This window comes from Paraburkholderia tropica, assembly GCF_014171495.1.
Taxonomy (GTDB): domain Bacteria; phylum Pseudomonadota; class Gammaproteobacteria; order Burkholderiales; family Burkholderiaceae; genus Paraburkholderia; species Paraburkholderia tropica.
Window position 1 is genome coordinate 230,685 of the sequence record NZ_CP049137.1, and the last position, 57,671, is coordinate 288,355.

The following is a 57,671-nucleotide window of genomic DNA, read 5'->3' on the forward strand; positions in this document are numbered from 1 at the left end:
CACCTGATAGGCCGCGAACAGTTCGAGCGCCTCGCGCACCTGAAAGATCTCGTTCGCATCCTGCTCGGTGATGCCCTTGACGAACGTGCCGCGCCGCGCCCGCACTTCGACGAGGCCATCGGTCGCGAGCCGCTTGATGGCGTCGACCACCGGCGTGCGGCTGACCTGCAGCTCGGCGGCGACCTCTTCCACGTTGATCTGCTCATCGATCTTGATGGCGCGGCTCAGGATGCGGGCCCGCACCGCGTCGTACACCTGATCGGTCAGATGGGTATGCGTGATGGGCGTAAACACGCGATTCATTTGCACTGCTCCTTTCGATTCGGTTGCGACGAGCCGTCGCAGATGTCGTTGACATCAACATCTAACATGTGACATATTACACTACACGAAGAACGCTGCCAAGCAGCGCACAGAACACATAAGACGCAGGACAACCTGGAGAGAGACATCCATGAAACAACGAAAAACTTCGTTCAGCCGCGCTATCGTCGCGGCCGCGCTTGCCCTCGCGGGCGTCGCCGCTCATGCAGCCGAGCCCGTTTTGATGCCGGGGGCGATCGTACGCGAAGGCAACAATCCGCTGAGCGCGCCGAACCAGTTCAAGAAAGCGCCGCCGTGGCGCATCGGTTTCAGCATCTGGGGTTTCGGCAACACCTGGATGACGCAGATGGTCCACGAGACCGACGCGGAAGCCGCGAAACACAAGGAAATCGGCAAGATCATTTTCGCCGACGCCAATTCCAAGCCCGCCAAGCAGATCGCCGACATCGAGGACATGATTGCGCAGAAGGTCGATGCGATCATCGTCGCGCCGGTGTCCTATACGGCGCTGACGCCCGTGATCAAGAAGGCCGTCGCCGCGGGCATTCCCGTGATCGTGCATTCGACGGAAATCGAAACCGACGCGTATACCACCGAAATTCAGGGCGAGGCGCTGTACTTCGGCGAGGTCGGCGGCAAATTCCTCGTCGACACGCTGCACGGCAAGGGCAATATCTGGGTGCTGCGCGGCCAGGCGGGCATCGCTGCCGACACCATGCGCTACGAAGGTCTGCGCAAGGTGCTCGCGGGATCGAACATCAAGATCGCTTCCGAGCAATATGGAGACTGGTCTTACAACAAGGGCAAGCAGGTTTGCGAGTCCTTGATGCTCAGTAATCCTAACCCCGATGGCATCTGGTCCTCCGGCGGCGACATGAGCCGTGCGTGCATCGAAGTGTTCAAGGAATTCGGCAAGCCCGTTCCGCCCATCACCGGCGAAGGCAATAACGGCTTCATGCGCGCATGGAAGGACAGCGGCGCGAACGCCACGGCTGCCGTCTTCCCGTCCGAACAGGGCGCGGCGGGCATTCGCGCCGCCGTTGCGTTGCTCAGCGGCGAATCGCTGCACAAGCACTACGTATTGCGCCCGGCGCCGATCACCAAGGCTAATTTCGCGCAGTTCTACCGGCCCGACCTGAACGACAACTACTGGGCGCCAAGCGCGCTCTCCGCAGCCGACCTCAAAAAGTACTACGGCTCGAAGTAGTCAAGCGGGAGTCATTCGCATGGATACCTTAGTCGCAGCGACGCACATCACCAAGCTGTACGACGGTGTGCCGTCGCTCGTGAATGTCGGCATCACCGGCCGCGCCGGTTCGATCCACGCCGTCACGGGCGAAAACGGCGCGGGCAAGTCGACGCTGATGAAAATCATCGCCGGCGTGGTCGCGCCCACCGAAGGACAGGTTTTTCTGCGCGGCAAGCCGGTGAAGTTTTCCTCGCCGCTCGACGCGCTGAATGCGGGCATCTCGACCGTGTTTCAGGAGTTCTCGCTGGTCGCCAATCTCACGGTCGCGGAAACGATGTTTCTGGGCCGCGAACCGAAGCGCGGGCTGTATAGCGTGGATCGGCGGCGCATGGAAGAAGAGGCGCGGGCCGCGCTCGGCTACATCGGTTTGCAGATCAACCCGCGCCGCCTCGTCGGCTCGCTGACCGTGGCGGAGCAGCAGTCGGTCGAGATCGCCAAGGGCCTCGCGGTCAACGCCGATGTTTTCATCTTCGACGAACCGACTGCCGCGCTCAATACGAAGGACGTCGAGCGCATCGAGTCGCTACTGCTGAAGCTGCGCGACCAGGGCAAGTGCATCTTCTACATTTCGCACCGCATGCGCGAGATCTTCGACCTCTGCGACACGGCGACCGTGCTCAAGGACGGCAAGCTCGTGGGTTCGTACGCCACCGCCGACCTGAACCCCGACCGCCTGCTTTCGCTGATGGTGGGCCGCGACGTCGAACATCTCTACCCGCCGCGCGCCGCAACGCGCGACGACGTCGCGCTGCGCGTGAGCGGCCTGAGCACGGCGCCGGGCCGCTTGGGCGTGGACTTCACCGTGCGTCGCGGCGAAATCGTCGCGCTCGGCGGTCTTGAAGGGCAAGGTCAGCGCGACCTCGTTCGCGCGCTGGCCGGCGTCGTGAAAGGCTGCACGGGCACGCTCGAACTGCATCGCCGCTCGGGCACGTCGACGCGCTTGCGTCCGCGTGCGAGCGCCCGCCGCGCGCTCGCGAACGGCTTCGCGTTCATGCCCGAAGACCGCAAAGGCGAAGGCCTGTATCTCGATCAGCCGATTCGCGACAACCTCACGCTCGGCGTGCATCAGCGCCGCCTGCCGTGGGCCTTCGCGCGGCCGCTCTCGGCGCTCGTCAAGCGCCTGTCCGACGACTTGCGGATTCGCGCCGCCAGTCACGCGCTGGCCGTCGTGAACCTGTCGGGCGGCAATCAGCAAAAGGTCATGCTGGGGCGCTGGCTCGCGATCGACGCGGAGGTGCTGCTCATCGAGGAGCCGACGCGCGGCGTCGACGTCGGGGCGAAGGTGGAGATCTACAACGCCTTGCGCACGTTCTGCGCGCGCGGCGGGTCGGTACTCTTCACATCGCGCGAATTGCCCGAAGTGATCGGCCTCGCCGATCGCGTCCTGGTGGTGTCCGACCATCGCATCGTGAAGGAAATCGACGCGAAGGACGCGACGGAGGAAGACATCCTTCAGGCCGCCGTCGCCCGCACCGTCCAACCCGCAGGAGTCGCAGCATGATCAATCGCCTCGCATCGCGGCGCGCGGACCGTAACGGCGGCCAATACGTATCGGGACTGCTTTTGCTGGTCGCCGTGGTCGCGCTGGCCGCGTCGTTCAGCAGTTTCCGCACGCCGCAGAATCTCGCCAACCTGATCGTTCAGGCGACGCCGCTGCTGGTGGTCGCGCTCGGACAGACGCTGCCGATTCTGACCGGCGGCCTCGATCTCTCGGTGGGCGTGGTCATGAGCCTCTCGACCTGCATCCTCGCCACGACCGGCTCGCCCGCGCTCGCGATCGCGCTCACGGTTGCGAGCGCGGCGCTGGTCGGCGTCGTGAACGGCATCGGCGTGACGCGCTTTCGCGTGCACCCGATCATCATGACGCTGTCGACCGGTACGATCCTGCAAGGCATCGTGCTGCTGGTTCAGCCTTCGCCCGGCGGCAGCATCTGGGCGCCGATCTCCGCCGCGGTCGGCAACTCGGTGATGGGCGTGCCGGTCGCTGTCCTCTGGGTCGCGCTGGCCGCGTGGATCGCGTGGTCGCTGCTGCATCGCTCGCGCTTCGGGCTGCATCTCTATTCCGTGGGCGGCGGCGCGGACAACGCGGCGCTGGCCGGCGTGGGCGTCGCGCGCACGACGATTGCCGCTTATGTGCTCTGCGCGCTGTTCGCGGCGGTCGCCGGCATCTTCCTCGCGGGACGCATTTCGTCGGGCGATCCGTGGGTCGGCGCGTCTTACGGACTCGACTCCGTCGCGGCCGTCGCACTGGGCGGCACGCAGCTGAGCGGCGGCGTCGGCGGCCCGCTCGGCACGATCTTCGGCGCGCTGCTGCTCGGCATCGTCGGCAACGGGATGAATATCGTTCAGATCAATCCCTTCCTGCTCTCGGTCGTCAACGGGACGCTGCTTCTGTTCGCGGTGTGCCTGCGTCGCCGCAAAGAAATCGGGATCTAAATCATGCCTGCTCAACACGCTTCCGAGACCGGAAACCTGTCTCTGCGCGCGGCGCCGCGCTTCAATGTGCGCCAGTTCGTCAACGTGGTGCCGCCGTCGATTGTCGTGCTCGTCGCGCTACTCCTGTTCTGCCTGTTCTTCAGGCCGGTCCTGCTGCAATGGCCGTTCCAGATGGTCATCGCGCGGCAAGCCGCCCCGCTCGGGCTCGCCGTGGCCGCGCAGATGATCGTGATGCGCTGCCGCTCGATCGACCTGTCGATCGGCGGCGTGTTCGTCCTCACCAACTATCTGATCACCTCGGCACCGCTCAACGAGCTGTCGGCGCCCATGCTGATCGCCGGTGCGCTCGCCGTCGGCGCGCTCGTCGGTCTCATGAACGGCCTGCTCATCACGCAGTTCCGCGCGTCCGCCGTGATCGCCACGCTGGCGATGGCATCGATTCTCACCGGCACCGTGTTGTTCCTGAGTTCGGGCAGCAGTCCCGGCTCGGTGCCCGACTCGGTGCAAATGCTGGGCAGCGCGAAGATCGGCATCGTGCCGATCGCGACCGTGCTCTGGGTCGTCGTGCTGGTGCTGCTTGCCATTCCGCTGCGCCTCATGGTGTTCGGGCGTCTGCTGAAAGCCGTCGGCAGCAATCCGGCCGCGGCGGCGCTTTCCGGGCTGCCGGTGGAAGGCGTGTTCATTGCCTCGCACGTCGCGGCCGGGCTGCTCGCTGCGGGCGGCGGCCTCCTGCTCTCGGGCTATGTGGGCGTGAGCACGACCAGCGTCGGCGCGGATGTGGTGATGAACTCGATTGCCGGCGTGATTCTCGGCGGCATCACCTTCGGCGGCGGACGCGGCGGACTCATCGGCCCCGGCGCGGCTGCCTTCGCGCTGACGCTGCTGTTCAACGTGCTCAACGCGTACGGCGCGGGCGAGTCGGGCAAGCTCATCGTTCAAGGCCTTGCGATTGCGGGCGCGGCGATTCTCGCGGGCGTGGCGCGGCAAACACGCCGCTGAACGCCCGGCCCCGCCGGCCTCGCAATCGCGCCGGCCAGCGGCTGAATCACAGAACAGTTCCAGGGTTTCATTCATGGCTAAGGCAACGACACACTACGATTTCATCGTCATCGGCGCGGGCGCGGCGGGATGCCTGACGGCGGGCCGGCTCGTGCGCGACCATGGCGCGCGCGTGCTGCTCGTCGAAGCGGGCGCACCCGATCGCAATCCGCTCATCCACATGCCCGCGGGATTCGTCAAACTGCTGTCGAATCACGACTACATGACGTTCCACCGCAGCGCGAAACATCCGCATCTGAACGACCGTCAACCGTCGATCCCGCAAGGCAAGGTGCTCGGCGGCGGCAGCTCGGTCAACGCGATGGTCTACATTCGCGGTCAGGCGCGCGACTACGACGACTGGGTCTCCCTCACCGGCGACGAGTCGTGGCGCTATCAGGCCTTGCTGCCGCATTTCATCCGGCTCGAAGGCAACTCGACTTTCAACAATGCCGCGCACGGCGTGAACGGCCCGCTGAAGGTTTCCGATGGCGCCAATCTGAGCGACGTGTCGCGCGCCTTCGTGCTCGCGGCGCAACAGAACGGCCTGCCCTATAACCCGGACTTCAACAGCGGCACGCAGCGGGGAACGGGCTTCTATCAGACCACCACGTTTCAGGGACGCCGGTGCAGCGGCGTCGACGCGTTCCTCGCGCCGGTCATGAACGATGCACGCCTGACGATCCGCACCGGCGCACAGGTCACGCGCATTCTGATCGAGCAGAACGTGGCGAAGGGCATCGAAATTCAAAGCGGGACGCAGCGCGAACAGCTATTCGCGGATCAGATCGTGCTCACCGCGGGCGCGCTCGTGACACCCAAGCTGCTGATGCTGTCCGGCATCGGCCCGGCCAATGCGCTTGCGCGCCTGAACATTCCGGTGATCGCGGATCTGCCAGGCGTGGGAGAAAATCTCCAGGACCATCATGAAGTGCCTGTGGTCGCATTCTGCAACGGGCGGCAAGGCTATTTCGGTCAGGACCGCGGCTGGAACCAGATTCGCAACGGCCTGCAATATCTCGCGTTCCGCAGCGGCCCCGTCGCGTCGAACGCCGTGGAAGCCGGTGCATTCTTCAATCCCGACGATACATCCGGCGCGCCGTCGATCCAGATGTTCTGCCTGCCGACCGTCTATCTCGACCCGGACGTGACGTCGACCAAGGCGGCCTACGGCTTTACGCTCAACAGTTGCGTGATGCGCCCGAAAAGCCGTGGCCGGGTCACGCTGCAAACGTCCGACCCGAGCGCCACGCCTATCGTCTATCCCAACTATCTCGAGCATCCCGACGACCTGCGCCTGTCGATTGCAGGACTGCGCCGCGCCGCGCAAATCATGCGCGAAGGTCCGCTCGCCGCGATGGTCGACCGGATCGTGCTGCCCGACGAACAGGCCGTCACGCACGCTTGCGCGGCCTCGGACGCAGCCCTGGCCGAGCATTGCAGACGCACCGTCAAGACCGTCTATCACCCGGCGGGCACGGCGCGCATGGGCGCGGACAACGACCCGATGGCCGTCTTGCGCAACGACATGACGGTGCGCGGCATCGCGGGCCTGCGCGTGTTCGACACGTCGTCGTGGCCCACCATCATCAGCGGCAACACGGTGGCCACGACTTACGCCGTCGCCGATCGCGGCGTGGCGCTGATGATGGGCGAGACGCTGCCCGGCGCACTCCCCGCACACCGGAGCACGCCCGCCGACGCCGCGCTGATGCCCGCGCTTTAAACGGTTGCGTCGATCGACACCCTACGTTCGATCGCTTCCCTATGATCAGGATCCCTAAGGTGTAAATACGTTATGAACGATATTCTCTCCTGCTTCGCGCCCGATTTGCTGGCCGGCAAGACCGCGCTGGTTTCGGGCGGAACGAGTGGCATCGGTCTGGAAATTTCTCGCGGCCTGGCGGGCCTCGGCGCACGCGTGACGGCGACCGGCAGCTCCGCCGAAAAAATCGCGCAACTCAAACGGGAACACGCCACCGACCGGCTCGAATTCGACAGCCTGAATGTGACTTCGCCGGCGTCGATTACCGCATTTGCCGAACGATTCGAACGCCTCGATATTCTCGTGAACTCTCAAGGCATTTCGCGGCCCGGCGACGAATACGACGACGCAACTTTCCTGAACGTCATGGACATCAACCTCGTCAGCGCGATGCGCCTGTCGAGCGCCATGATGTCGCTCCTGAAGCGCTCGCAAGGCACGATCATCAATATCGCCTCGATGCTCAGTTATCTCGCCGACGAGGAAGTCCCCGCCTATTGCGCCAGCAAGAGCGGCATTCTCGGCTTGACGCGCGCGCTGGCGCACCGGCATGGGCGCGACGGCGTGCGCGTGAACGCCATCGCGCCCGGCTATCACCGCACCGCCATGACGCACGGGCTATGGAGCGAACCGCACGCCGCGACGAAGATTGCCGACCGGACCGCGCTCAAGCGCTGGGGCGAAGCCGACGACCTCGTCGGCGCGGCGATCTTTCTGTCGACGCCCGCTTCGCGTTACATCACGGGCGCCACGCTGGCCGTCGACGGCGGTTATGTCGTCGGTTGAGCGCATCGACGAAAACCATCGGCAACAAGGCGCTGCTCCATTTATCGAATGCATTGCAAGGAAGGTCACTCATGTTGAAAATCGAAAGCGTCGACACCTATGTGCTCAAGACCGCACTGGACAAACCGTTCGCCTATTCGCAAGGATGGGTGACGGGCCGCTCAACCACCGTCGTGCGGATCCGCACCACCGACGGCATCGAAGGCTGGGGCGAAACGTTCAGCGTCGGCCTGCAACCGCCCGAAATCGCGGCGACCGTGATCGAAAGCGCGCTCAAGCCGCTGCTGCTCGGAAAGAACCCGCTCGACACCGAAGTGCTCTGGAACAACATGTATGTCCGAACGCGCGACTTCGGCCGTAAAGGCGTTGTGCTGGGCGCCATCAGCGCAGTCGATATCGCGCTGTGGGACATCTGCGGCAAGGTGGCGAACCAGCCCGTATGGCAACTGCTGGGCGGCGCGTTCCGCCAACGTGTGCAGTGCTACGCGACCGGCTTTTTCCGCCCCGAGGGACAAGGGCAATCCGCCGCGATGGCCGCCGAAGCGAAGCGTCACGAAAGCGCCGGCTTCTCGATCATGAAGGTCAAACTGGGCTTCGGTCTGAATGACGATATCGCGGTCATGCACGCCATACGCGACACGCTGGCGCCCGAGACGCAGCTCATGGTCGACGTCAATCACGCATACAGTGCGAACGAAGCGATCCGTCTCGGGCGGGCGCTCGACGCGATGCGTCTGCGCTGGCTCGAAGAACCGGTCGTTCCCGAAGACCTCGCGGGCTACCGCCGCGTGCGCGATGCGATCGACACGCCGATCGCCGGCGGCGAAGCCGAGTTTTCGATGTATGGCTTTCACGATCTGTTCGCGGCCGGCGCAGTCGATATCGCGCAGCCCGATATCTGTCTCGCCGGCGGCTTCACCGCGCTCAGGCATATCAACGCGCTCGCGCAGGTTCACGGCGTGAAGGTCAATCCGCACGTTTGGGGCACCGCCGTCGGGCAGTACGCTTCGCTGCACATGATCGTCGCGACGCCGGACACGCACTATGCGCTGTACGCCGATCAACCGCTGTTCGAATACGATACGTCATCGCATCCGTTCAGAACGGCACTGGTCACGCAGCCTCTCGAACAGCGAAACGGATGGCTCGATGTGCCCGACCGACCCGGCCTCGGCTTCGAACTGGATCGGGCGTTCTTCGACAAGACCGCGATCCGCATCGGGCATTGAAAACGCTCTGTGCGAGGAGACGAACGTGGAAGACGCAACGACGCTGGACAACGAACGCTGGACCTTGAAGTGGCCGCACGGCGTGGCGACGGTCCAAGCCCTCGGCGGCATGCTCGCGCCGGTGCGATTCGAACTGGGCGCGGGACGCAGCGTCTCTCCGCTGCATGTCGCGCCGTGGGGAGACGATCCGGAGTGGCCCGGCCTCCTGCGCGCGCTGCGCGGCGAGTGGCCTTGCCTGCCGTTCGGGACGACCGACGCGCCGCCCGGTCTTCCGGAAGGCTTCGCGTCCAAGGTGGCCGACGACGAATGGCGGCACGGCTACAGCTCGAATCATATGTGGCGATGCGTCGAGCAGACGGCGCACGCGATCAAGCTACGCATCGACTATCCGCCTGAAAGCGCGATCGACTATCTCGAACGGCTCGTCGAAGCGCACCCGCACGCAGCGTCCTTGACCGTCACCCTGACGGTCCATGTGCGGCATGACGTGACGCTGCCATTCGCCCTCCATCCGACTTTCGCGGTGCCGCCGGAAGGTGTCGAGGTGCTGGCATGCCCGTATCGCGCCGTCCATACGTATCCGGTCGCCATCGAGCCGGAGTTTTCGCAGATTCTGCGCAATCGGCGTTTCGATTCGCTGACGAAGCTGGACACCTGCGAGGGATCGTTCGATGTATCGCGTCTGCCGTTACCGCAGCAAACCGAGGAGCTCGTGCAGCTGGAGGCTTGCCAACCGCCCTTCGTGCTGCGTTACCCCGTTGACCGAGCGGAAGTCAAGCTCGACTGGAACACGGACGATTTTCCGGACGCCGTGCTCTGGATCAGTAACGGCGGCCGCAATTACGCGCCTTGGGCCAGCCGTAATTTCGCGCTGGGCGTGGAGCCCGTGAGCGGCTTCTTCGATCTGGGCAGAGTTGTGACGCCTTCAGCCGACCATCCGCTCGCGAGCCGGACAGGATTTGCCTTCACGGCTGGCACGCCGCGAATTATCCGCTATCGGTTGTCGGCCGCTGCTTACTGATTTGATTCGCCTGAGTCGCAAGCCGCTGATTCGTCCTCGTATCATTTGCCGGGACCAGATAATATGGATTACGAAGAAACTGTCACGCAAACCGCGACATCACGTCTGGGTCGGCACGTTGATGTATTCAATGCGCTGTTCGCCGATGGGTTCGCAGCGGTGGTGCTGGGTCAACCGCAGCATCGCCCGGCTGTTGAACAGGTCGTAGAGCAAAGCACCGCGATCTCCGTGAAAACGAATGAATGTGATGACCTTGGCGATCCGGTCGTCAGCGCCCTTTAACCGGCGACGAATCGAGGTCTCGCCGCCCCAGTGACTTTTAATGCAAAACGGTTAATTTTCGCGCCGAAGCAGAAAGGCAAACGTTTGCGATTTAAATCTGCGAACAAAGATTTGAAATTGTTATTTAACTGCGCTATTTTCGACTCGAAGCATCAACCGATGCTCGAGGCAGTGAAAAAATAGAATCTGAGAGAAAATGATGCGCCTTTAGAAGGTAACCATCGACGAAGAAAACACCGCTGGCTCAGAGTCTCGGCACCAAAGGCGGCCGGGAATCTGACTTTACGAATTTGCCTGGCTTGCCCCCATCAGCCGCGGGTGTTCACGTTTGCGGCGTCAGAGAGAGATTTCAGACTGGCAATGTCGTGCGAATATCGGCGCATCTTGCGCGGCTAACCGGTGCGCCAGAAATGCGACCGCCAAGCACGCCACACTGAAACGCCGGACACGCATTCGCGACGCGCAAAGAATGTGTCGTAACATGCGCCGTAACGCGCGAGCAGATTGTGCAGACGGCGCATCGGCACGACTCGACGATCTGGCTCTGGTCCGTGAAGACGACTCAGGAGGGCATGGCCATGCCATCAGGAAAGTTTCGCGGTGTAACGACTGCAAACCTGCCGTACTCCTGCTTTTGCAACAAGGCACTGGCGCAGTATGCGAACCGGCGCATCGGCGCGGATCTGGCGCGACGTGGTTTCCTGGCAGACATGGCCGCGGCAATGCTCGTTACCGTTGTGCCCGAATTCGCACTGGCGCAGGGCAACGCCAGCCCGCCGGTGTCATCGCCTGTCACTACCTTCACGAACTTCCGGCTGTTCGACGGCAAGTCTGCTTCGCTCGTCGACGGGATGTATCTTATCGTTGAGGGAAAACGGATTTCGAAGCTCGAAAGAGGCCAGCCGCCGGCATCCAGCTCGGCCAGGACGGTGGACTGCGCGGGCAAGGTGATCATGCCGGGGCTCATCGACATGCACTGGCACTCCTTGCTTGCCGCGGTCCCCATCCAGACCATCCTGCAGGCGGACATGAGCTTCCTGTTCCTCGCTGCCGGCGCCGAAGCTCAGCGCACCCTGTTGCGAGGCTTCACGACTGTCCGCGATGCGGGCGGGCCCGCTTTCGCGCTCAAGCAAGCCATCGACACGGGCCTGATCAGCGGCCCGCGCATCTACCCGTCCGGCGCGATGATCACCACGACGGGTGGGCACGGAGATTTCCGCCTCCTCACCGACATACCGCGCACGACTGGCCAGATCAGCGCGGTGGAGAGAACAGGCGGCAGCGCGATTGCCGATACGGCAGACGAAGTCCGTTTGCGCGTGCGCGAGCAGTTCATGCAGGGCGCCACGCAGATCAAGCTGGTGGGATGCGGTGGCGTGTCCACGCCGCGCAGCCCGCTCGACATGCTGACGTTCACCGAACCGCAACTGCGAGCGGCTGTTGAAACGGCAGCGGACTGGGGAACATACGTGCTCGTGCATGCCTACACGCCCGAAGCCGTGCAACGATCGCTTGCCGCCGGCGTTCAATGCATCGAGCACGGCCATCTCATCGATGACCGGACCGCCGAAGCCATGGCGAAGAACGGGACCTGGTTGAGCACCCAGCCCTTCCTGACCGAAGAAGACGTGGCCCCATTGCCCCCGTCGGGCAGAGAAAAATTCATGGAAGTCACCGCGGGGACGGACAATACGTACAAGCTCGCGCGCAAGCACGGACTCAAGGTCGCATTCGGAACGGACCTGATTTTTTCGCAGGCCCTCGCGACGCGCCAGGGAACCATGATCGGGCACCTCACCCGCTGGTATTCCGGTTCGCAGGCGCTGCGCATGGCGACGTCAACGAACGGCGAGTTGCTCGCCATGTCGGGGAAGCGCAATCCGTATCCGGCGAGGCTCGGGGTGCTTGAACCCGGGGCGTGGGCCGATCTTCTTGTCGTCGATGGCGATCCGCTTCAAAACATCGCCCTTCTAGCGGATCCGGACCGGAACCTGAAAATGATCATGAAAGACGGACTCATTTATAAGGACGCCATGCAGTCGTGACTGCTGCTCCGTGCCACTGCTTTTCGTGGCACTTTGCCGGTTTCGTGCCTGCAATCAAGCGCTATTTGAAAAAATCGGCGCGTACGGCGCCGTTGCGAGCGCAGCACGTCACGCCGGATACTTTTCTCGACGCCGCTTGCCGCCCATCGATTTCGTTGGCGCGAAGGTGCTGGCGCTGCTGTCGACCGCCTTGAATTTGCCGCCTTCGATGAACGAACGCGGAGCCGCAACATCAAGACGGCGTTTCGTCAGTTATACAGTCCCGCCACGACCACCATAGATCTCGAAGAGCGCCCGAAAGAACCGGTCATACGCGGCCGAACGCGGGTCCCGGCGCACCGATGCGCGCAAACTCACGAGTGGCACACCTGGCGTGTAGTTGCGCCCTCGTCCGTACCCCCTCGTCCAACTTTCTCCCCACACCTCACCAACGGCAGTGAGGCTGCTGGCGTTCCGTGCGACGTCGATCTGGGCGTAGCACCAGAGTTGCCCCCAAATATTGGGCCAAAGATTCGCCGGAATCTGCATTCTTGAATACTTGATCTCGACGATGATGACCTCTGAAAACCGCTGGTTGCAGTAGACCAGATCCGGAGACGCGCGCAGTGGCTCACCATTGACGTTCAAACTATCGATGGTGAAGTAGTCCACATGATCTCTATCGCGGACATGCAAACCGTTGTGAATCAGACGCCAATCCGAATCAATGCTGCGCAGAAATCCGTTGTTGACGCAACAGGCTGCCTTTGTCCTCCTCTCGAGAATCTCCTGCCCCATCGCCTTCCCGCGCTCGCGGTCTTCATCGTCGCCAAACGCCTGGCCGTAGAGCGAATAAATCCACTGTGAGAATGCCGAAACCGTCGCTTCTGGTTTCTCCGGCCGCATCTTTTGCGCATGCCGAAGAAACTCCGAGGGCACCAGCTTGAACGTCGACGAAGCACGGTCGTCTGGCAGCCGCCTTACACCATTACCGGCGAAGCCAATCCCGTCTATTCTGCCCTTCTCCAGCGGATCTTTTGCCCATGCCGTGCCGAAGAGCACTTGCGCGCGCGCCTCTGCCGCCTGCTGGTCCATGCGGTCAAGACCGCGCGATCCCTTAGGCCAAAAATTGACAGAGCGCGCTGAAGGCCGCTGCGGTCCAACCAGCGGAGGCGCTTCTTCCTCTTCGGTTTCGTCGTCCCAATCTCTCATCGGCATTTCTCGAGTCAATGAACTTCACGCGCCGTTCACGGCAAGCAAGCCCTGCTGGGCTCTTCACCGTCGCTGACGCCAGCACAACCGCATTCCCGGTTAATCTGCGCGCGGTGTTCCCGATACGCCACTGATAAGCCCCATGCGAAACCCGGCCAAACCGCCGGCTCCCGAGATTCGTTAACTATTGTTAAGGGTCGAGATTCAGAATCGCGTTTGACTGACGAACGCTTACACTGGTCAACAGTCGGGCGCAGGTAATTCCATATGTTAGAGCGGGGTAAACGTGGCCTCCGGTACAAAATATTGGATTGCATCATTGCTCGCGGCAACCGTTTCGATGGCGCTGCCCGTTGCCCTCGGGGTGACATTGACCTGGCTCGCCGGACGACAGGCGCAAGTGCAGCACCTGAATGCGCTGGCGACCGATATTGGCCGACGCTCGTCCGAAACGCGCGACGAAGTGATGCGCGCACTGAGCGAGGTACAAAGCGCGCGGCGTTCTGGATCGACAACTGTTGCCACTGCGCAAGACCCTTGCTCAGAGCGTGAATTGGCTCGCATGCGAAACATCATTGCGACAAAGCCGATGCTCAAAGGCATGGGCTACCTCGCCGATGGCGCGCTCCGGTGCGCCACGATGACAAATCTGGCGCAACGCCAACCATTGGGCCACCCGGAACGAATCGATTCGAGCGGGATGAAATCGTGGAGCGCCGTTAATCTGCCGTCCTTGCCGGGCACAACGTTCAACGTCAATGCGCGAGGCAACGATGCCATTTTCATTGCGCCGGGCGTCGTGCTCGATATCCTGCCTGAAACGTCGTCGGTGTCATTTTCGCACATCAGTTTCCCATCGCAATCCGTGGTCCGCTCTCACGGCTATTACGACCCGGCATGGACACGCCGATTCCAGCAAGGGGACACCCATTTTGTCGATAGAGATCGACTCGTTGTCGCCGTGCGCACAGAAAAAGAAAGCGACGTGATTTTTGCATCGATGCCCGTGACGTGGTGGCAAACGCTATCGGACGGACCTGCACGCAGCGCGATTCCGCTCTCCGTGCTGATCGGTGCCTTGTTGGCATTGCTCAGCTGGATTGCGATTGGCAGATACTTCTCTTTGTCGAATCAGATCAGGATCGCGTTGAAAAACGACGAGTTCTATCTGCTTTATCAACCCGTCATGGATTTACGTACGCTTCGATGCGTCGGAGCCGAAGCACTGATCCGCTGGAAGCGCCGTGACGGAAGACCGGTTGGCCCATCTGAATTCATTCCGGTTGCGGAGACGAGCAACCTGATCGTCAATATCACACAGAAAGTCATTGAACTGGTAGCGCGCGATGCCTCGCTGCTGATCAAGAACCATCCGGATCTGCATATTGCGATCAACGTCTCCGCAGCCGATTTGAACTCTGCGGAGACGCCTGCCAAGCTCAATGACATGCTTGCCGCGATGAATGCACTGCCGGAGAACATCGTTATCGAAGCAACGGAGCGCGGCTTCATGAATCCGGAGCAGGCAACGGACGTATTGCTGAACGTGCGCGCACAGGGATTCAAAGTCGCGATTGATGACTTCGGCACAGGGAATTCGAGTTTGTCTTATCTCGCCACGTACAAACTCGATTTTCTGAAAATCGACAGAATGTTCGTCGATTCCATTGCCACGACCGCCCCCACGCGCCAGGTGACGATGCACATCATCGAAATGGCACACTCGCTGAATCTGCAGATGATTGCGGAAGGCGTTGAGACTGTCGAACAACGCGACATTCTGCGTGCGGCCGGCGTGCAGTTCGCACAAGGGTGGGTCTTCGGCAAACCCATGCCCATCCAGACGCTGGCCGCGTTTGTGGCGGCCAATCCGGGCGTCTCGCCGCAGCCCGCGTAGTACGGAGAGATACGAGCATCCTTTGCGGGCAATACCGCTACTCGCTCTGCACCACAACGCTTACCCGCCGGTTCTGTGCGCGCCCTTGCGCACTGCTGTTATCGGCAATAGGGTGTCGCTTGCCCATGCCTTGTGCAACAACGCCTTCGCGCGGAATGCCCGAAGCCACCATCTCGTTCGTGACGGAGTCAGCCCGTTTCTGTGACAGCAGATCGTTATACGCGTCGCTGCCCACCGAATCGGTGAAACCCAGTACGCGCAGATGCGTCAATCCCACGGACTTGAGCGACGACGCCAGTTTTTTCACCACTTCGCGGCTTTGCGAACTGAGTTCCGCGTCGTCAGTGGGAAAAAGCAGTTTCGCCGATAACCCAAGCGTCCAGCCTTCGTCGGTTTGCACGAAGCCCTCGGACTGCAAGACGGCAATCTGTGCCTGACTGAATCCCGTTTCCTTGGCCGCTGTCTGGCAGGCCGCAAGCGTGAATGCCACGCTCACGATGCTCATTAAACCGAAGAACCGGATCACCTTCGCCGCAACGATTGCGCGAAAATTGTGTTGCATACCATGCATATTAGTTCGCCGGGGAGTTGAACGAATCGATAAAGGGTGGAATGGATGCAGTCTGGTCTGCTTGCGCGCCAGCCTTCGAGCCGGTGTGCGACGCCGCCGGCGGGTCTTCCCGTTGGTCGTCTTGCCCTTCGCTGTGCGAGGCCGCGCCAAGCTGCCTTGTGGGCTTGCGCTGCTTCATTTCGTACATCGCGCGATCCGCGGCCCGCGTCAAGCCCGCACTGTCCAGCCCATCTTCCGGATAGACCGCAATGCCCACGCTCACCGACGCTGTGACGGTCCTGGCGTTGCCGATGTGAATCGGGTCGGCCATCGCCTGCGCGATAGATAACGCAATCTGCTGCGGTTCCTGAACATCCGTGATGGGCGATAGCACGATCACAAACTCATCGCCGCCAAGGCGAGCGACCATGTCATTGGCGCGCACGCTCGAACGCATGCGCGAAGCCAGCGCTTTCAGCACATCATCGCCCGCATCGTGGCCATATTCGTCGTTGATGACCTTGAAATCGTTGCAGTCCACGTAGAGCACCGCGAGCCGTCCGTGCGTCGCGGCTGCCCGCTGTAACAAGACTTCGAATCGTTCGGTAAAAAAAGACCGGTTCGGCAAACCCGTCAGGCTGTCATGCGCGGCACGATGGCTCAGCGTCGCCTGTTCGGTTTGCATCCGCGCCTCCCAGACCTGCAACTCCTCCAGCAAGGCGTTGAAGTCCGTGGCGAGATCGTTGATTTCCGTGAGCCGCGAGCGCGGAACGCGCTGGTTCCACGCGCGCACCAGGCGAACCTGTCGCGTGACATTGGCGAGATTGCCAAGCGGCTCCACGATGGCCTTGAACATCCGGTGCGAGAGCGCCAGCATGCCAGGAATGCTCACGGCCACGCACAGCAGAATCCACGCCGCGCTTGAGAGAATGAACGCCACTTCGCGGTCGGGACGGCCACGCAGACGTACTTCGCCCACTTTCTGTTGACCGCTAACGACCGGCACGGTGATCTGGCTGGGTCCTAATGCGTGATAGAAGGACGCGAATATCGGCAAGGGCGCCGCACCGGCAGCGTCGGTGGCGTCGCGCCAGGACACAAACGGCGCGCCATTGCCATCGAGCACATCAACCGTTTCCACTGCGTTCGCAGTGGCAATGCGCTTCACGATATCCATCGCGGCTGCCCGGTCATGGAAGACGACGGCCGCTTCCAGCGTGTAGGCGATCGAACTCGCCGTCAGCGACATATTCTCGATTGCAATATGACGCAATTCGATCAAGCCACCGCTCATCAGCAAGACATTCGATACGATCACGACGACCGCAACGCTCAAAACGTGCGCCCGGCGCAAGGCCTTTGCGAGCGGGATAGGCGTATGCCCCTTTTCCGGTTCATGCCTTGCTCTGCTCATTTCGCGCTCCCGGGCCGGCGCGCCAGCAACAATACTTTGGGATCGACGTGCAAGCTGCTGCGAGAAATCGCATCCAGATTCGCACCGAATAAAGCGGGATCCTGTTCGGCTTTCAGGCAGAACATCGCCCCCATATCGCATGCGACGGGAAGCGCGCCGACCGTCAATATGGGACGGTCCGCCACGCGGCGAAAAAAGGCATGGCGGTCGGCATCATCGAGTACGGATCGTGATGCGAAATAAATGACGTTGCAGTCGGCTTGGGGTTGCGCGCGGCCAGAAAGATTCGCTTGCGTCGTCACCGACAACGGTGGCGCCAGGCCGGCTCCCTGATCGCGAATCGACGGCGCCAGTCGCGCCATATCGGCCTCGTCACCCATCAGACATACGCGGAGTTTGTCCGACGAAACAGGCCAATGTGTAAAACGAATAATGCCCGTGATGACGCGCGCAATGGTTTCCCGCCGCTCGGCATCGCGCTCAGTGCCCGGAGCCGGTGTGGAGGCAGTCGGGATGGCCGGCGTTTGCGCGCGGCCCGGCGACGCGATGCCAACGCACAGCAATGCCAGCACCACGACAGCGGCAGGGATCCCGAGTTTGGCCATTTTTATGTCGACTGCATTATTCGATGAAGGCAGTTTCTGATTTCATCGAATACTACCTCGCCATTTACGCTGACGTCATCTTTCGTGCAAGCGTGCGCACGCCGGGAGGATGCGTCCCGGCGCGCCGGCGACTTACTTCGTGGTGTACCCGCCGTTAATCAGGATAGTCTGGCCAGTGATCCACCAGCCATCGCTCACGAGATGACGAATGAACGGCACGACGTCCTGAATATCCGTCAAGCCCGTCTTCGAGAACTTCGACAGTGCCGCGGCCGTTTTGTGATAAGCAACGGCGTCCGCGCCTTCAGCCGGATAGAAGAACGGCGTGTCCATCGGGCCAGGCCCGACCGCTGTCACCGAAATTCCACGCGCGCCAAACTCCTGCGCGGCCGCGCGCGTGAAATGCTCGACCGGCGCCTTCGTGCCCGCGTAAGCAGCGTAAAACGGTGTGAATGCGCCCAGCAGCGATGTCACGAGCGTGACGATTTTCCCGTTGTCATTCACGTGGCGGCCTGCTTCGCGCAAGAAGAAAAATGCGGATTTCGAATTGACCGCCGACATCTCGTCGTATTCCGCCTCGCTGATCTCCGTGAAAGGCTTTTTCAGCACCTTCCCCACGGTGTTGATCGCAATGTCCGGACGCCCAACCGCGGCAATCGCATCCGCAAACAGTGTCTCCACCGCTGCGGCACTCGTCAGGTCCGCCTGCAGTGCAATGGCCGCGGCGCCGGCTTGCTTGACGGCGGCAACCGTTTCCTCCGCAGCTTGCTTCGTGCTCGCGCTGTTGTAATGAATGACGACTGCCTTCGCACCGTGACTGGCGAGGTCCCGCGCGATGAGGCCACCGAGGTTCTTCGCCCCCCCTGCAATCAGCACCGTTTTACCGTGGATTTCATGGTTTGCCATTCTGCCGCTCCGATCTGCGTGACCGCCCGATGCAGTCACTCGATAGCGAATGGTATAGTTCGATTTATGGTCTATAAAGCCTGTATTTCTGGATGCATCAGTCAGAAATCGCGACCAATTATTGGCGTCGAATTTCCCCTATCGAATGCGCTCTGGCTAATCGGCGAACATGGACCGAATCGATCTGTTTCGTGTTTTCACCCGCGTCGTGGAATGCGCGAACTTCACGCGCGCCGCGGATACGCTCGGCATGCCTCGCTCGTCCGTATCGGCCGCCATTCAGGAACTGGAAAACCGCGTCGGTACGCGTTTGCTGAACCGCACCACACGCAAGGTCACCACAACCCAGGACGGCGCGGCCTTCTACGAACGCTGCCAGCGACTGATCGCCGATGTAGAGGAAACGGAACATCTGTTCCGTTCGGCAGACTTCGCCTCCGCCGGTACCTTACGTGTCGATATGCCCGGGCGCATTGGTCGCTTGATCGTTGCGCCGGCGCTTCCTGCGTTTCTCGATGCGTATCCGCAGATCGACATTGAAATTGGCGCGACGGATCGAACCGTCGATTTGATCGAAGAAAGGGTCGACTGCGCACTGCGCGTGGGCATGCTTAACGAATCCGAGCTCATTGCGCGTCCGATCGGCGCGCTCACGCTCATCAACGTCGCCAGCCCTGCCTATCTTGCCCGCCACGGCGTACCGCGCGCCCCCGACGACCTCGTCGACCACATACCGATCGGTTACGCCTCTCCAACCAGCGGCCGGCTCGCGCCGTGGGAATGGGTTGAGGGCGACACGGCGAGGACGCTCGCGATCAAGGGGCGCGTCACCGTCAACAGTGCGGAGGCGTATATCGCGTGTTGCCTGTCGGGCCTCGGGCTCATACAGATCCCCGCTTACGACGTCGAGACCCATCTCCAGGCCGGAGAACTGGTTGAGGTTCTGCCGGAATATCGTGCTGCGCCCATGCCGGTCACGCTGCTTTATCCACATCGGCAACACCTCTCCCGGCGCCTTCAGGTATTCGCCGACTGGCTTGTTGAACTCGTGAGGAAACGGTGCTGCGAACGACAGGAGACGTTTGACTCGCCATAAACGAGCACGATTTTCCGAACAGGCTTTTCCAACGGTTTGTGGCGGCAGATATCGTTTTGCCAACTGATGCGGTGGCTAATATTTCTGAGCGAGCAAGCAGGAAGCTTCAATCGGTGTCTCTGCGCTAACGTAAAATATCGCTTCCCGAACATGAGAGCAGCAAACGCCGAAATGCTTAGTGAAACCGAACTGCGCGAGCACTATGCGAACCTTCAGCAGCGAGCGCTGCGCGTATGGTCGCAAAGTCAGTTGCGTATTGATTTGCTCGCAGCCGAAGGACAGACGCCGACGCAGCAATTCCCCGACGAGAATCCGCACGCGATAAAGGCCGCGACAGATGCCGCGATGATGGCCGCATCGAGCTATCACCGCAGCCTGCCATTCCTTGAAACCGCCAGTTCGCTGACGGAGAGCCTGGCAAAACCCTCGGCATCCGCTGACGATGAAGAGTGGCGCGAGCAGTTGTTGTTCAGGCTCGCCGAAGTGCTGGAGATCGCCGCAGACCTAATCGCGGAGGGCGAAGCTAACCTCGTCCACAGCGAGCAATGATGTCTTGATCGACCGCTTAAGAAAAACGGCGGCTTGTGGATCAGCTACGAGTCGCCTATTTCGCGTTGCTGTGCGCGGTACCGGGCCGTGACTTCAATACTGGTCACCGCGGAGCAGGCGACCCGATTGCGGGCACACGGTAGCGGGTGAGCCGTTATACCAGACCTGCTCTTTCTCGACTTGCAGCGAAGTCGAGGGAGCAATATCGAAAGCGACCTTTAGCGCGCTTCCAATATCGGCGTCTTCTATCGGCAGTTCCCACGTCAGGAAAACCTGGGTGAAGTCCTCGTCCGATGCAAATTCGGCTGCGGAAAAATTGTTGCTGCCGCGCCGAATGACGCCGTGGGGTTGAACCGGATCGAAAATCACGGCTGTTCCCCGCTCGATGGGAAAGCGTTGGCCCGTCAAGGGAAAATGCAAATCCAGCCCCTTATCTTCACTCAGGAAGAGATTGCAGAAAGCGGTATCGCCATATTGCTCGCCATCGTGGTGATACCGCGCGCCACGACAGGCCATCAGCGCCATGTCGCAATCTGCAATCCCCGCAGGCAGTCCCAGGGCCACGGCCCACCCGGACATCGCCTCCACGCAGCGCCTGTAGTCCGGCCAGCGCATTTGCGTGCGCGCCAGAGGCATTGCCTCGACATCCCCGGGTTCCAGAGCGAGCCGCAACGCTGTCTCTCTTTGCCAATCGGCAAGCACGGCCGCAGAAGGCGCCGGCAGATCGAGCGTACCGGATAAAACGATGTCACTTACGCGGCGACTGCGGATGGCGTCGCCGCTCCGGAAAAAGGAAGTCAGGATATTTCGCATGCGATTCTGTCGACAGGAACTCGTCCATACATTGTAACGATTCATGCCGGCCATCCCGGCAGAGCCGGGACGAGCCGTCCGCGGAATTAACACACTCATCAAAAAGCGTACGTCCCCAATTTCCCCGACGATCATCACATAGAAAAGTTAGAGGAACGCTTCCGATGCGAACGCCGTCGTCCCGCAACCGTCGATAACAGGAACAGCCGACATGAGGCATCCGATATTAAATAGGTTGCGACCACAACGGAAATCGGTGGACCAACATTGCTTCATGGCGCATCGCTACCGTGAACGGATTCATTCAACTCCATCGCACACAGAAGCGTCGAACCGTCAGCACTTCCAACGAGCAGATGCATACCCCAACCCTCTCCGTTCGAATTCGTCCAATCTCACGCCACCTTTAAGCTTCCTTTAAGTAGGCGCCACTACATTACGCGTCGATCTCTTTCTCCTCAGCAACACTCCCTGGCCATGATCTCCAAAAAATATCGGCGCAACAGCGTTGCGATCTGTCTCGTCCTCGCGCTCGGCGGCGCGTACGCCATTCTTCATCGACCTGCCGATGCGGTTGTCAATGAAGTGCAAGCGTCGACGTCCGCATCGGGCGGCGGCGGGACCGCGAAAGCCAGCGCCTCCAGCCCGGCTGCCCCGGATTTTTCGGGCATTGTTTCGCGCTACGGCCCGGCGGTGGTGCATATCGGAGTCAAGGAAGCTGCTTCGATCGATGAGAACGGCCAGAGCACAAGCGGCGGTGAAGCACTCGGCTCCGGCTTCATTATTAGTCAGGATGGCTACATACTTACCAACAACCATGTCGTCGACGGCGCGAGCAGCGTCAGCGTCAAGCTGACCGACGGCCGTGAATTCCACGCGCGCGTCATCGGCAAGGACAAAACCACGGACGTGGCCGTTGTCAAAATCGACGCGTCGAATCTGCCAACGGTGAGGATCGGAAATCCGGACAACAGCAAGGTCGGCGAATGGGTCGTCGCGATCGGCTCGCCGTACGGCTTTGACAGCACGGTGACGTCTGGCATCATCAGCGCGAAGTCACGCTCGTTCTCCGACGACAGCCCAATCCCGTTCATACAGACCGACGTGCCCGTCAATCCCGGCAACTCGGGCGGCCCGCTATTCAATCTGAACGGCGAAGTCATCGGCATCAACTCGATGATCTATTCGCGCACAGGTGGCTTCCAGGGCCTGTCGTTTGCAATTCCGATCGATGCCGCCATGCACGTGAAGGATCAACTCGTCAGCACCGGCCACGTCACGCGCGGCCGCATCGGAGTGGGCGTGCAACCGCTTGGCGCGGATAAGGCAAAAGCGCTTGGCCTCGACTCGAACAGCGGCGCGTTCGTAGGCTCTGTCGATCCCGACGGCCCCGCTCAAGCGGCCGGCCTGCGCGCAGGCGACGTGATCATCAGCGTCAACGGCAAGCACATTGGCAGCCCGACGGAATTGATCGGCCAGATCGCCCAGCTTTCGCCGGGGAGCGACGCGAGCGTCGGCGTGTGGCGCTCCGGTGCCGAGCGCAAGCTGCCGATGGTCATCGGCGCGCAGCAATCGCCGGAGCGCGCGGAATCTGCACCGCGCCAGCAACGCCAGCAGCAGAGCGGCCCGCGTCTGGGCGTCGCCGTCAGACCGCTGAGCGACGACGAGCAGCAGCAAGCGCAGTTGCCGGGCGGATTGATGGTGCAGCAGGCGACCGGGCCGGCCGCGGCAGCGGGCATTCGAACTGGCGACATCATCGTCGCGGTGGATGGCGAACTGATCCGGAGTGTCGAGCAACTGCGCGACATGATCGCTCAGGCCGACGACAGCGTTTCGGTTACGGTGGTGCGCGATGGCGAACAGGCATCGGTCGAGGTGCCGCTGAGCTGATTGACAGAGCGCGGCGGCCCGCGTCCGGTGGGTATCGGGCGCCGGCGCCCGCTGCGCACGGCGTTGCGTGGCTCAGAAAATAGGCACTCCGACGCGAGCGCAGCCTTGGCGGCTCCGCTCGCTTTCTGTCGATCGTTGCGCGCCAGGCCCACGGTTTCTCGCCACAGAACGCACGGAGCCGCACACGAACAGAACCTACCTGGGCATCGGCGACTGCATCAGCGATGCAACGGGCCTGGAGGAGAGACCTGCACGATGCGAACCTCTGCGGACCGTCTGATAGACGAACAGTCTCTGCTGGAAATGCGGGTTGAAAGTGTCGCGAGACACTCGACTTCATGGGCGGTGCTGTGCGTGGGTAAGCCACTGCACAGAATTGACATAGCTCAGAGCAGACCGGAGATACCCAATAAATGAGAAACGGTCTCATCTATTGTGAGTCATCGACATCTTCGGAAAAGCAGACTCGCATGACGCCAGACATCACAAGATTTTATGCTGCGGAAAACGGCATACCGTTCGCGGATCGCCCGGCCATCATGCCCTGGCGCGCACAGAACAGCGTCCCGGCGCAGGAAATTGCCGCGCAATGGCAAACGCTCTGCAACCGTCGCCTGCCCTCAAACAAGCGCCTCGTCTATCTCCACATTCCATTTTGCGCGACACGCTGCAGGTTTTGCGGCTTTTACCAGAATCGTCTGGAAGATGACGTCATGGAGAAATACTGCGATTACCTGATCCGCGAAATTGAACTGGAATCCGCTTGCGCGCTTCATCGCGACGCGCCGGTTCACGCCGTGTACCTGGGTGGCGGGACACCCTCGGCGCTGGGTGCAGCACAACTACATCGGCTGATCAGTGTCGTACGGCGCTGCTTGCCGCTGGCGCCGGACTGCGAGATCACCATTGAAGGGCGCGTCCTCAATTTTGACGACGATCGTGTCGATGCATGCCTCGACGCGGGCGCAAACCGCTTTTCGATCGGCATTCAAACGTTCGACACCCTCATACGACGTCGTTTAGGACGTCGAGCCACCCGCGAGGAAGCGCTCGCGTTCCTGCGCAAGCTGACGAGACGCGACAGCGCAGCCGTTGTCTGTGATCTGATCTTCGGATTGCCCGGCCAAACTCACGAATCGTGGTTCGACGATCTGAAGTTGGTTCGCGATCTTGGGCTTGACGGCGTGGATCTCTATTCGCTGAATCTGCTGCCTTCGACTGCGCTGGCCAAAGCCGTCGTCGATCAGCGCATCACGTTGCCGGATCTCGCCGCGCGCCGAGACTTCTATGTCGAGGGCGCACGACTGCTTGGCGAAAATGGTTGGCATCAACTCAGCAATAGCCATTGGGCGCGAACCACGCGTGAGCGCAACATCTACAACCTGTTGATCAAGCAAGGCGCGGATTGTCTTGCATTCGGCAGCGGTGCGGGCGGCAATCTCGATGGTGATTCGTACAGGATTGCGCCAGACCTCACCACTTATTTTGCGCAGTTGGACGATGGACGAAAACCCATCATGGCGATGACCCGCGCAAATGGCGAACAACGCTGGCGTCTCGATCTTCAGGGCGGCATCGAAGCGGGGCGCTACGACCTGAGCCGTATTGTCGAAAACCCAGTCGTGCTCGCTCCCCTGCTACAGCAATGGCAACGGTGCGGCCTCGTGAACTGCGAAGATTCGCGCTTTACCCTGACGCCCGAAGGCCGCTTCTGGGGCAACAATCTGCTGCAGGCGCTACAGACTCTGCTTCCTCAACTGACCACGCTCCATGGCGACTTCGCAAATGCATAGCACCCAGGCACTGATCGACTTTCTCGCAACCGGGCCGGATGGCACTGTCGAAGACATCGCCCGTACGTATTCTGTCTCGCCGTTGCAGATCATTCGGCGACTTCCGCACACTCACGTTCTGGATGGCGGACTTTTTGAAACGGTCTGGTCGGACGTTTGCGATTGGGGCGAGGTCACCACGCTCATCCATCACGACGACCTGATCCTCGAATTTCAAGGGACGTTACCGCGCGGCCAACATGCACACGGTTTCTTCAATCTTCAGGGCGACCAGGGCTTGAAAGGCCACATCCGCTCCGATCGCTGCGAACACATCGCGTTCGTTGAACGTCGTTTCATGGGCGTCGACACCGCGTCCATCTGGTTCATCAATGCCGATGGGCGCGCGATGCTCAAGATATTCGTCGGGCGCGACAGCAACAGACAATTGCATGAAACCCAGCTTCTCGCCTTCCGCGCATTATCTCGCGCACTCGAAAGGCGTCCTGCGCTTTAAATCGCGCTCAACGGAAAGTCGCACGCCTTCAAGACCGCGCACAATACGCCGTGCGACTCACATCATCTCGGGAACGCGTACATCGGAACCGTCGCTAAATCGCCCCAAGCGAAATGGCGAGATATCGAACTGCGGCCGCTCGCCCATCACCATTTGACTCACGAGCATGCCCGCCCCCGGTCCCAATGCAAAGCCGTGGCCGCTGAACCCGGAGGCAATCGTGAGGCCGGGCTTCGCATCGACCGGCGAGATAACAGGAACCAGGTCTGGCGTGGTATCGATCGCGCCAGCCCACGCGTGCGCGATCCGCAGCCCCGCGAGTTCTGGAAAGACACTCGCCACGTTGCGCAAAGCGCGCTCGAGCCACTCGGTATCGGGCCGTGGATCGAGCACGCGATGCCGCTCGAAGGGCGTAACGTCACGGTCGCCCCAACTGGCGCGCGCTTCCGGACCGTCGAAGAAACTCGACCCGACGCGGATCTTCAGTTTCTTCTTCAATTTGCTGCGGAACATGGTGCGAAACTGGATCGAATGCCGCAGGTTTTGCGGCGCCAGTTCTACGCGGCCATATCCAGGAACCGCGATGGTATAGCCACCGTCGAGCCGACGCCGCAGCGCGAAATTCGGCCCCGAGAAACAACCGTCGATCACACCCGGCGCCTCGGCGGTACGCAACGCCGTGCCGATCACGTTGATGGCCGGAAGCGCGATGCCCTGCCGCTGACAAAACAGCGCACTCCATGCGCCACCCGCAAGCACGACGTTATCGACAGCGATACGGCCTCGCTCCGTCCAGACACCCGAAACGCGACCCGAGCTTTCATCGAGTGCGCGGACCGCGCAATTCTGATAAATCCTGGCGCCCAGCTTTTGCGCGCCTCTGGCAATCGCAGGCGCGGCTTTCGACGGTTCGGCGCGACCATCGGACGGCGACCACAAACCTCCCGCCCATTTCCCCTTGCCGGATGGAATGCGCGAAGCCAGTTCACGCGCAGACAGAATGTCGCTGCTGAACCCTAAGGCCCTCGCCCCCGCCAGCCACTTCTCCCACTGCGCAACATCCGCCTGGCTCTCCGTGCTGTACAAAATGCCGGACTTGCGAAAGCCGATATCGTCGCCCAACTCCTCGTTCAATTCGCCCCAACGCCGCAGGCTTTGCATGGCAAGCGGCAATTCATGGAGATCGCGATTCTGCTGACGTACCCAACCCCAGTTGCGCCCCGACTGTTCGCCCGCGATCACGCCTTTTTCCAGCAAGACGACCGATACGCCGCGCCGCGCGAGTTCATAGGCCGTGCTGACGCCGACGATGCCGCCCCCTATCACCGCCACATCGCAGCGATCGGGAAAGCCTTCGCTATTTATGACTTCATCGATCTTAAGCATGTCTCTCGTCTGTTCAATGAAACCGTCATGTCGACGCTACTGAGTGGCCTCAACAGCAGGGCCTGCAGTGGCATCGATACTCAAGCGATCATGTGCCACTTCTTCAGCAGCGCGTCGAGTGTGCCGTCGGCCTTCATCTTCGTGAGCGCGTCGTTGATCTTTGCGAGCAGTGCGTCGTTGCCTTTCTTCACCGCGACTGCAATGTCGAATTTCTTCATCGGCACATAGGCGTCGTCGACGCGCGTGCCAGCCATTGAACCCATCGCTTCCTGCGCCTTGAGCAGCGGGTAATCGTTGAAACCGGCAACAATGCGGCCAAGCGCGACATCGCGCGTCATGTCGGCGGGACTGTCGTACATCTTCACTTCCTTGAAGATGCCGAGTTTGGTCAACTGGTCGCCATAGTCGGTCGCGGTCAGCGCGCCGATCGACATGCCCTTGAAGTCCTGCGCCGAACGATAGTTGGTCTTGTCCGACGCCTTCACGATAACGCCTTCGCCGAATGCGGTGACCGGCTGCGAAAACGATACGACTTCGGCCCGTTTCTCGGTCGGCGTCATGCCGGCAACGATCAGGTCGATCTTGCCCGACACCACCGAAGGAATCAGGGCCGAAAACGGCACCGCCTGATAATCGACATCGAAGCCTTCGCGCTTCGCGATCTCACGCACGACGTCGGGCATCAAGCCCTCGATCTGTTGCGTCTTGATGTCGAGGAACGTAGTCGGGGCGCTCGAGGGCGGCGAGCCGGCCCGCAGCGTGGCGGCGTCGGCCTGTGCAACATGCCCCCACACCGACAGCGACAGCGTGACGCCCGAGACAACGGCAAAGCGCTTCAAAGCGGCACCGAACGTAGCGCGAGACAGGTTGAATGCGATGTACGACATGGCGTCCTTTCCTTTAGGGGTTTCTGGAACAACAATCGGCCAGGTACGGGAGTCGTTTCAGCCACCCGTGCGGCGATGTCTGCACGCCGCGATCGCCGCGCAGTATCGACCCGTCGACAAATGAAAATTAGCTCACTGGATTTCAGTATAGTGAACACAGAATCTTTGACCAGTGATCAAAAATAAATTTGCGGGGTCGCGATGAACTGCCCGATTCGATGCGGCGACAGAGCGCGAAAAGAAGAGAAGGCGGTTGTCGCCCGGGGTGGCTCACCATCCCCATCATTATATTGAATCGACGGATCGATCCATTCCCGATGGACGTTCGGTCAGCCGGTGTGAAGTTTCGTGAGAAGAACGTCCTATCCTCCGCCCGAGTCGTGTGGAAGATTGCACGTTCCACCCGAGTTCACGTCGCAACGCCCGTCGCCGCCTATGCTCAGTTCAGCCCGCACCGGTACTCTCCACTACCGCCCTTTCATGATGGGCGACGTCGAAGCGGCAGCCCGGCTTTCAGCCGCTGTCGGCTGGGCGCACCGGCAAGAGGATTGGCGTTTCGCCGCTGCGGCCGGGAATGGCTACGTCGCGTGTTCAGAAGACGCGATCATCGGCACGGCCTTCTGCTGGACATTCGGCGACGATCGCGCCACGCTCGGCATGCTGATCGTCGCTCCGGAACGGCAAGGCTGCGGCATCGGGCGGCGTCTGCTGGAGCATGTCGCGAACGTAGCAGGGAACCGCATGACGTTTCTCTACGCCACCGCAGCAGGTAAGCCCCTGTATGAAAGCGTCGGCTTCCGGGCTTGTGGCACGCTGACTCAGTACCGCGGGATTCCCGCGCATATTCCGGAGAAACACGCACTTGAACAGGAGACCCTGCGGGAGCTCGCGGATGAGGACATGCCTGCGGTCATTCAGATGGCGTCGCGTGCTTGCGGACTGGACCGGCGTGACATATTGCTGTCGCTGCGAGCCCTGGCACGCGGCGTGGTGATCGAGCGCGAGGGGGAAATTGTCGGGTTTTCGCTGATCAGACCGTTTGGATTGGGCTATGCGATCGGTCCGGTGATCGCCGCTCCGTCGCATGACGATGCGCGGGCGAAGCGGCTGATCGGTCATTGGCTGGCGCAGCATGCAGGCGACGTTGTGCGGGTCGACGCACCGGAAACAGCGAACCTGGGTCCGTGGCTTCGCCATCTGGGTCTGACGCCCGCAAGCCATGTGGTGCGAATGGTCCGCAACATCGCCGAGAATGTTCAGTTCGGCGAACTCGACAATAACTGGCGCTATTACGCGGTGATCAACCAGGCGCTGGGATAACAGCCCAAACGACGCAGACCGCGTCAACGTCCACGCGTTCCGCGTGAAGACGAACCAGCGCCCGTGCGAGCACCTTGTTCGTCGGCCCCCAAAGATCGGTTCATGGGGCCGCCGACGCTGCCGTAGCGCTACACGCGGTGAACCGCGCGGGCCCGCTGCTCGGCAAGCGGGTTCTCGTCACGGGATCGGGTCCGATTGGCGCGTTGATCGTCGCGGCCGCGCGACGCGCCGGCGCTGCGGAAATCGTCGTCACGGACATGAACTCGCTCCCGCTGGAATGCGCGAGCCGCGTGGGCGCCGACGCCACCGTGAATATCGCGCAGACGCCGGACGCGCTCGATCGCTATGCAATCGGCAAAGGCTGGTTCGATGTGCTGTTCGAGGCCAGCGGGAATGCTGCGGCGCTATGCGGCGCATTCAACGTGCTCAAGCCGCGCGCCATCATCGTTCAGGTTGGTCTCGGCGGTGAGATGACCTTGCCGATCAACGTAATCGTCGCCAAGGAGTTCGATCTGCGTGGCGCATTTCGCTTCCACGAAGAATTCGCCACCGCCGTCGAATTGCTGAACAAACGCCTTATCGACGTCAGGCCGCTGATTTCGGACATCTTTCCGTATCAGGAATCGCTCAGCGCCTTCCAGACCGCAGGCAATCGCTCGACCTCGATGAAGGTCGTCATGACATTCGACTGATCGCTTGACCCGTGCGTTTCCCTCGTTCATCGCGCGATGGGGAACGCACCTCCGACTCCTCCAGCCGTGCCCTCCCTGCCCGCAACAGTCCTCGCAGAAACGTGCTCATAAAAAACGCCGGCATCGTTCAATGCCGGCGGTCAGATCGTCGGAAGAGACGGCTTTAATTGTTGCTGCGGCCTTCGAGCGCGTCGACAGACTCACGGCTCCAGCGTCCCTCGCGCATCGCGCGCATCGTTTCCGCTTCGGCCTTCACGACGGCCCTCGCCTTCTCGATCACGGACTCCGCGTCGGCCTGGGGAATGGCAAGCAAGCCATCCTGATCGCCGACCACGATGTCGCCCGGATGCACCACCATGCCGTCGACGCACACCGGCACGTTGATCTCGCCCGGGCCATCCTTGTAGGGACCACGATGCGTTACACCCCGCGCATAAAGCGGGAAATCACGCTCGCGGATTTCGGCGACATCGCGGATCGCACCGTCGACCACGAGTCCGGCCAGGCCCGCTGACGCCGCGTAGAACGACAGGATGCCCCCCACCACGGCGTTGTTCAGATCGCCACCGGCGTCGACCACGAGCACATCGCCCGGACGGCAAAAATCGAGCGCTCGCAGATACGCCAGATTGTCGCCGCCGCGCGAGCGCACCGTCACCGCGGTGCCCGCCATGGTCAGCTTGCCCGGCCGATGATACGGCCGGAGCCCTGAGGTTCCCGTGTTGCGATGCATACTGTCGCTCAGTGTCGAAACCGGAAGTTCACGCAAAGCCGCAATAGTTGCAGGCGTCGCCTGTGGCGCCGAGGGAATCTTGTTGATTGCCTTGTACATAGTAGAGATCCAACCCCATGTGTTGAAGCAGCGGGAAGCACGCATACGGGACGCGTGCGAGCTGATTCACACGTTATAGGCGAGGCCGCGATAACACCAAGATTGATTCGTTCTCCCGCGATAACAAAGACTTATTGATCGACATCCCCGTGTCAGCGCTTCAGCGCGCCGCGTCGAGCGCGAAGCGACCTCTCCCCCGCCAGACTCGCCTCACCCCTGCCCGTCCGGATCGAGCACGAAGCAATACCCTTCGCCGCGCACCGTCCGTATCCAGCGCGGCCGCGTGGGGTCGGCCTCCAGCAGCGTGCGAAGCCGCGCCACGGCAACCGTCATGCTGCTGTCGCGAATGCAGCCGCGCGTGAGCGTGACGAGGCGGCTGCGCGAAAGCGTTTCCATCGGCCGCTGCGCGAACACCGCGAGCAGCGCGAACTGGCTGTCCGTCATGCTTTGCGGCTCGCCGTCGCGCAGCAAGGTACGCGACGCGAACACGAGCCGGAACGGGCCAAAGCAGCAATCGCGCAAGCCGCGCACATCGTTCCAGGTCACGGCCGATTCCGGCACCGCGATCTGCGCGCGAGCGGACGTGCGGCGCAACACGGCGCGAATGCGCGCCAGCAGTTCGGACGGCACGAAGGGTTTGGCGAGGTAATCGTCGGCGCCGAGTTCGAGACCGATCACGCGATCGATCGCATCGGCGAGCGACGAGAACAGGATGACCGGCGTGGCGTCGCCGTGTCCGCGCAACGCCTTGAGCGACGCAAAGCCGTCGATATCCGGAAAGCTGCGCTCCATCAGCACGAGATCGGGCGACGCGGCGCGCACGTCGTGCGGCAACTGCGTCGGCGTCGACAACAGCGACACCTCGAAACCTGCCTCGACGAGAAAATGCGAGAGCAGTTCACACAGCGCGCGGTCAGGATCGACCACGAGAATACGGGCGGACACGGGCTTCATGTCGGCGCGCATCTTCGCCTTCGCCTTCGCACCGACCTCGCTTGTCATACCGCCATACACGTCAAGCACCTCATCGACCTTGCGCCGTTTGCACCGTTTGCGGGTCGTCTGACGCTTGCGGCGCTTGCGCCGTCTCCGTCCCTGCCAGGCGCGACGCGTCCCAGCCGCCGCCCAGCGCTTCGATCAAACTGGCGCTCGCGATCAACCGGTTCGAACGCACCTGCAACGCGGTCTGCTCGTTGGAGAGCGCCGTCGCCTGCGCGGTCACGACCGTCGTGTACGTCACGGTGCCCGCCTCGTATTCGTCGAGCGAGATCTGCACCGACTGGCGCGCGAGCTTCACGGCTTCGTCCTGCGCGACCGCCTGCTCGCCGAGCACACGCAGATTCGACAGTTCGTCCTCGACGTCGTGGAACGCCGTGAGCACCGTCTGCCGATAGTTCGCGACGCTCTGGTCGTACGACGCGCGCGCCGCGTCGACGGCCGCCGAGCGCGCGCCGCCGTCGATCAGCGTTTCGCTGCCGCTCGCCGCGATCGACCAGAGCGTGTTGGCCGCGCTCAGCAGCGGCAGCACGCCCGAATACCCCGCCGCGCCCGAGAGCGAAATGGTCGGATAGTATGCGGCCACGGCCACGCCGATCAGCGCGTTTTCCTGCGCCATCGTGCGCTCGGCCTCGGCGATATCGGGGCGGCGTTCGAGCAGTTCGGACGGCACCACGAGCGGCAGGTCCGGCACCTCGCTCGCGAGTTCGGCGGGCGCGATCGTCAGGCCCGAAGGCGGACGGCCGATCAGCAGCGCGATGGCATGCTCGTACTGGTCGCGCAACGCTTCGGCGGCGATGGCCGACGCGCGCGCGGTCGCGAGCGTGGTCTGCGCCGTCACCACGTCCGAGCGCGCGGCCACGCCCGCTTCGTACTGATTGCGCGTGATATCGAGGCTGCGCTCGTAGGCCTTCACGGTGTCGTTCAGCAAACGCGTGAGCGAGTCCTGATACCGCATCGAAAAGTAATCCGACACCAGCGATTCCTGCGCGGACAGCGTCAGATCCGCCAGTTCCGCCGCGCTCGCCTGCGCGCTCGCCTTGTCGCTTTCCACCTGGCGGCGCACCTTGCCCCAGAGATCCAGATCCCACGACGCGCTGGCTTCCAGCGAGCCGGTCGTCGCCGTCGTGTTGCTGCTGCGCGAACGCGTGACGCCCGGCGCGAGCGCGACGGTCGGCGCGAGATTCGCACGCGCCTCGCGCACGACCGCGAGCGCCTGGCGATACGCGGCCTCGTAGGCCTTCAGGTTCTGGTTGCTGATCGCCACTTGCGGCACGAGCGAGTCGAGCACGGGATCGTGATAGACGCTCCACCAGTCGCCGCGCGCGGCGGCGTCGGCGGGCGTCGCGCTCTTCCAGCCCTTAGGCGCTTCCTTGAACGCGACGGGCGTGACGACGTCGGGACGTCGATAGTCGGGGCCGACCGTGCAGCTTTGCAGCGCGAGCAGCGCCGCGCCGACGGCGAGGGTCGTGCAGAGAGAATTGCGGATACGGAAAGGTGCGAGCTTCATGCGGATGTGTCCGTCATCGCGCCACCGGACGAACCGGGACGCACGCGCCGCCAGAGGGCGCGCGCGCGATGGCGCAGGCGATCGAGATAGAGGTAGACGACGGGCGTCGTGTAGAGCGTCAGCAACTGGCTGACGATCAGCCCGCCGATGATGGCGATGCCGAGCGGTCGGCGCAGTTCCGCGCCCATGCCCTGATCGAGCACGAGCGGCACCGCGCCGAACAGCGCCGCGCAGGTCGTCATCATGATCGGGCGAAAGCGCATCACGCAGGCGGCGCGAATGGCGTCGGCGGGCGCGAGGTTCTGCGTGCGCTGCGCGTCGAGCGCGAAATCGACCATCATGATGGCGTTCTTCTTGACGATGCCGATCAGCAGAAACACGCCGATCAGCGCGATCACCGAGAACTCCGTGTTGGTCGCGAGCAGCGCGAGCACGGCGCCCACGCCCGCCGAGGGCAGCGTCGACAGAATCGTGAGTGGATGCACATAGCTCTCGTAGAGCATGCCGAGCACCGCATACACGGCCAGCAGCGCCGCGCCGATCAGCAAGGGCATGGCCGAGGCCGCCGCGAGCGCGCTGCCCGCCGTGCCCGCGAACGCGCCGTGCACGGTGTTCGGCATGTTCAGATCCTTGACGGCCTGATCGACGGCGGCGGTCGCGTCGGCGAGTTGATGACCGGGCGCGAGGTTGAACGAGATCGTCACGGCCACGGCCTGGCCCTGGTGATTCACCGAGACCGGCGTGTGCGCCTGCACAAGCTTCGAGAACGCGGAGAGCGGCACCATCGTGCTGCTCGACGTGCTCACGGCCGCGCCCGTCGAAACGCTGCCGCCGCTGCTGGTCGCGATCGAATTGGTCGAGGCGTTGGTGGCCGAACTGGACGACGTAGTGCTGCTCGACGAACTGCTCGAACTCGTGCTCGATGACGACGACGTCGAAGCGCTCGTCACCGTGCCGGAGACCGCGTTCGTCGTCGACGTGCCGCTTGCCGCCGCGCCCGAGGTGCTCACATAGATATCGTTCAGCGACGACGGGTCCTGCAACCACTTCGGCGCGATCTCCATCACCACGTGATACTGGTTCTGCGCCTTGTAGATGGTCGACACCTCGCGCTCGCCGAACGCGTCGTACAGCGTGGCGTCGACCGTGTCGGGCGTGAGACCGAAGCGCATCGCCGTCGCGCGATCGACCACGACCTTCGCGGAAAGACCGCCGTTCTGCTGATCGGAGCTGACGTCGGCGAGCGCGGGAACATGCTTGAGCGCCTCGGTCAGACGCGTGGCCCATTGCTGCACCTGCGCGGTGTCGTCGCCTTGCAGCGTGTACTGAAACTGCGCGAAGCTCTGCCGCCCGCCCACCATCAGATCCTGGCGCGGGAACATCATCAGTTGCGCGCCGGGAATCGACGCGAGCTTGCTGCGCAGCCGCGCCATCACCGTAAACGCCGACACCTTGCGCTCGTCGAGCGGCTTGAGCGTGATGCTCGTAAAGGCCTGATTGGTGCCGTGACCGCCCGTAAATCCCACCACGGTCTGCACCGCCGGATCAGCCTTGACGATCGCGAGCGCCTGCTTGACCTTCACGCTCATCGCCTGAAACGAAATGCTCTGGTCGGCCATCATGCCGCCGCCCATCATGCCGCTGTCCTGCTGCGGAAACAGGCTTTTCGGCACCACGGCGTAGAGCACGACGTTCAGCGCAATCGTGGCGATCAAGGTGCAGAGCACCAGCAGCGGATGACGCAGCGCCGCGCCGAGCGTGCGCTCATAAACGCGTTCCGCCGCGTCGAAGCTGCGGCCCAGCGCGTCGCTCACGCGTGCAAAGAAACGCGTGAAACGATTGTCGCGCCGCGGCTGCGCCGCTTCGTCCTCGGCGCTGCGCAACAGCAGCGCACACAGCGTGGGCGTGGTCGTGAGCGCGAGGATCATCGACACCGCAATCGCGATCGACAGCACGATCGCGAACTCGCGGAAAAGCCGCCCGACGAGTCCGCCCATCAACAGGATCGGCAGGAACACGGCGATCAGCGACACGCTCATCGAGATCACCGTGAAGCTCACTTCCTTCGCGCCCGCGAAGGCGGCTTCGAGACGCGACGCGCCGCGTTCGCGATGGCGCGCGATATTTTCCAGCACCACGATGGCATCGTCGACGACGAAGCCGGTCGCGATGGTCAGCGCCATCAGCGAAAGATTGTCGAGGCTGTAGCCGAACAGTTTCATCGCGCCGAACGTGCCGAGGATCGACACCGGCACGGTCACGGCGGGAATCAGCGTCGCGCGCACGTTGCGCAGGAACGCGAGCACCACGAGCACGACCAGCACCACGGCGATCACGAGCGTGCGTTCGGTATGCGAAAGCGACGCGCGTATCGTGCTGCTGCGGTCGTCGGAAACCGTGACTTCGGTGCCCGGCGGCAGCGCGGCCTGCAATTGCGGCAACACGGCTTTCACGCGGTCGACCACGTCGACGATATTGCCGCCCGGCTGCTTGAAGATCCACAGCATCACGGCGGGCTTGCCGTTCACATAACCGGCGTTGCGCAGGCTCTCGACCGAGTCGTTCACCTCGGCCACGTCGCGCAGGAACACGGGCCGGCTATTGCGCCACGCGACCACCAGATTGCGGTATTCGTCGGCGCGTTCGGCCTGGTCGTTGGCGTAGAGCTGCCAGCGCAGCGCGCCGTCGCTGACCATGCCCTTCGCGCTGTCCGCGTTCGCGGCGGAAAGCGCGGCGCGCACGTCTTCGAGGCCGATGCCGTATTTGAACAGCGCGCCCGCGTTCAGCTCGACGCGCACGGCCGGCAGCGAACTGCCGTTCAGGTCGACGTTGCCGATGCCGTCGATCTGCATGAGCCGCTGTTGCAGCACGGTCGCGGCGCTGTCGTAGAGCTGGCCCGGCGTGAGCGTCTTCGAGGTGAGCGAGACGATCAGGATCGGCGCGTCGGCGGGATTGAACTTGCGATAGGTGGGATTCGACTTGAGCGCGCTCGGCAGATCGGCGCGCGCGGCGTTGATCGCCGCCTGCACGTCGCGCGCCGCGCCGTTGATATCGCGGTCCAGACCGAATTGCAGGATCACGTCGGTCGAGCCGACGCTGCTCTGCGAGGTCATTTCGGTGACGTCGGCGATCTGACCGAGGTGGCGTTCGAGCGGCGCGGCCACGGTGGCCGCCATCGTCTCGGGACTCGCACCCGACATCTGCGCCTGCACGCGGATGGTCGGAAAGTCCACGGCGGGCAGCGGCGCGACGGGCAGACGGCCGAACGCCAGCGCGCCGGCCGCGGCAATCGCGATCGTCACCAGAATGGTTGCGACCGGCCGCCGGATAAACACGGCGCTCAGATTCATGACGCGCCTCGCTGTGCGCCGTTGAGCGTCCAGCCGCGCGCGCGCAGCCACGCCGCCATGCGCTCCATCGCGAGATACACGGCCGGCGTCGTGAACAGCGTGAGCGCCTGACTGAACACCAGCCCGCCGATCATCGCGATGCCGAGCGGATGGCGCAATTCGGAGCCGCTGCCGGTGCCGAGCGCGAGCGGCACGGCGGCGATCAGCGCGGCCATCGTCGTCATGAGAATCGGGCGCAGACGCAGCAGACACGCGCGATGAATCGCCTCGCGCGGCGTGAGGCCTTCGTCGCGTTCGGCCACGAGTGCGAAGTCGATCATCATGATCGCGTTCTTCTTGACGATGCCGATCAGCAGCACGATGCCGATCACGCCGATGATGTCGAGATCCGCACCCGTGAGCGCCATCGCCAGCAGCGCGCCGACGCCCGCCGAAGGCAGCGTCGAGAGAATCGTGAGCGGATGCACGAAGCTCTCGTAGAGCACGCCGAGCACCACGTACATCACCAGCACCGCCGCGAGCACGAGATACAGCTCGCTCGACAGCGACGACTGGAACGCATCCGTCGCGCCCTGGAAACGCGTTTCGAAACTGTCCGGCATCGCAAGCGCCGCTTCCGCGCGCTTGACGGCCTTGACCGCCGCGCCGAGCGACGCGCCCTTCGCGAGATTGAACGAAATGGTCGTGGCCGGGAACTGGCCGAGGTGCGAAATCTGGATCGGCTTTTTGCTCGTGACGATGCGCGCGACAGCCGAGAGCGGCACCTGACCATCGGTCGCCGTCGACGACGGCAGATAGACCGAATCGAACGCATTGAGGCCGCGCGCAAGCTTCGGATCGATCTCCATGATCACGCGCTTCTGGTCCGACTGCGTGAAGATCGTGCTGACGATGCGCTGGCCGAAGTTATCGTAGAGCGCGTTGTCGATGGTCGCGAGCGTGATGCCGAAGCGCGCGGCGGTCGCGCGATCGACCTGCACCGTGGCGGCGAGACCCGCGTCCTGCAGATCGCTCGTCACGTCGGCGAGTTCGGGCTGCTTGCGCAGTTCGGCCACCAGCTTCGGCGTCCACGTGCTCAGTTCGTCCATCGACGGGTTGTCGAGCATGAACTGATACTGCGTCGCGCTCACCTGCGTATCCACGCTCAGATCCTGCACGGGCTGCATATGCAGCGCGATGCCCGTCACGTCGGCGGTTTCGTTCTGCAGGCGGCGGATGATCTCGCTCGCCGAGGCGCTGCGTTCGTCCTTCGGCTTCAGGTTGATCTGCATGCGGCCCATGTTGAGCGTCATGTTGCTGCCGTCCACGCCCACCGACGACGACAGGCTCACCACGTCCGGATCTTTCAGCACGACGTCGGCGAGCTGCGTTTGCAGCGCGCTCATGCGCTCGAACGAGATCGATTGCGAGGCTTCGGTGATGCCCTGGATCACGCCCGTATCCTGCGTCGGGAAGAAGCCCTTCGGGATCAGCACGTACAGTGCGGCCGTGAGCGCGAAGGTGCCCACCGCGACCGCGAGCGTGGCCTTTTCGTGATCGAGCGCGAACGTCAGCGCGCGGTCGTAGCGCGCCATGATCGGACCGAACCAGTCGCGGCCTTTGCGTGCTTTCGACGCTGCATGCGTGCCGTGCGTGCCATGAGGCGCGGCGCGCAACAGCCGCGCGCACAGCATCGGCACCAGCGTGAGCGAGACAAGCGCCGAGATCACGATGGCCACCGCGAGCGTCACCGCGAACTCGTAGAACAGACGCCCGATCACGTCGCCCATGAACAGCAGCGGAATCAGCACCGCGAGCAGCGAGACCGTGAGCGAAATGATCGTGAAGCCGATTTCGCGCGAGCCCTTCAGCGCGGCATCGAGCGGCTCCATGCCCGCTTCCACGTGGCGGCTGATGTTCTCGATCACGACGATCGCGTCGTCGACCACGAAGCCGGTGGCGATCGTCAGCGCCATCAGCGAAAGATTGTCGAGACTGAAGCCCCACAGATACATCGCCGCGAACGTGCCGACCAGCGAGAGCGGCACCGAAAGGCTCGGAATCAGCGTCGCGGGCACGTTGCGCAGGAACACGAAGATCACCATCACGACCAGCGCGACGGCGAGCGCGAGTTCGAACTGCACGTCCTTCACCGAGGCGCGAATCGTGGTCGTGCGGTCCGTGAGCAGCGCCACATGCACCGACGACGGCAGATCGCGCGTGAGCGCAGGCAACATCGCCTTGATCGAATCGGCGACCTTGATCACGTTCGCGCCGGGCTGGCGCTGCACGTTCAGCAAGATCGCGGGCGTGTCGTTGCTCCACGCGGCGAGCTGCGTGTTTTCCGCGCCCGCCACCACGTCGGCGACATCGCGCAGACGCACGGGACGACCGCTGCGATACGCAATCACGGTATCCAGATACTGCTCGGGATCTTCGATCTGGTCGTTCGAGTCGATCGTCCACGCGCGATGCGGGCCGTCGAGCGAGCCCTTCGGCGCATTCGTGTTGACGTTCGTGAGCGTGGTGCGCAAGTCGTCGACGTTCAGGCCGTAAGCCGCCAGCGCGCGAATGTTCGGGCGCACGCGCACGGCGGGCTTGTGGCCGCCCGAGAGCGTGACGAGGCCCACGCCCGCCATCTGCGAAATCTTCTGCGCGATGCGCGTGTTCGTGAGCGCCTGCACCTCGGTGAGCGGCATCGTCGGCGAGGTGATCGCGAGCGTGAGGATCGGCGCGTCGGCGGGATTGACCTTCGCGTAGACGGGCGGCGCGGGGAGATCGCTCGGCAGCAGGCTGTCGGCCGCGTTGATGGCGGCCTGCACTTCCTGCTCGGCGACGTCCATCGACACCGCGAGATCGAATTGCAGCGTGATGACCGAGGCGCCCGCCGACGAATGCGAGGCCATCTGCTTGAGGCCCGCCATTTCGCCGAGTTGATCTTCGAGCGGCGCGGTGACGGCGGACGTCATCACGTCCGGGCTCGCGCCCGGATAGAAGGTCTGCACCTGGATCGTCGTGTATTCGACCGAGGGCAGTGCGGAGAGCGGCAGAAAGCGCCAGGCGACGAGGCCGACGACGAGCAGCGCCGCCATCAGCAAGGTCGTCGCGACCGGCCGCAGAATGAAGAGGCGCGACGGATTCATGACTGCGGGCGGGCCTTTGCGCCGGCGCTGTCGTTGCCTGCGTTATTGCCCGCGTCGTTGCCCGCGCTTTTACCTGCGTCGTTGCCCGCGTCCTTCGTGACGTTTCTGGCGCCCTGCTTCGGCTCGCGGATCTTCGCGCCGTCGCTCAGATGATCGGCGCCGTCGACGACGAGGCGATCGCCCGCCGCCAGCCCCGCGAGCACGGCGGTGCGGCCGTTGGCCGACGCGCCCACGCGCACCTTGCGCAGCGACACGGTCTGATTGTCGTTGACGCGATAGACGAAGGTGCCCGGCGTGCCGGTCTGCACGGCCTCGGACGGAATCGTCACCGCGCCGTGCAGCGTGTCGAGCAGCAGCGAGATATTGACGAACTGGTTCGGGAACAGCGCGCCGTTGGCGTTCTTGAACAGCGCGCGCAGCTTCACGGTGCCGGTCGTGGTGTCGATCTGGTTGTCGACGGTGTCGAGCACGCCGTCCGCGATCTTCTCCTCGCCTGAGCGGTCGTAGGCCGTCACCTGCAGACGCGCGCCGCTCGCGAGGCGCTTGTTGAGGCGGCCCAGATCGTCCTCGGGCAGCGTGAACACGACCGAAATCGGATCGGTCTCGGTCACGACGACCACGCCGTCCGTGTCCGACGCCGTCACGTAGTTGCCGACGTCGACCTGACGCAGCCCCACGCGTCCGTCGACCGGCGACACGATGCGGCAATAGGTGAGGTTGAGCTTTTCGGCGTCGACCTGCGCCTGATCGGTCAGCACCGTGCCTTCGTACTCGCGCACGGTGGCCTCGGCGGTGTCGAGCGTCTGCTGCGAAACCGAGTCGGTTTTCGCGAGGCGCTGGTAGCGCGCGAGATCGAGGCGAGCGTTGTCGAGCAGCGCCTTGTCCTTCACGACCTGCCCCTGATATTGCTTGAGCAGCACTTCGTACTGGCGCGGATCGACCTGCGCGAGCACGTCGCCCTTCTTCACGTGCTGGCCTTCGCGGAAATCAATCGACTGGAGATAGCCGCTGATCTGCGATTTGACGGTGACGGTCGCGAGCGACGTCACGGTGCCGAGCGAGCTCAGGCGCACGGGCACGTCGCCCGTCGCGGCGGTGGCGACGCCGACCGACTGCGCCATGCCGCCCATCGGACCACCGGGGCCACCCGGGCCGCCGGGTGCGCCCGGCAAGCCCGGCAGGCCGCCCGCGCCAGGCGCGTGGGGACGCAGCGCGAACAGCGCGGCCGCGGCGACGCCGAGCAGCAGCAGCGCCCACGGCCAGACGCGGCGACGCCGCTGCGAGCGTGTTTCGTGCGGCTCGCGCACGGGGGTTTCATCGGGTGCTCGGGGGGGCTCTACGCGCTTGTCCATGCCGTTCGCAATACGTGAATGAAGCCGCGAACGATACGGCATGACGCTCATATCTTGTTGATTTTTAATGGAATCAACACAATGTAGCCAGATTGACACACGATATGCAGCCCGATCGTCAGCGAATTATCGGACAATGAAAGCGAACTCCACACGCCTCTCCGCTGCCGCCCTCCCTTGAACAACGTTCCCATTCTCATCGTCGAAGACGACCCCGACATCAGTGCGCCGCTGGCTCAATTCCTGAGCGGCAAAGGCTATCGCACGCGGGTGGCCGGGAGCGCCGAACAGGGTCTCGCGATGCTCGCGCAGGAGAGCGTCGAGCTGGTGTTGCTCGACGTGATGTTGCCGGGCATGGACGGGCTGGAGCTGTGCCGCCGTCTGCGCGCCTCGGGCGGGCCGCGCATCATCATGCTGACCGCGCTCGTCGAGACCACCGACAAGGTGATCGGCCTCGAACTCGGCGCCGACGACTACGTCTCCAAGCCCTTCGATCTGCGCGAACTGCTCGCGCGCATCCGTTCCGCCTTGCGGCGTCCGCCGAGCGGCGCGGAGCCCGCCCAGACCAGCCAGAGCGCCGCGCCCGGCGACGCCGCGCGCGACCCCGGCGCCGAGCTCGTGGCCGCGTTCGCGGGGCACACGTTCTATCCGTACCGGCGTTTCGTGCGCTCGCCCACGGGCCTGCGCATTCCGCTCACGGGCGCGGAAACCGACCTGCTGCTGGTGTTCTGCCGCCACGCGCGCCAGGTGCTCTCGCGCGAACAGCTGATCGCCCTCACGCGCGGCAAGGATTTCCCGATCGCCGCGCGCTCGATCGATCTGCTCGTCAGCCGCCTGCGCCGCAAGCTCAGCGGCGACGATCCGCTCGACGAAACCATACGCACCGTGCGCGCGGACGGCTATGCCTTCCAGCGCGACGTCGTTTTCGAGTGATGCACGCGTGATGCGCCGCTTCTTTTCCACCACGCTCGGCCAGATTCTCGCGATCATCGTGTGCTCGTCGAGCGTCACGTTCGCGCTCTTCACGCTGCTGCTGCTCAACCCGAGCGGCCCGCCCAAACCGCCGTGGCCGTGGCAGCCGACCTTCCGCATCGCGAACTTCGCGCGCGTGCTCGCGCGCTTGCCCGTCGATGCGCGCGCACACACGGCGGCCGTCATGCAGACGCCCGACTACGTGCTCGGCATGACGACCACGCCCGCGCGCTGCACCGTCAACACGCTCGACAACGGCGAGCTGTATCACACGCTGCGCGACGAACTGCGCGACATCGGCGCGACGGTCAGCGTGCATTCCTGCGACAAGACCGATCCCGGCGGCACGATCCAGGTGCTCGTCAAACTGCCTGGCGACGACGCGCAACTCGAAGTCCGCACGCAGCACATCGGCCCCGAGCCGCCGCGCCTGCGCTTCCCGTTCTATGGCGCGATTCTGTTCATGTGCGTCGGCGTGCTCGGCATGTCGGTGTGGGCCGTGTCGCTGGTGGTGCGTCCGCTGCGCCGTCTCGCCGACAAGGCCGACGCGTTCGGCCGCGACATCGCGCTCGCGCCGATCGAGGAAGAAGGACCGCTCGAAATCCGCCGCGCCGCGCATGCGTTCAACCTGATGCAGGAGCGCATCACGCAGTCGCTGCACAACCGCACGCGCATGCTCGCGGCCGTGAGCCACGATCTGCGTACGCCGCTCACGCGCATGCGTCTACAGATCGACACCAACGAAAGCCCGTCCATGCGCGACAAAGTGCGCAAGGACATCGACCTGATGCAGACGATGGTGTCCTCGGCGCTGTCGTATCTGAATACGGGCAACGACAACGAAAACAAGGAATGGCTCGATCTGAGCGCGTTGATTGCGACCGTGTGCGACGAGTACGAGGAAGCGGGCGCGGCGATCCGCTATGACGGCCCGCGCCAGATCCGCTACTTCTGCCGCCCCGACGGCATGCAGCGCGTGATGGCGAATCTGATCGACAACGCCTTGCGATTCGGCGAGACCGTGGTGGTCGTGGCCTCGGTGCGCGACGACACGATTCTCATCGACGTCAGCGACGACGGTCCGGGCATTCCCGAAACGCGACTGCGCGACGTGCTCGAACCGTTCGTGCGTCTCGATCCGTCGCGCGGCAGCCAGCCGGGCAGCGTCGGGCTCGGACTCGCGATCGTGCGCGACATCGTGCGCGCGCATGACGGCCATCTCACACTCTTCAATCGCCGCCCTTCGGGTCTGACCGCGCGCGTCCAACTCAGGCATGCCGTCGAATTTTGAGTGTCGGGTGCAGCCGCGTTCGCGCGCCGGCGCGACGACCGCTGTCGATCCCCTGTTCTCAACCCTGCATTGACGAGCCAGCGAAGTGGATACGAAACTCGTTCATCTGGTGTTGCATCCCGCCAGCCATGAAGCGGCGCTCGCGTTTCTCTACGATGCGCGGCGCGCGGCGCGAACGATCCGGCTGGACGGCGGAACGGGATTGACGCCCGCGCCTCAAAGCCCGCCCCGTGACGGCGAAGCGCCGTCGACCGCGCTGCAATTCGCGCTGCCGGCGAGTCAGGCGGTATGGCCGGTGCTCGGCGCGGGGCTGTGCGGCTGGCTTCACGGACATGCGAGCCGCAAGGTCAGTCTGCGGGACGGCGAAGCCGAAGGTTTCGCTCATGCACCGAACGACGTCGAGGCATTGCTTAGGCATCTTGACGATCTGGGATCATTCGCCTTGCGTCACGAGTGATGGATCACGTTGCGGGTTGAACACGCTCAGCCTGCTGCACCGATGCCGCGTCCGCGGCCGCGCGCAGCGCCAGCAAATAGCTCTGCGAGCCGAATCCGCCAATCTGGCCCGTCACGATTTCCGCGAACACGGATCGATGCCTGAACGCCTCGCGCGCGTGAATGTTCGACATGTGCAGTTCGACCACGGGACAGGTCAGGATCGCGAGCGCGTCGCGAATGCCGTAGCTGTAATGCGTCCACGCTCCTGCATTGATCAGCACCGCATCGACACTGTCTTCGAAAGCGCGATGAATGCGCTCGCACATCGCGCCTTCGCTATTGGTCTGGAACGACTCCACGCGCACCTCCAGTTCGCGCGCGAGCGCCTGCAATTGCGCGTCGATCTGTTCGAGCGTGATGGTTCCGTATTGGCGCGGATCGCGCTTGCCGAACATGTTGTGATTAATGCCGTGCAACATCAGAATCGTCGTCACTTCGTCTCCTTGTTCGCGCTCAATCGAGCGGCACCGTCAGCCGGTCGATGACCGCCTGCGTCTCCGGGCGCACGCCGCGCCACCATGCAAATGCTTCGGCGGCCTGCTCCACCAGCATACCCACACCATCGGCCACACCCGCCACGCCCGCATTGCGCGCGAGCCGCAGAAACGGCGTCAGTCGCTTGCCATAAGCCAGCTCATAAGCCGTGCCACGCGGACTGAAAACGCCCGGCGGCACCGGCGGCAGATCGCCGGTCAGGCTCGCGGAAGTCGCGTTGATCACCAGATCGAAACGCCCCCTGCGTTCGAGTTCGCCGTAGGCGCAGGCGCTGATCCGGCCGTGTGCGGCCAGTTGCGCCGCCAACGCCCGCGCCTTCTCGACATGACGATTCGCGATCACCAGTTCAACGGGCCGCGCGCCCAGAAACGGCAGCAACGCACCGCGCGCCGCGCCGCCCGCGCCGAGCAGCAACACCCGCTTCCCGGCGAGCGGCGTGCGCAGATTCACCTCGATATCGCGCAGCAAACCGATCCCATCGAAGTTCTCCGCGATAATCCTGCCGTCTTCGAACTTGAATGCGTTCGCGGCGCCCGCGAGCGTCGCGCGTTCGCTGCGCGCGTCGGCCATTTCGAATGCGGCGAGCTTGAACGGCGCGGTGATATTCAACCCTTTGCCACCCGCCGCGTTGAATTCGCGCACCGTCGCTGCAAACGCGCCTGCCGGTTCGCGCGGCGCTTCGATCGCGGTGTAGTGCATCGCCTGCTGCGTCGCTTCGGCAAACAGGCCGTGAATCAGCGGCGATTTCGTATGGCCGACCGGATGGCCAATGACTGCATATGCATCCTTCATTGCGGCCTCACTGTTCGAACAGCACGCCATCGGTTTGCATCGCATCGATCTCGGCGGGCGTGAAGCCGAGCGATTGCGCTATTTCCGCGTTGTGCTGACCCAGATCGGGCGCGACTTCGCGGATCGTCGTATCGCACGCGGAAAAACGAAACGGCAGATTGGGCAGACGCAGCGTGCCGTAACGCGGATGCTCCTGTTCGACGATCATGCCGCGCGCCTGAATCTGCGGATCGGCGATCACTTCGTCGATGCGTTGCACCTTCGCGCAAGGCACATCGATGCCATCGAGCAGAGCGAGAATCTGCGCCACCGTGCGCGCCGCCACCCACGGTTCGACCACGGCGAGAATATCGAGCCGATGCGTGTTGCGCCCCACACTGTCGTGAAAGCGCGCGTCGGCGCCAAAGCCGCGCGGGCCGCCGCTCGCTTCGATCAGCGCGGCGAAACGCTTCCACGCGTCGTCCACCTGGGCCGCGATCACGAGATCGCCGTCGGTCGCGCGAAACACGCCGTAAAGCGTCGAGCCCGGCATATCGTGGCCGGTCTGTTCGGGCAGCACGTCCGCGAGCGTGTAGCACTGAACCGCGTACTCGTGCATCGACACCAGCGTGTCGTAGAGCGCCATGTCGATATGCTGGCCGCGACCGCTCTTTACGCGGCCGAGCAGCGCCGCATTGATCGCCGCCACCGCATGAATGCCCGTGTACATGTCGCCGAGCGAGATGCGCAGCAAGGGCGGGCGCTCGCCCGGCGTGCCGACCATCTGCATGATGCCGCTCTTCGCTTCGGCGATCAGACCGAAACCGGCGCGATGCGCGTCCGGTCCCGTGTGTCCATAAGCCGAAATCGAGCAGTAAACAAGGCCTGGATTGCGCGTCGACAGCGCCTCATAGCCGAGCCCGAGCTTGTCGAGCGCGCCGGGACGATAGTTCTCCACGAACACGTCCGCCGAATCGCAGAGACGCTCCATGAAGGCCTTGCCGCGCGGGTCTTTCATATTGACGCTGACGCCGCGCTTGCCCATGTTGAGCTGCAGAAAATAGCCGCTGCTGCGCGCGTCGAGCACGGTCGCATGCTGACGTCCGGCGTCGCCGCCGCCGGGGCGCTCGACCTTGATCACTTCCGCGCCGAGCGCCGCGAGGCAGCGCCCCACATACGGACCCGCGAGAAAGTGGCTGTAATCGACAACGCGAATTCCTTCGAGTGGACGCGCCTGTTTCATCGCGCACCTCGGGGACGGCGCGGCACCATCAGGCGATGCTCGCCGCGCTGCACGACGTCGCCGTGCTGGTTAATCAGTTCCGAAGGCAGCACGACGATGCCCCAATCGGGACGGCTTCGGCTAGGCCGCATCGAGCCGACGCGAAACTTCACGTGCAGCACGTCGTTCACCTTGATCGGCAAAACGAAGTCCCAGCTCCAGCCCAGCGACATGCCCGGCAGAAAACGATAATCGCTCTGCGTTTTCAGGCCGTCGGCGATCGACAGACCGAACAGCCCATGCGCGACGAGACAACCGAAATGGCTGGCGTTCGCGTAGTCTTCATCGACATGCACCGGCGTGTGATCGCCCGTGAGATCGGCGTAGGCGAGAATGCGCTCTTTTGTGACGACGTAAGTCGGGCTCACGCATTCGTCGCCTTCGCGCGCGTCGTCCCAGGTTTTTTCGATGATGCTCATGTCATGCCTCCGCGCGCGGATCGATGGCGAGCGCCTGCGCGACACAGCGCGCGGGCTTCGCCTGAATGAATTCGATGGCGAGACCATCGGGCAGACGCAGCCAGTTCGCGCCTTGCGGCATCGGCTGCACGTCGTAACGGCGCGCCGCCGCGAGCGCCGCGTCGACGTCCTCGCACATGATGCCGAGATGACCGAGCCGCCCTTCCGGGCCCGCGAAATCCGCCATCTGGATGAACTGCATGCCGCCGAGCGTCCAGAACTGGCGCGGCGCGTCGAGCGTGCCGTCGACCTCACGCATCGTCATGCCGAACACGTCCTCGAAGAAGCGGATATGCCAGTGGATGTCGCGCACGAAAAGGGCGACGTGCTCCAGATAGGCTTTCGGCGCGCTCATGCCCGCGCCTGCGCTTGCCGCCGGTCGGCCATCGCGCGCTCCACGCCCTTGATGCAGGCGACGAGCGTCGCGTTGACGGGCGTCGGCACGCCATGACGCGCGCCCCAGCGCACGACCGAGCCGTTGATGAAGTCGATCTCGGTCACCGAGCCTTTTTCGAGGCTCTGCAGCATCGAGGTCTTGAACGCGGCGGGCAGACCTTCGGCCGCCAGCGTCCACGCCTGCTCCGGATCGGTCATCGACAGCGTGACGCCCGCGGCCTGCGCCGCCGCGATCGCTTCGGCCACCGCCGCCAGCGACGCGGCCTTGAGCAGCGGCTCATCGTAAAGCTGGCCGTAGGTGAGCGACGTGAGGCCCGTGAGCGCGCCCGTGGCCACGTTCACGAGCAGCTTGTCCCACATGGCGCCGACGATGTTGTCGCTGACCTGCGTGGCGAGACCCGCCTGATCGAACGCTGCGGCGATGCGTTGCACGCGCGCTGTCACGCGTCCGTCCAGTTCGCCGATCACCGTGTGCTTGCCCACGACGCCCGACTCGATATGGCACGCGCCGCGCAGCACGCCGCCCACATAGGTCTTGCCCGCGAGCACGCGTTCGCGGCCCACGGCATCGGCCAGAATGTCTTCGTGACCGAGGCCGTTCTGCAGCGACAGCACGACGCTTTCCGGCCCGACGAGCGTCAGCGCGCCGCGAATCGCCGCGTCGGTATGAAACGATTTGACGAGCACGATGACGACTTCGGCCACGCCCACCTCCGCGGCCTGCGTGGTCGCGCGCACGGCGACCTGGCGCGAGCCGCGCGCGTCGTCGACGCGCAATCCGTGCGTGCGCATCGCCTCGACATGCGCGGGCGAACGGTCGATCAACCAGGTCTCGTGGCCGCCTTCGGTCAGCGTGGCGCCGATCGCGCAGCCCAGCGCGCCGGCTCCCAGAATGGCAATTTTCAAGAGCGTCTCCTTAACGTGTGACGCCACGATAAGAGCCGCCGGTCAATGTCGCAATGCAATGGCTACAATGTCGTCATTGCCTCACGCAATAATGGTGCATCGTGACGACCCCGACCGAACTCCCCGACCTCAAGCTGCTGCAACTGTTCGACCTGCTCTACGACACGCGCAGCGTCACGCGCGTGGCCGAGCAACTCGGTCAGAGCCAGCCCACCGTCAGCATCTGGCTCGCGCGGTTGCGCGAGCATCTGCACGATCCGCTCTTTATCCGCACGCCGGCCGGCATGGCGCCCACGCCACAGGCGGACGCGCTGATCGGTCCGTGCCGCGAAATCCTCGAATCGTTGCGGCGCTTTTCGGCCTGGGAAATCGCCTTCGATCCGGCCACGGCGCAGCGGCGCTTTCGCATCTGCATGACCGATGCGAGCCACGTCACGCTGCTGCCGCGTCTGCTCGCGCATGTGCGCGCGCAGGCGCCGGGCGTGCGGCTGGAAGCCGCCCGCATCGACGGCAATACGGAGCGCGCGCTGGAATCGGGCGAAGCCGATCTCGCGATTGGTTACGTGCCGTGGCTGAGCGGCGGCATTTATCAGCAGCAGCTTTACGAGCAGGATTGGGTCTGCCTCGCGAATCGCCATCATCCGCGCATTCGCAAGCGGCTCAGCGTGAAGGCGTATCGCAGCGAAGGACACGTGGCGATCACCGCGGGAACGGGCACGGCGCTGCTCGAACAGGCGCTCGTGCGCGAGCGTATCGAACGGCAGATTGCGCTCGAATTGCCGGGGTTTCTAGGGCTGGGCGCAATCGTGCAAACCACGGATCTGATCACAACGCTGCCGCGTCATATCGGCGAGACGCTGGCGCAGGCGAGCGATCTCGCGGTGCATGCGTGTCCGATTCCCGTCGACGGATTCGCCGTGCGGCAGCATTGGCACGCGCGCTACCATCACGAGGCGGGCAACCGCTGGCTGCGCTCGGTCGTCGCCCGGCTGTTTGGCGCGGCGGGAAATCGACTCGAAGGCTGAAGTTCGCGCGTTCGTCCTGCCGGTTCAGCCCGCGCGCGCTTGCACCTGACTCGCCCGCGCAAATTCCACGAAGCGCTCGGCCGCCGGATTGTGCATCGTCGCCGGATGTGCGAGATGCAGCGGCGCGCTGAGTCCATGCGCGCGGCTCAGCGGGCAAAACACCACATTACCGTGGTCGTAGTGGCGCATCGACGCCGGCACCAGCGTCACGCCCAGCCCCGCCGCGACCATGTGGATGCCCGTGAGCATGCGCGGCACTTCGCGCGCGACGTGCGGGAGAAAGCCCGCGCGCTTGCAGGCGGCGAGAAAATCCGCGTACATGCCCGGCGCGCCGGGCCGCCGCACGAGGATGAAATCTTCGCCCGCGAGCGCTTCGAGCGGCAGCGCGGGCGGTTCGCCATCACCGCCACCATCACCGTCGCCGTCCCGGTCGCGCCCGAGCAGCGCATGCCCGAGCGGCAAGACCACCACCATCGGTTCGTCGAGCAGTTGCACGAACGACAGATCGGCGGGCGTTTCCACGGGCTTGCGCAAAAAGGCCACGTCGACTTGCCGCGCGAGCAGACGCTCGATCAGCTCGGCGGCGTTGAGTTCGGCGAGTTCGATTTCGATGCCGGGCTGCGCGGCCCCGAACGCGCGAATGATCTGCGTCGTGAGCGGATGAAAAGCCGCCGAACTCGTCAAGCCGATCGAGATCGTCCCCAGCTCGCCGCGCGCGATACGACGCGCGTGCAAGACGCCCTGCTGCAAGCGCTCCAGCACGAGCGTGGCGGTCTGCGCGAACGCCTCGCCGGCGGGCGTGAGTTCGACGCCGCGCGGCATCCGCACGAACAGCTCGCATCCCACTTCTTCCTCCAGCAGCCGGATTTGCTGCGAAAGCGGCGGCTGCTGCATCGCCAGCCGCTCGGCGGCGCGCGTGAACTGCCGCTCTTCGGCGACGGCGAGGAAATACCGCAAATGGCGTAGCTCCATCGTTTCTGGCTTCCTGGATCGGTTACGCGGCTCCCATATTTTCAACATATGGGAGGGTCATCGAATCGATATTTTACATCTATCGCGTGCAACCCTACGATGCGTGGACTTCGCCCGACCGCCCTTGCGGCGCAGCGAAGCGCAGCACAAAACGACGCAAAAACGACAATCGGAGACCACCATGAAAAAGCACACCGCCGCGGCAGCCATTCTTATTTCGAGCTGGAGCGCGGCCCACGCGCAAGGCGAAATCGACGAGGCGCTGCAACTGGCGACCGGCGGCGCGGGCGCGAGCACGGGCTCGGTCACGCTGTACGGCGTGATCGACGCGAACGTCGAGTTCCTCTCGCATGCGAGCGCCACGGGCGGCTCGCTGGTGCGCGAAAACTCGGGCGGCATTCACAACTCGCGCTTCGGCGTGCGCGGCAGCGAACCGCTCGGCGGCGGCAACAGCGCATGGTTCGTGCTGGAGTCGGGCTTCAACAGCAACGACGGCACCCAGGCAACGGCGGGCACGCTGTTCAACCGCACGGCCGCCGTCGGTCTGTCGAACGAGCGCTTCGGCTCGCTGTCGTTCGGCCTGCAATACACGGCGATGTACGACATTCTGTTGCGCTACGATCCGATGTCGTTCGCGCAGCAGTACACGTGGTTCCCGACGACCGGCTCGTCCGACGACTTCGCCTTCCGCGCGCGCAACAGCAATTCGGTCAAGTACGTAGGACGCCTCGCCGGTTTGACGGCGATCGCCGACTACAGCTTCGGCGGCGACGCCGACTCGTTCCAGAGCAGCGCGGCGTACGGCGGCGGGCTCGATTACGATGGCGGCAGCTTCGGCGTCGCCATCGCCTACGACTACCGCAACGGGGCGATCAATTCGAGCGGCAAGTGGACGAAATCGCGCAACTACAGCGTATCGGCGCGCCAGAGCCTCGGCGCGCTCGAACTGCTCGGCGGCTACGAACACTATCTGTACAACCCGACGAAGAGCGCATCGGAATCGCAGGCGCTGCTGTTCGCGGGGGCGCGTTATCCGGTGATGCGTCATCTGAAGTTGACGGCCGCGTACTACTACGACCTCAACAAGACGCCCGGCGCATCGAATACGTGGATGGGCGTGCTGAGCACGCAATACGATCTGTCGAAGCGCACGTCGCTTTACGCGACCGTGGCCTACGCCCAGGCGACGCGTTACGCGAACGGCACGAGCAGCACATACACGCCCGTCGGCACGACCGACAGCACGGCCTACGGGCCGAACCAGACCGGCGTGACGCTCGGCATGTTTCATCGCTTTTGAGCGCCGACGTCGATACACCGATACACCGATACACCGACGCCTCGCACGCATCCGTTTGATGGAGTGGTACGCATGACACGCAATCCCGAAGGGCCGCCGTCGCGCGCGGCGAACGCACAATCGCCGGTCAGGCGCACGGCGTTCGCGCGCACGGCATCGCTGACTGCATTGGCCATCGCCATGACGCTCGCGTGCATCGGCGCGCCCGCGCACGCCGCGCCCGGCGATGCCGCGCACGTCTACTCGCCGCATCTGCGTCCGGTCTCGCACATTTCGGATACGCGCATGCGCATCGACACGCCTGGCGGTCCCGCCGAATTCGCGCTCTACGTCTCGCGCGACTGGGACCGCCCGCAGCCCGCCGTGACGCGCGCGATCATCGTGATTCACGGCAAGCTGCGCAACGCCGATACCTATTTCCACAGCGCCGAAACCGCGCGCGACGCCGCCGCTGCCGAGGGTGCGAACACGGGCGCGGACTCGGGTGTGGGCTCGGGTGTGGACACATCGGGCACGCTCCTGATCGCGCCGCAATTCCTCGCGACGCTCGACTTCGCGGGCCGCGACGAACCCGCCGATCTGCTGCGCTGGGACGCCAACGGCTGGATGGCCGGCGACGCCGCCGTCGCGCCGCGAGCCGTGAGTTCGTACGCGGTGCTCGACGCGATCGTCGCACGGCTCGCCAACCGCACGCGCTTTCCCAATCTGCGCCATGTGATCTTCGCGGGCCACTCGGGCGGCGGCCAGGTCGTGCAGCGCTACGCCGTCGCGGCGCGCGATCTCGGCGCGCTCGCGCAGGCCGGCATCGACGTGCGCTATGTGGTGTCGAGCCCGTCGTCGTATGCGTATTTCGACGCCGAACGCCCCGTGCCCGTCGACGCCCAGGCGTGCCCCGACTTCGACACCTGGAAATACGGCATGCAGCAACGCCCCGCTTATCTCGCCGACCGCACGCCCGCGCAACTCGAAGCCGCCTACGCGCGGCGTCGCGTGACCTATCTGGTCGGCGGCAACGACGACGATCCGCAACAGAAGGCGCTCGACCGCAGTTGTCCCGCCGAGGCGCAAGGCCCGCAGCGCGTCGCGCGCGCGCAGGCGTACTTCCGCTATCTGCAGGCGCGCCATCCGCAAGGCCTCGATCAGACGCTGCACGTGGTGCCGGGCGTCGGTCACAACGGCGCGCGCATGCTGACGTCCGCGTGCGCGCTCGCCGCGATGTTCGACACGGCGGGGTGCGCGCCATGACCATGAGCCCGAACCCGTCGTCGCTCTCTCCCGCGATGGTCCGTCGCGCGATCTTCTCCTCGGTGCTCGGCAACGGGCTCGAATGGTTCGACTTTCTGATCTACGCGTACTTTTCGAAGATCATCGCGCAGGTCTTTTTCCCGGCGGGCAGCGGCTTTCTTTCGCTGATGCTCACGCTCGCCACCTTCGCGATCGGCTTCGTGGTGCGGCCGTTCGGCGGCATTCTGCTCGGGCTCTACGCGGATCGCATGGGCCGCAGCCGCGCGCTCTCGCTCATCATCATGTCGATGGCGGCCAGCACGCTGCTGATGGGCCTCACGCCCGGCTACGCGCACATCGGCCTCGCCGCGCCCGCGCTGATCGTGTTCGCGCGGCTGCTGCAAGGGCTGTCGGTGGGCGGCCAGTTCGCGACCGCTTCGGCGATGCTCGTCGAGTACGCGCCGCCAGGCCGCAAGATGTTCTACGGCAGCTTCAACATGACGGCGCAGTCGTTCGCGCTGCTGCTCTCGTCGGGCACCGGCTATCTGCTGACGACGCAGCTCACGCACGCGCAACTCGTCGCGTGGGGCTGGCGCGTGCCGTTTCTCTGCGGCGCGCTCGCGGGCCCGATCGGCTTCTATATCCGCCATCGCGTGGCCGAATCGCCGGAATTCGTCGAACTGCGGGCGCACGAAGGCAAGCCGCCGCGCGTCTCACTGCGCCAGTTCTTCCGCGACAACGGCCGCGCCGCGCTCTGCGCGATGGGCGTGATCGCCGTGGGCGCCGCGACCAACTACGTGTGGCACTCGTACATGGCGGTCTACGTCGAGCGCCAGTTGCACCTGCCGCTCGCGGTCGCGCTGCGCGGCGCGTTCTTCTGCGGCGTGCTGAACCTGTTCCTGTTTCCGCTCGCGGGCCGCCTGATGGACCGCTACGGCGCGTACCGGCTGTTCTATCCGGTGACGATCGCGTGGATGGCCTGCGCGTATCCGCTGTTCGTCTACGTGGTCGCCGCGCCTTCGGCCGAACGGCTGTTCGTCGCGCAGGTGATCGCCACGGTCTTTCTCGCGGCGATGTCGGCGGGCCATCCCGGCATGCTCGCGACGCTCTTTCCGGTGCGCAGCCGCTCGTCGGGCGTCGCGCTCTCGTACAACGTCGCGGTGACGCTATTCGGCGGACTCGCGCCGTTCACGATCACCGGATTCACGCGCCTCACGGGTTCGAGCCTCACGCCCGCGTTCTATCTGATTTTCGCGGGGCTGTTCTCGCTCGTGCTGGTGGCCGCGACGCGACGCGGCCACCGCGACGCCGACGACCGCCGCCTCGCCTCGCCACGGAGCCCCGCAGCATGACCTCGTCGACCACGCCTCATCGTCACGCCGACGACCGCGCCCAAAACAGCGCCCAGGACAGCGTCCACGACGAACGCGCGCCCAACGAACGGCCCGTCGCCGCAGTCGCGCCGCAGCGATTCGCCGTCGATACCGCGCGCGGACGCGGCACGGTTCCGCTCTACACGTCGAGCGGCTGGAACGCGCCGCGCAACGACGCCACGCGCGCCGTGATCCTGCTGCACGGCCGCCTGCGCAACGCCGACGCCTACTTTGCGCTCGCGCAACGCGCGCGCGACGGCGCCCACGCCGCGGGCAATCGCGCCGCGCAGGACACGCTGCTGCTCGTCCCGCAGTTTCTCGCCGACGCCGACATCGACGCGCATCGCCTGCCGCCCTCCACGCTGCGCTGGGACTGGACCAACTGGATGGGCGGCGACGACGCGCACGGTCCCGCGCCGCTCAGTTCCTTCGATGTCGTCGATGCGCTGCTGGCCGCGCTCGCCGACACGGTGCGCTTTCCGGTGCTGCGCGAAGTCGTGATCGCCGGGCATTCGGGCGGCGCGCAGGTCGTGCAGCGTTACGCGGTGCTCGCGGCCGGCGAAGCGGCGCTCGCCGCGCGCGGCGTGGCGCTGCGTTATGTGATCGCGAATCCGTCGTCGTATGTGTATTTCGATGCGCAGCGCCCCGATGGCGCGGGCGGATTCGCGCCGTTCGACGCGGCGCGCTGCCCTGGTTTCAATCGCTGGAAATACGGGCTCGACGCGTTGCCGCCGTACGCGCGCGCGATGCAGACAAACAACACGGCGACGCTCGATCCGCGCGTGCTCGAAGCGCAGTACGCGCGCCGTCATGTGATCTTGCTGCTCGGCGAACGCGATTGCGATCCCGCGCATCCGGCGCTCGACCGTTCGTGCGAAGCGATGACGCAAGGCGCACATCGTCTCGCGCGCGGCCGCGCCTGGGCGCAGTACATGCGCGCGCGGCATCCGCACGCGAGTACGCATACCACGCACGAAATCGCGGGCGCGGGTCACGACGCCGACGCGATTTTCGGTTCGCCCGCGGGACGCGAGGCGCTGTTCGGGTGAGTGTGCGGGTATGCCGTGCGAGGTTTATCGCGGGTTATCGAAGCTTGTCGCCGCTCATCGCGGACGCGCGTTTCGCGATATTCCCGCATGGTGCATTCGTGAGACTTGAAGCCCCCACGATACGCAACGCCCCGCGATTCGCGCGATAATTCCCCTCCCACCGCGCACATTCAGCGGGACGAACACGCCCGGCACCGCTCGTCCCGACCTTCGCCCGACCATGAAACCTCATCATCGCGCCATTGCCACGGCGCTGTTCGCCGCCGCGCTGTTCGGTGCCGCCACGCCGCTCGCCAAGGCGCTGCTCGGCGCCATGCCGCCGTTCATGGTGGCGGGCCTCTTCTATCTCGGCAGCGGCGCGGGTCTCGCCGTTGCGATGCTGGTGCGCCGCTTGAGTCGACTGAGCCGGACCGCCGACGCCCCGCCCGACCACGCCCCGCTGCGTCTCGCCGAACTGCCGTGGCTCGCGGGCGCGATCGCCGCGGGCGGCGTCGCCGGGCCCGCGTTGCTGATGCTCGGGCTCGTCAGCACGCCTGCCGCCACGAGTTCGCTGCTGCTCAATCTGGAAGGCGTGCTCACCGCGCTGATCGCCTGGCTGTGCTTTCGCGAGAACGTCGATACGCAGATTGCGCTCGGCATGGCCGCCATCGTCGCGGGCGGCGTGCTGCTGTCGTGGAACGGATCGGGCGCGCATTCAACGGGTTCGTCGGGCGTCGCGCCCGGCGCGCTGTTCGTGGCGGCGGCCTGCCTGTGCTGGGCCATCGACAATAATCTGACGCGCAAGGTCTCCGCCAACGACGCCATGACCATCGCGTGCATCAAGGGCCTCGTGGCGGGTCCGGTGAATCTGGGCGTGGCGTTCTGGCTCGGCGCGCACTGGCCCGACGCCGCGCGCGTCGCGGGCGCGATGGCGGTGGGTTTCGCGGGCTACGGCGTGAGTCTCGTGCTGTTCGTGGTGGCGCTGCGCAATCTCGGCTCGGCGCGCACCGGCGCGTATTTTTCGGTGGCGCCGCTGTTCGGCGTCGCGCTCTCGCTGGGCATCTGGCCCGAGCGCCCCGCCGTCACGTTCTGGCTCGCGCTCGCGCTGATGGCGTTCGGCGTCTGGCTGCACGTGCGCGAGCGTCACGAGCACGAACACACGCACGACACGCTCGATCACACGCATCGGCATCGTCACGATGCGCATCATCAGCACGATCACGATTTCGACTGGGACGGCACCGAGCCGCATACGCACGCGCACCGGCATCTGCCGCTCACGCATACGCACGCGCATTTCCCCGACGTGCATCACCGGCATTCGCATTGAGCGCAGGCGCGTGAAATCGCGCGCAAACAGCCAGCGTGGGAGATTGAGATTCAGCGCGAAGCGGCGGCTTCGAAGGTGGATGGACTTGCAGGCGACTCGTCCGACGTATCAAAGCCCCAATCGCCGTATTCGAGCCAGTCGTCGCCGAGCAGTTCGACGGGATGCTGGGTGCGGCTGGAGCCGTTGCCGCAACTGAGCGACGCGGCGGGGCAATAGCGGTCGCAACCCCAGCAGACGCGCTCGGGATGCGAAGGATGCAGCGGGAATTTCCTGGCCATGACGGTGCGTGAAACAATCCAGACGATATAAAAATCAATATAGTCCGCCTGCAAAACCACTCCAGAGACGCATTGCCGCAGTAAGCTCTCGCCGATTCCACCCTGAATAACAAGATCAAAAACGACGCGTGGAACATAACCGCGCCACGCGCGCCCGATTCGGCGGTGCGGGACGGGACTGGCAGTTAGCTGCACTTTGACGCGACGATCACTTTCCCGCCCAGACCACGTCGCCATCGACCGAATAGATCCGGCAGCCTTCGTGGCCGTTGCCGCACCGCACCAGCGCTTCGCTGATCGCGTCGACGCCCGAAGCCGCGCCCCACGCGCCGTCCGGCGCAATCGCGAACGCACGCGGACGGACCGTCGCCAGATACTGCTCATACGCGCGCCGCCCGGGCGGCTGCAAAAACGGCACCGCATTCACGTTCTGCAACGCGGCGAACTGCGTGCGCGGCGGCGCATCCGGCTGGCGCGGCCAGACCACGGTCTTGTCGATCGCATAGATCTGGCAGTACTGCGAGGTCTGCCAGCAGCGCGCGAGAGCCGTGCGCGCCGGATCGAAACCGCCCGACGCCCAGATCGCATCCGTGCTGCCGATCGCCAGCGCACGCGGCAGCGGCGCCGCCAGAAACCCCGCATAGATCTTCGCCTTCTGCTGCGCGCTCAGGAACGGCACGGCCGCCAGGTCGTCGAGCGAGGCGTAACCGCTCGGCCGCGGCGCCGCGCGCGGCAAATATTCGGGCGCGACTTCGCGGCCCGGCAGGCCAATGCCCGCGAGAAACGCATCGGCTTTTTCGACCCACAGCGGCAGCCCCGCGCCCGAGGCCGTCATCGCGTGCGCGTCTTTCTGGAACGCGCCGTAATCGACGAGTTCGGCGTGCGCGCCCGCCGCCGTGTAGCGGCTGAACATGCCGTGCCACGTCGCGCTCGAAAAGATCTGATCGTTGTCGCCGTAGAACCAGATCGACGGCAGCCGCGTGCGCGCGCCAAGTTCGGCAGCACTCGCGATCAGGCTCGCGTCGGGCTGGCTGCAATCGCTCTCTTTCACGCCGCCCGCGAAATTGAGCAGGCCTTTCACGTCAGGCGGATTCGCCGCGCCGAACACCAGCGTGTTCCAGCCGCCCATGCTCTTGCCCGCGACGACAATGCGCGTCGCGTCCACACCCGGCAGCGTCTTGACGACGTCGAGCACCTTGCGGATATCGCTCGCGGCATCCGCGCCGATCGCGAGCACGTTGCAGCCGTGC

Annotated in this window: 51 protein-coding genes (2 of these 51 cut by a window edge); 27 read left to right on the forward strand and 24 right to left on the reverse strand. The window is 64.0% G+C overall.

Features of this window, described 5'->3' with window-relative positions:
- On the reverse strand, positions 1–303 hold the start of the coding sequence (locus G5S35_RS31665; protein ID WP_065059095.1) for a GntR family transcriptional regulator. Its footprint begins 387 nt before the window's first position; the window shows 303 of its 690 coding nt (coding positions 1–303); the start codon lies at positions 301–303; its stop codon lies beyond the left edge, outside the window.
- Positions 304–454: 151 nt separating this feature from the next.
- Between G5S35_RS31665 and G5S35_RS31670 the strand changes: the two genes are divergently transcribed.
- The 10 genes from G5S35_RS31670 (at position 455) to G5S35_RS31715 (ending at position 12,175) form a co-directional block, all read left to right on the forward strand.
- Positions 455–1,531 carry an ABC transporter substrate-binding protein gene (locus G5S35_RS31670; RefSeq protein WP_183040453.1) on the forward strand — a complete coding sequence of 359 codons (1,077 nt, stop codon included), beginning with the start codon at positions 455–457 and terminating at the stop codon, positions 1,529–1,531.
- 19 nt (positions 1,532–1,550) lie between these two features.
- Positions 1,551–3,074 (forward strand): sugar ABC transporter ATP-binding protein, encoded by a 1,524-nt coding sequence (locus G5S35_RS31675; protein ID WP_183040454.1) that lies wholly within the window; start codon positions 1,551–1,553, stop codon positions 3,072–3,074.
- The gene (locus G5S35_RS31680) at positions 3,071–4,009 is read left to right on the forward strand and encodes an ABC transporter permease (protein ID WP_074984992.1); all 939 of its coding nucleotides are present in this window, start codon (positions 3,071–3,073) and stop codon (positions 4,007–4,009) included. Before G5S35_RS31675 ends, G5S35_RS31680 begins: the two co-directional genes overlap by 4 nt.
- Positions 4,010–4,012: 3 nt before the next feature.
- Positions 4,013–5,008 carry an ABC transporter permease gene (locus tag G5S35_RS31685; protein WP_183040455.1) on the forward strand — a complete coding sequence of 332 codons (996 nt, stop codon included), beginning with the start codon at positions 4,013–4,015 and terminating at the stop codon, positions 5,006–5,008.
- A 73-nt stretch (positions 5,009–5,081) separates the two neighbouring features.
- Positions 5,082–6,773 (forward strand): GMC family oxidoreductase, encoded by a 1,692-nt coding sequence (locus tag G5S35_RS31690; RefSeq protein WP_124261312.1) that lies wholly within the window; start codon positions 5,082–5,084, stop codon positions 6,771–6,773.
- A gap of 72 nt (positions 6,774–6,845) precedes the next feature.
- A complete protein-coding gene (locus G5S35_RS31695; protein WP_110326280.1) occupies positions 6,846–7,598 on the forward strand; it encodes an SDR family NAD(P)-dependent oxidoreductase in 753 nt (250 codons plus the stop codon).
- A complete protein-coding gene (locus G5S35_RS31700; RefSeq protein WP_202035051.1) occupies positions 7,595–8,827 on the forward strand; it encodes a mandelate racemase/muconate lactonizing enzyme family protein in 1,233 nt (410 codons plus the stop codon). Before G5S35_RS31695 ends, G5S35_RS31700 begins: the two co-directional genes overlap by 4 nt.
- A gap of 109 nt (positions 8,828–8,936) precedes the next feature.
- The gene (locus G5S35_RS31705; RefSeq protein WP_124261313.1) at positions 8,937–9,848 is read left to right on the forward strand and encodes an aldose epimerase family protein; all 912 of its coding nucleotides are present in this window, start codon (positions 8,937–8,939) and stop codon (positions 9,846–9,848) included.
- 63 nt (positions 9,849–9,911) lie between these two features.
- A complete protein-coding gene (locus tag G5S35_RS31710; protein WP_183040457.1) occupies positions 9,912–10,130 on the forward strand; it encodes a hypothetical protein in 219 nt (72 codons plus the stop codon).
- Positions 10,131–10,681: 551 nt separating this feature from the next.
- Complete coding sequence (locus G5S35_RS31715) at positions 10,682–12,175, forward strand: metal-dependent hydrolase family protein (protein WP_237181914.1); 1,494 nt, start codon at positions 10,682–10,684, stop codon at positions 12,173–12,175.
- Between the two features lie 252 nt (positions 12,176–12,427).
- Here the strand turns inward: G5S35_RS31715 and G5S35_RS31720 are convergent, their stop codons facing one another.
- Complete coding sequence (locus G5S35_RS31720) at positions 12,428–13,366, reverse strand: hypothetical protein (protein ID WP_183040458.1); 939 nt, start codon at positions 13,364–13,366, stop codon at positions 12,428–12,430.
- A 319-nt stretch (positions 13,367–13,685) separates the two neighbouring features.
- On the opposite strand from G5S35_RS31720, the gene G5S35_RS31725 reads away from it, so the two are divergent.
- Positions 13,686–15,263, forward strand: a complete 1,578-nt coding sequence (locus G5S35_RS31725; protein ID WP_183040459.1) for an EAL domain-containing protein — start codon at positions 13,686–13,688, stop codon at positions 15,261–15,263.
- Positions 15,264–15,300: 37 nt separating this feature from the next.
- Here G5S35_RS31725 and yfiB read toward each other — a convergent pair whose 3' ends face one another.
- From yfiB to G5S35_RS31745, 4 genes are all read right to left on the reverse strand, one after another.
- On the reverse strand, positions 15,301–15,834 hold the full coding sequence (gene yfiB / locus G5S35_RS31730) for an outer membrane lipoprotein YfiB (RefSeq protein ID WP_080180467.1): 534 nt from the start codon (positions 15,832–15,834) through the stop codon (positions 15,301–15,303).
- Position 15,835: 1 nt separating this feature from the next.
- On the reverse strand, positions 15,836–17,227 hold the full coding sequence (gene dgcN / locus G5S35_RS31735; RefSeq protein ID WP_183040460.1) for a diguanylate cyclase DgcN/YfiN: 1,392 nt from the start codon (positions 17,225–17,227) through the stop codon (positions 15,836–15,838).
- On the reverse strand, positions 17,224–17,832 hold the full coding sequence (gene yfiR, locus G5S35_RS31740) for a regulatory sequestration protein YfiR (protein WP_176080282.1): 609 nt from the start codon (positions 17,830–17,832) through the stop codon (positions 17,224–17,226). The genes dgcN and yfiR overlap by 4 nt, the downstream gene beginning before the upstream one ends.
- Positions 17,833–17,964: 132 nt before the next feature.
- Positions 17,965–18,738, reverse strand: coding sequence for an SDR family oxidoreductase (locus tag G5S35_RS31745; protein WP_183040461.1), 774 nt, complete (start codon positions 18,736–18,738; stop codon positions 17,965–17,967).
- Between the two features lie 169 nt (positions 18,739–18,907).
- On the opposite strand from G5S35_RS31745, the gene G5S35_RS31750 reads away from it, so the two are divergent.
- Both G5S35_RS31750 and G5S35_RS31755 read left to right on the forward strand, forming a co-directional pair.
- Positions 18,908–19,834 (forward strand): LysR family transcriptional regulator, encoded by a 927-nt coding sequence (locus tag G5S35_RS31750; protein ID WP_065059084.1) that lies wholly within the window; start codon positions 18,908–18,910, stop codon positions 19,832–19,834.
- Between the two features lie 171 nt (positions 19,835–20,005).
- Positions 20,006–20,383, forward strand: a complete 378-nt coding sequence (locus G5S35_RS31755) for a hypothetical protein (protein WP_074985007.1) — start codon at positions 20,006–20,008, stop codon at positions 20,381–20,383.
- 93 nt (positions 20,384–20,476) lie between these two features.
- Here G5S35_RS31755 and G5S35_RS31760 read toward each other — a convergent pair whose 3' ends face one another.
- The gene (locus tag G5S35_RS31760) at positions 20,477–21,241 is read right to left on the reverse strand and encodes a hypothetical protein (protein WP_237181915.1); all 765 of its coding nucleotides are present in this window, start codon (positions 21,239–21,241) and stop codon (positions 20,477–20,479) included.
- A 432-nt stretch (positions 21,242–21,673) separates the two neighbouring features.
- On the opposite strand from G5S35_RS31760, the gene G5S35_RS31765 reads away from it, so the two are divergent.
- From G5S35_RS31765 to hutX, 3 genes are all read left to right on the forward strand, one after another.
- Entirely contained in the window at positions 21,674–23,086 is a 1,413-nt protein-coding gene (locus G5S35_RS31765) for a Do family serine endopeptidase (RefSeq protein ID WP_176080283.1), read from the forward strand.
- 470 nt (positions 23,087–23,556) lie between these two features.
- Positions 23,557–24,879 (forward strand): heme anaerobic degradation radical SAM methyltransferase ChuW/HutW, encoded by a 1,323-nt coding sequence (gene hutW / locus G5S35_RS31770; protein ID WP_065059081.1) that lies wholly within the window; start codon positions 23,557–23,559, stop codon positions 24,877–24,879.
- Positions 24,872–25,375 carry a heme utilization cystosolic carrier protein HutX gene (gene hutX / locus G5S35_RS31775; RefSeq protein ID WP_156773676.1) on the forward strand — a complete coding sequence of 168 codons (504 nt, stop codon included), beginning with the start codon at positions 24,872–24,874 and terminating at the stop codon, positions 25,373–25,375. The genes hutW and hutX overlap by 8 nt, the downstream gene beginning before the upstream one ends.
- A 57-nt stretch (positions 25,376–25,432) precedes the next feature.
- Here the strand turns inward: hutX and G5S35_RS31780 are convergent, their stop codons facing one another.
- Positions 25,433–26,761 carry an NAD(P)/FAD-dependent oxidoreductase gene (locus tag G5S35_RS31780; RefSeq protein ID WP_176080286.1) on the reverse strand — a complete coding sequence of 443 codons (1,329 nt, stop codon included), beginning with the start codon at positions 26,759–26,761 and terminating at the stop codon, positions 25,433–25,435.
- Positions 26,762–26,841: 80 nt separating this feature from the next.
- The gene (locus tag G5S35_RS31785) at positions 26,842–27,648 is read right to left on the reverse strand and encodes a substrate-binding periplasmic protein (protein WP_080180464.1); all 807 of its coding nucleotides are present in this window, start codon (positions 27,646–27,648) and stop codon (positions 26,842–26,844) included.
- Between the two features lie 480 nt (positions 27,649–28,128).
- Between G5S35_RS31785 and G5S35_RS31790 the strand changes: the two genes are divergently transcribed.
- Positions 28,129–28,968 (forward strand): GNAT family N-acetyltransferase, encoded by an 840-nt coding sequence (locus G5S35_RS31790; RefSeq protein WP_237181916.1) that lies wholly within the window; start codon positions 28,129–28,131, stop codon positions 28,966–28,968.
- Positions 28,969–29,105: 137 nt separating this feature from the next.
- Positions 29,106–29,660: a zinc-binding dehydrogenase gene (locus tag G5S35_RS31795; protein WP_231957492.1), complete on the forward strand. Its 555-nt coding sequence runs from the start codon at positions 29,106–29,108 to the stop codon at positions 29,658–29,660.
- A gap of 163 nt (positions 29,661–29,823) precedes the next feature.
- On the opposite strand, the gene G5S35_RS31800 is transcribed toward G5S35_RS31795, so the two are convergent.
- From G5S35_RS31800 to G5S35_RS31825, 6 genes are all read right to left on the reverse strand, one after another.
- The gene (locus G5S35_RS31800; RefSeq protein ID WP_110326301.1) at positions 29,824–30,492 is read right to left on the reverse strand and encodes an RraA family protein; all 669 of its coding nucleotides are present in this window, start codon (positions 30,490–30,492) and stop codon (positions 29,824–29,826) included.
- A gap of 210 nt (positions 30,493–30,702) precedes the next feature.
- A complete protein-coding gene (locus tag G5S35_RS31805; protein ID WP_237181917.1) occupies positions 30,703–31,494 on the reverse strand; it encodes a response regulator in 792 nt (263 codons plus the stop codon).
- 22 nt (positions 31,495–31,516) lie between these two features.
- Positions 31,517–32,998 carry an efflux transporter outer membrane subunit gene (locus G5S35_RS31810; RefSeq protein WP_183040462.1) on the reverse strand — a complete coding sequence of 494 codons (1,482 nt, stop codon included), beginning with the start codon at positions 32,996–32,998 and terminating at the stop codon, positions 31,517–31,519.
- Positions 32,995–36,348 carry an efflux RND transporter permease subunit gene (locus G5S35_RS31815; protein ID WP_176080291.1) on the reverse strand — a complete coding sequence of 1,118 codons (3,354 nt, stop codon included), beginning with the start codon at positions 36,346–36,348 and terminating at the stop codon, positions 32,995–32,997. The genes G5S35_RS31810 and G5S35_RS31815 overlap by 4 nt, the downstream gene beginning before the upstream one ends.
- Positions 36,345–39,470: a multidrug efflux RND transporter permease subunit gene (locus G5S35_RS31820; protein ID WP_183040463.1), complete on the reverse strand. Its 3,126-nt coding sequence runs from the start codon at positions 39,468–39,470 to the stop codon at positions 36,345–36,347. The genes G5S35_RS31815 and G5S35_RS31820 overlap by 4 nt, the downstream gene beginning before the upstream one ends.
- On the reverse strand, positions 39,467–40,777 hold the full coding sequence (locus tag G5S35_RS31825) for an MdtA/MuxA family multidrug efflux RND transporter periplasmic adaptor subunit (RefSeq protein WP_202035052.1): 1,311 nt from the start codon (positions 40,775–40,777) through the stop codon (positions 39,467–39,469). Before G5S35_RS31825 ends, G5S35_RS31820 begins: the two co-directional genes overlap by 4 nt.
- Positions 40,778–40,999: 222 nt before the next feature.
- Here G5S35_RS31825 and G5S35_RS31830 point away from each other — a divergent pair, with 222 nt between their 5' ends.
- The 3 genes from G5S35_RS31830 (at position 41,000) to G5S35_RS31840 (ending at position 43,542) form a co-directional block, all read left to right on the forward strand.
- Positions 41,000–41,755 carry a response regulator transcription factor gene (locus tag G5S35_RS31830; RefSeq protein ID WP_074985059.1) on the forward strand — a complete coding sequence of 252 codons (756 nt, stop codon included), beginning with the start codon at positions 41,000–41,002 and terminating at the stop codon, positions 41,753–41,755.
- Positions 41,724–43,085: an ATP-binding protein gene (locus tag G5S35_RS31835; RefSeq protein ID WP_231957490.1), complete on the forward strand. Its 1,362-nt coding sequence runs from the start codon at positions 41,724–41,726 to the stop codon at positions 43,083–43,085. Before G5S35_RS31830 ends, G5S35_RS31835 begins: the two co-directional genes overlap by 32 nt.
- An 85-nt stretch (positions 43,086–43,170) precedes the next feature.
- Positions 43,171–43,542, forward strand: a complete 372-nt coding sequence (locus G5S35_RS31840) for a hypothetical protein (protein ID WP_110326307.1) — start codon at positions 43,171–43,173, stop codon at positions 43,540–43,542.
- A gap of 4 nt (positions 43,543–43,546) precedes the next feature.
- Here G5S35_RS31840 and aroQ read toward each other — a convergent pair whose 3' ends face one another.
- The 6 genes from aroQ to G5S35_RS31870 are packed head-to-tail and all read right to left on the reverse strand — an operon-like array spanning position 43,547 to position 47,891.
- Entirely contained in the window at positions 43,547–44,017 is a 471-nt protein-coding gene (aroQ, locus tag G5S35_RS31845; protein WP_110326309.1) for a type II 3-dehydroquinate dehydratase, read from the reverse strand.
- A 19-nt stretch (positions 44,018–44,036) separates the two neighbouring features.
- Positions 44,037–44,870, reverse strand: a complete 834-nt coding sequence (gene aroE, locus G5S35_RS31850; protein WP_183040465.1) for a shikimate dehydrogenase — start codon at positions 44,868–44,870, stop codon at positions 44,037–44,039.
- A 7-nt stretch (positions 44,871–44,877) separates the two neighbouring features.
- On the reverse strand, positions 44,878–46,092 hold the full coding sequence (locus G5S35_RS31855) for a CaiB/BaiF CoA transferase family protein (protein ID WP_183040466.1): 1,215 nt from the start codon (positions 46,090–46,092) through the stop codon (positions 44,878–44,880).
- Positions 46,089–46,550 carry a MaoC family dehydratase gene (locus G5S35_RS31860; RefSeq protein ID WP_074985065.1) on the reverse strand — a complete coding sequence of 154 codons (462 nt, stop codon included), beginning with the start codon at positions 46,548–46,550 and terminating at the stop codon, positions 46,089–46,091. The genes G5S35_RS31855 and G5S35_RS31860 overlap by 4 nt, the downstream gene beginning before the upstream one ends.
- A 1-nt stretch (position 46,551) precedes the next feature.
- Positions 46,552–46,944 carry a VOC family protein gene (locus G5S35_RS31865; protein ID WP_074985067.1) on the reverse strand — a complete coding sequence of 131 codons (393 nt, stop codon included), beginning with the start codon at positions 46,942–46,944 and terminating at the stop codon, positions 46,552–46,554.
- Positions 46,941–47,891: a ketopantoate reductase family protein gene (locus G5S35_RS31870; protein ID WP_183040467.1), complete on the reverse strand. Its 951-nt coding sequence runs from the start codon at positions 47,889–47,891 to the stop codon at positions 46,941–46,943. Before G5S35_RS31870 ends, G5S35_RS31865 begins: the two co-directional genes overlap by 4 nt.
- Before the next feature lie 101 nt (positions 47,892–47,992).
- On the opposite strand from G5S35_RS31870, the gene G5S35_RS31875 reads away from it, so the two are divergent.
- The gene (locus tag G5S35_RS31875) at positions 47,993–48,916 is read left to right on the forward strand and encodes a LysR family transcriptional regulator (protein WP_065059064.1); all 924 of its coding nucleotides are present in this window, start codon (positions 47,993–47,995) and stop codon (positions 48,914–48,916) included.
- A gap of 24 nt (positions 48,917–48,940) precedes the next feature.
- Here G5S35_RS31875 and G5S35_RS31880 read toward each other — a convergent pair whose 3' ends face one another.
- Positions 48,941–49,888 carry a LysR family transcriptional regulator gene (locus G5S35_RS31880; protein WP_183040468.1) on the reverse strand — a complete coding sequence of 316 codons (948 nt, stop codon included), beginning with the start codon at positions 49,886–49,888 and terminating at the stop codon, positions 48,941–48,943.
- 181 nt (positions 49,889–50,069) lie between these two features.
- On the opposite strand from G5S35_RS31880, the gene G5S35_RS31885 reads away from it, so the two are divergent.
- From G5S35_RS31885 to G5S35_RS31905, 5 genes are all read left to right on the forward strand, one after another.
- Positions 50,070–51,188, forward strand: coding sequence for a porin (locus G5S35_RS31885; protein ID WP_065059156.1), 1,119 nt, complete (start codon positions 50,070–50,072; stop codon positions 51,186–51,188).
- Between the two features lie 72 nt (positions 51,189–51,260).
- Positions 51,261–52,433 carry an alpha/beta hydrolase gene (locus G5S35_RS31890; RefSeq protein WP_237181918.1) on the forward strand — a complete coding sequence of 391 codons (1,173 nt, stop codon included), beginning with the start codon at positions 51,261–51,263 and terminating at the stop codon, positions 52,431–52,433.
- Positions 52,430–53,764 (forward strand): MFS transporter, encoded by a 1,335-nt coding sequence (locus G5S35_RS31895; RefSeq protein ID WP_065059062.1) that lies wholly within the window; start codon positions 52,430–52,432, stop codon positions 53,762–53,764. Before G5S35_RS31890 ends, G5S35_RS31895 begins: the two co-directional genes overlap by 4 nt.
- Positions 53,761–54,834: an alpha/beta hydrolase gene (locus G5S35_RS31900; protein ID WP_237181920.1), complete on the forward strand. Its 1,074-nt coding sequence runs from the start codon at positions 53,761–53,763 to the stop codon at positions 54,832–54,834. The genes G5S35_RS31895 and G5S35_RS31900 overlap by 4 nt, the downstream gene beginning before the upstream one ends.
- Before the next feature lie 220 nt (positions 54,835–55,054).
- Positions 55,055–56,143, forward strand: a complete 1,089-nt coding sequence (locus G5S35_RS31905; RefSeq protein ID WP_183040469.1) for a DMT family transporter — start codon at positions 55,055–55,057, stop codon at positions 56,141–56,143.
- A 50-nt stretch (positions 56,144–56,193) separates the two neighbouring features.
- Here the strand turns inward: G5S35_RS31905 and G5S35_RS31910 are convergent, their stop codons facing one another.
- Both G5S35_RS31910 and G5S35_RS31915 read right to left on the reverse strand, forming a co-directional pair.
- Positions 56,194–56,421: a DUF3079 domain-containing protein gene (locus G5S35_RS31910; protein WP_065059059.1), complete on the reverse strand. Its 228-nt coding sequence runs from the start codon at positions 56,419–56,421 to the stop codon at positions 56,194–56,196.
- A gap of 208 nt (positions 56,422–56,629) precedes the next feature.
- A protein-coding gene (locus tag G5S35_RS31915; RefSeq protein WP_065059058.1) for a dienelactone hydrolase family protein crosses the window boundary here: on the reverse strand, positions 56,630–57,671 show its 3' portion. 365 nt of this gene lie beyond the right edge of the window; the window shows 1,042 of its 1,407 coding nt (coding positions 366–1,407); its start codon lies off the right edge, out of view; it ends in the stop codon at positions 56,630–56,632.

Bases quoted from the DNA above. Each gene is read 5' to 3' on its own strand.
- G5S35_RS31670 (WP_183040453.1), top strand. From the start codon at position 455: ATGAAACAACGAAAAACTTCGTTCAGCCGCGCTATCGTCGCGGCCGCG.
- G5S35_RS31675 (WP_183040454.1), top strand. From the start codon at position 1,551: ATGGATACCTTAGTCGCAGCGACGCACATCACCAAGCTGTACGACGGT.
- G5S35_RS31680 (WP_074984992.1), top strand. From the start codon at position 3,071: ATGATCAATCGCCTCGCATCGCGGCGCGCGGACCGTAACGGCGGCCAA.
- G5S35_RS31685 (WP_183040455.1), top strand. From the start codon at position 4,013: ATGCCTGCTCAACACGCTTCCGAGACCGGAAACCTGTCTCTGCGCGCG.
- G5S35_RS31690 (WP_124261312.1), top strand. From the start codon at position 5,082: ATGGCTAAGGCAACGACACACTACGATTTCATCGTCATCGGCGCGGGC.
- G5S35_RS31695 (WP_110326280.1), top strand. From the start codon at position 6,846: ATGAACGATATTCTCTCCTGCTTCGCGCCCGATTTGCTGGCCGGCAAG.
- G5S35_RS31705 (WP_124261313.1), top strand. From the start codon at position 8,937: ATGCTCGCGCCGGTGCGATTCGAACTGGGCGCGGGACGCAGCGTCTCT.
- G5S35_RS31710 (WP_183040457.1), top strand. From the start codon at position 9,912: ATGGATTACGAAGAAACTGTCACGCAAACCGCGACATCACGTCTGGGT.
- G5S35_RS31720 (WP_183040458.1), bottom strand. From the start codon at position 13,366: ATGAGAGATTGGGACGACGAAACCGAAGAGGAAGAAGCGCCTCCGCTG.
- yfiB (WP_080180467.1), bottom strand. From the start codon at position 15,834: ATGCATGGTATGCAACACAATTTTCGCGCAATCGTTGCGGCGAAGGTG.
- dgcN (WP_183040460.1), bottom strand. From the start codon at position 17,227: ATGAGCAGAGCAAGGCATGAACCGGAAAAGGGGCATACGCCTATCCCG.
- yfiR (WP_176080282.1), bottom strand. From the start codon at position 17,832: ATGGCCAAACTCGGGATCCCTGCCGCTGTCGTGGTGCTGGCATTGCTG.
- G5S35_RS31745 (WP_183040461.1), bottom strand. From the start codon at position 18,738: ATGGCAAACCATGAAATCCACGGTAAAACGGTGCTGATTGCAGGGGGG.
- G5S35_RS31750 (WP_065059084.1), top strand. From the start codon at position 18,908: ATGGACCGAATCGATCTGTTTCGTGTTTTCACCCGCGTCGTGGAATGC.
- G5S35_RS31755 (WP_074985007.1), top strand. From the start codon at position 20,006: ATGCTTAGTGAAACCGAACTGCGCGAGCACTATGCGAACCTTCAGCAG.
- G5S35_RS31760 (WP_237181915.1), bottom strand. From the start codon at position 21,241: ATGAATCGTTACAATGTATGGACGAGTTCCTGTCGACAGAATCGCATG.
- G5S35_RS31765 (WP_176080283.1), top strand. From the start codon at position 21,674: ATGATCTCCAAAAAATATCGGCGCAACAGCGTTGCGATCTGTCTCGTC.
- hutW (WP_065059081.1), top strand. From the start codon at position 23,557: ATGACGCCAGACATCACAAGATTTTATGCTGCGGAAAACGGCATACCG.
- hutX (WP_156773676.1), top strand. From the start codon at position 24,872: ATGCATAGCACCCAGGCACTGATCGACTTTCTCGCAACCGGGCCGGAT.
- G5S35_RS31780 (WP_176080286.1), bottom strand. From the start codon at position 26,761: ATGCTTAAGATCGATGAAGTCATAAATAGCGAAGGCTTTCCCGATCGC.
- G5S35_RS31785 (WP_080180464.1), bottom strand. From the start codon at position 27,648: ATGTCGTACATCGCATTCAACCTGTCTCGCGCTACGTTCGGTGCCGCT.
- G5S35_RS31790 (WP_237181916.1), top strand. From the start codon at position 28,129: ATGATGGGCGACGTCGAAGCGGCAGCCCGGCTTTCAGCCGCTGTCGGC.
- G5S35_RS31800 (WP_110326301.1), bottom strand. From the start codon at position 30,492: ATGTACAAGGCAATCAACAAGATTCCCTCGGCGCCACAGGCGACGCCT.
- G5S35_RS31805 (WP_237181917.1), bottom strand. From the start codon at position 31,494: ATGACAAGCGAGGTCGGTGCGAAGGCGAAGGCGAAGATGCGCGCCGAC.
- G5S35_RS31810 (WP_183040462.1), bottom strand. From the start codon at position 32,998: ATGAAGCTCGCACCTTTCCGTATCCGCAATTCTCTCTGCACGACCCTC.
- G5S35_RS31815 (WP_176080291.1), bottom strand. From the start codon at position 36,348: ATGAATCTGAGCGCCGTGTTTATCCGGCGGCCGGTCGCAACCATTCTG.
- G5S35_RS31820 (WP_183040463.1), bottom strand. From the start codon at position 39,470: ATGAATCCGTCGCGCCTCTTCATTCTGCGGCCGGTCGCGACGACCTTG.
- G5S35_RS31835 (WP_231957490.1), top strand. From the start codon at position 41,724: ATGCCTTCCAGCGCGACGTCGTTTTCGAGTGATGCACGCGTGATGCGC.
- aroE (WP_183040465.1), bottom strand. From the start codon at position 44,870: ATGAAGGATGCATATGCAGTCATTGGCCATCCGGTCGGCCATACGAAA.
- G5S35_RS31855 (WP_183040466.1), bottom strand. From the start codon at position 46,092: ATGAAACAGGCGCGTCCACTCGAAGGAATTCGCGTTGTCGATTACAGC.
- G5S35_RS31860 (WP_074985065.1), bottom strand. From the start codon at position 46,550: ATGAGCATCATCGAAAAAACCTGGGACGACGCGCGCGAAGGCGACGAA.
- G5S35_RS31865 (WP_074985067.1), bottom strand. From the start codon at position 46,944: ATGAGCGCGCCGAAAGCCTATCTGGAGCACGTCGCCCTTTTCGTGCGC.
- G5S35_RS31880 (WP_183040468.1), bottom strand. From the start codon at position 49,888: ATGGAGCTACGCCATTTGCGGTATTTCCTCGCCGTCGCCGAAGAGCGG.
- G5S35_RS31885 (WP_065059156.1), top strand. From the start codon at position 50,070: ATGAAAAAGCACACCGCCGCGGCAGCCATTCTTATTTCGAGCTGGAGC.
- G5S35_RS31890 (WP_237181918.1), top strand. From the start codon at position 51,261: ATGACACGCAATCCCGAAGGGCCGCCGTCGCGCGCGGCGAACGCACAA.
- G5S35_RS31895 (WP_065059062.1), top strand. From the start codon at position 52,430: ATGACCATGAGCCCGAACCCGTCGTCGCTCTCTCCCGCGATGGTCCGT.
- G5S35_RS31900 (WP_237181920.1), top strand. From the start codon at position 53,761: ATGACCTCGTCGACCACGCCTCATCGTCACGCCGACGACCGCGCCCAA.
- G5S35_RS31905 (WP_183040469.1), top strand. From the start codon at position 55,055: ATGAAACCTCATCATCGCGCCATTGCCACGGCGCTGTTCGCCGCCGCG.
- G5S35_RS31910 (WP_065059059.1), bottom strand. From the start codon at position 56,421: ATGGCCAGGAAATTCCCGCTGCATCCTTCGCATCCCGAGCGCGTCTGC.